This is a genomic window from Peptacetobacter sp. AB800, assembly GCF_047807365.1.
Taxonomy (GTDB): domain Bacteria; phylum Bacillota; class Clostridia; order Peptostreptococcales; family Peptostreptococcaceae; genus Peptacetobacter.
Map to the genome: position 1 here is coordinate 1 of NZ_JBLOUI010000018.1, position 44,394 is coordinate 44,394.

At 30.3% G+C, this 44,394-nt stretch carries 40 protein-coding genes, 2 pseudogenes, 1 CRISPR repeat array and 1 riboswitch; of the genes and pseudogenes, 25 read left to right on the plus strand and 17 right to left on the minus strand.

Features of this window, described 5'->3' with window-relative positions; genetic code table 11:
* The first annotated feature begins 434 nt into the window (after positions 1–434).
* Positions 435–1,643 carry an RNA-guided endonuclease InsQ/TnpB family protein gene (locus ACK2WN_RS06580; protein ID WP_416155149.1) on the plus strand — a complete coding sequence of 403 codons (1,209 nt, stop codon included), beginning with the start codon at positions 435–437 and terminating at the stop codon, positions 1,641–1,643.
* 359 nt (positions 1,644–2,002) lie between these two features.
* Positions 2,003–3,150: direct repeats of the CRISPR family, unit length 30 nt; unit sequence ATTTGATTAGAACCATATTGGAATGTAAAT.
* Positions 3,151–3,281: 131 nt separating this feature from the next.
* On the opposite strand, the gene ACK2WN_RS06585 is transcribed toward ACK2WN_RS06580, so the two are convergent.
* The 7 genes and pseudogenes from ACK2WN_RS06585 to ACK2WN_RS06615 form a co-directional block, all read right to left on the minus strand.
* Positions 3,282–3,581, minus strand: coding sequence for an FtsX-like permease family protein (locus tag ACK2WN_RS06585; RefSeq protein ID WP_416155173.1), 300 nt, complete (start codon positions 3,579–3,581; stop codon positions 3,282–3,284).
* 176 nt (positions 3,582–3,757) lie between these two features.
* Positions 3,758–4,980 (minus strand): annotated as a pseudogene (locus ACK2WN_RS06590) (IS256 family transposase).
* 66 nt (positions 4,981–5,046) lie between these two features.
* Entirely contained in the window at positions 5,047–5,802 is a 756-nt protein-coding gene (locus ACK2WN_RS06595; protein WP_416155150.1) for a hypothetical protein, read from the minus strand.
* Positions 5,792–7,606, minus strand: coding sequence for an ABC transporter permease (locus ACK2WN_RS06600; protein ID WP_416155151.1), 1,815 nt, complete (start codon positions 7,604–7,606; stop codon positions 5,792–5,794). The genes ACK2WN_RS06595 and ACK2WN_RS06600 overlap by 11 nt, the downstream gene beginning before the upstream one ends.
* 2 nt (positions 7,607–7,608) lie before the next feature.
* A complete protein-coding gene (locus tag ACK2WN_RS06605; RefSeq protein WP_416155152.1) occupies positions 7,609–8,286 on the minus strand; it encodes an ABC transporter ATP-binding protein in 678 nt (225 codons plus the stop codon).
* Positions 8,287–8,358: 72 nt separating this feature from the next.
* Entirely contained in the window at positions 8,359–9,414 is a 1,056-nt protein-coding gene (locus ACK2WN_RS06610; protein WP_416155153.1) for a sensor histidine kinase, read from the minus strand.
* A gap of 3 nt (positions 9,415–9,417) precedes the next feature.
* On the minus strand, positions 9,418–10,104 hold the full coding sequence (locus tag ACK2WN_RS06615) for a response regulator transcription factor (protein ID WP_416155154.1): 687 nt from the start codon (positions 10,102–10,104) through the stop codon (positions 9,418–9,420).
* A 232-nt stretch (positions 10,105–10,336) separates the two neighbouring features.
* Here ACK2WN_RS06615 and ACK2WN_RS06620 point away from each other — a divergent pair, with 232 nt between their 5' ends.
* From ACK2WN_RS06620 to ACK2WN_RS06650, 7 genes are all read left to right on the plus strand, one after another.
* The gene (locus tag ACK2WN_RS06620; RefSeq protein ID WP_416155155.1) at positions 10,337–11,071 is read left to right on the plus strand and encodes a hypothetical protein; all 735 of its coding nucleotides are present in this window, start codon (positions 10,337–10,339) and stop codon (positions 11,069–11,071) included.
* Positions 11,072–11,211: 140 nt separating this feature from the next.
* Positions 11,212–11,913, plus strand: a complete 702-nt coding sequence (locus tag ACK2WN_RS06625) for a lantibiotic protection ABC transporter ATP-binding protein (RefSeq protein ID WP_416155156.1) — start codon at positions 11,212–11,214, stop codon at positions 11,911–11,913.
* Between the two features lie 16 nt (positions 11,914–11,929).
* Positions 11,930–12,709, plus strand: a complete 780-nt coding sequence (locus tag ACK2WN_RS06630; RefSeq protein ID WP_416155157.1) for a lantibiotic immunity ABC transporter MutE/EpiE family permease subunit — start codon at positions 11,930–11,932, stop codon at positions 12,707–12,709.
* Positions 12,710–12,729: 20 nt separating this feature from the next.
* Positions 12,730–13,494 carry a lantibiotic immunity ABC transporter MutG family permease subunit gene (locus ACK2WN_RS06635; RefSeq protein ID WP_118549131.1) on the plus strand — a complete coding sequence of 255 codons (765 nt, stop codon included), beginning with the start codon at positions 12,730–12,732 and terminating at the stop codon, positions 13,492–13,494.
* A gap of 1 nt (position 13,495) precedes the next feature.
* Entirely contained in the window at positions 13,496–14,188 is a 693-nt protein-coding gene (locus ACK2WN_RS06640) for a response regulator transcription factor (RefSeq protein WP_416155158.1), read from the plus strand.
* 5 nt (positions 14,189–14,193) lie between these two features.
* Positions 14,194–15,639 (plus strand): ATP-binding protein, encoded by a 1,446-nt coding sequence (locus ACK2WN_RS06645; RefSeq protein ID WP_416155159.1) that lies wholly within the window; start codon positions 14,194–14,196, stop codon positions 15,637–15,639.
* A gap of 94 nt (positions 15,640–15,733) precedes the next feature.
* Positions 15,734–17,134 carry an MATE family efflux transporter gene (locus ACK2WN_RS06650; RefSeq protein WP_300529743.1) on the plus strand — a complete coding sequence of 467 codons (1,401 nt, stop codon included), beginning with the start codon at positions 15,734–15,736 and terminating at the stop codon, positions 17,132–17,134.
* 194 nt (positions 17,135–17,328) lie between these two features.
* On the opposite strand, the gene ACK2WN_RS06655 is transcribed toward ACK2WN_RS06650, so the two are convergent.
* Entirely contained in the window at positions 17,329–19,422 is a 2,094-nt protein-coding gene (locus tag ACK2WN_RS06655; RefSeq protein ID WP_416155160.1) for a PRD domain-containing protein, read from the minus strand.
* A 72-nt stretch (positions 19,423–19,494) separates the two neighbouring features.
* Positions 19,495–20,910, minus strand: coding sequence for a hypothetical protein (locus ACK2WN_RS06660; protein ID WP_416155161.1), 1,416 nt, complete (start codon positions 20,908–20,910; stop codon positions 19,495–19,497).
* 259 nt (positions 20,911–21,169) lie between these two features.
* Here ACK2WN_RS06660 and ACK2WN_RS06665 point away from each other — a divergent pair, with 259 nt between their 5' ends.
* The 8 genes from ACK2WN_RS06665 (at position 21,170) to ACK2WN_RS06700 (ending at position 28,756) form a co-directional block, all read left to right on the plus strand.
* Positions 21,170–21,673 carry a PTS sugar transporter subunit IIA gene (locus tag ACK2WN_RS06665; RefSeq protein WP_300529737.1) on the plus strand — a complete coding sequence of 168 codons (504 nt, stop codon included), beginning with the start codon at positions 21,170–21,172 and terminating at the stop codon, positions 21,671–21,673.
* 3 nt (positions 21,674–21,676) lie between these two features.
* Positions 21,677–22,606 carry a 1-phosphofructokinase gene (gene pfkB / locus ACK2WN_RS06670; RefSeq protein WP_416155162.1) on the plus strand — a complete coding sequence of 310 codons (930 nt, stop codon included), beginning with the start codon at positions 21,677–21,679 and terminating at the stop codon, positions 22,604–22,606.
* A 49-nt stretch (positions 22,607–22,655) separates the two neighbouring features.
* Positions 22,656–23,921 carry a zinc-binding dehydrogenase gene (locus tag ACK2WN_RS06675; protein ID WP_416155163.1) on the plus strand — a complete coding sequence of 422 codons (1,266 nt, stop codon included), beginning with the start codon at positions 22,656–22,658 and terminating at the stop codon, positions 23,919–23,921.
* 209 nt (positions 23,922–24,130) lie between these two features.
* Complete coding sequence (locus ACK2WN_RS06680) at positions 24,131–25,057, plus strand: 1-phosphofructokinase family hexose kinase (protein WP_416155164.1); 927 nt, start codon at positions 24,131–24,133, stop codon at positions 25,055–25,057.
* Positions 25,058–25,118: 61 nt separating this feature from the next.
* A riboswitch (Lysine riboswitch) is annotated at positions 25,119–25,285 on the plus strand.
* A gap of 109 nt (positions 25,286–25,394) precedes the next feature.
* A complete protein-coding gene (locus ACK2WN_RS06685; RefSeq protein ID WP_300529730.1) occupies positions 25,395–27,023 on the plus strand; it encodes a Na+/H+ antiporter NhaC family protein in 1,629 nt (542 codons plus the stop codon).
* A gap of 426 nt (positions 27,024–27,449) precedes the next feature.
* Positions 27,450–27,674: a pirin-like C-terminal cupin domain-containing protein gene (locus ACK2WN_RS06690; protein WP_416155165.1), complete on the plus strand. Its 225-nt coding sequence runs from the start codon at positions 27,450–27,452 to the stop codon at positions 27,672–27,674.
* A 60-nt stretch (positions 27,675–27,734) separates the two neighbouring features.
* Positions 27,735–28,022 carry a GNAT family N-acetyltransferase gene (locus ACK2WN_RS06695; RefSeq protein ID WP_416155166.1) on the plus strand — a complete coding sequence of 96 codons (288 nt, stop codon included), beginning with the start codon at positions 27,735–27,737 and terminating at the stop codon, positions 28,020–28,022.
* A 26-nt stretch (positions 28,023–28,048) separates the two neighbouring features.
* Entirely contained in the window at positions 28,049–28,756 is a 708-nt protein-coding gene (locus tag ACK2WN_RS06700; protein WP_300530853.1) for an HAD family hydrolase, read from the plus strand.
* 47 nt (positions 28,757–28,803) lie between these two features.
* On the opposite strand, the gene ACK2WN_RS06705 is transcribed toward ACK2WN_RS06700, so the two are convergent.
* Positions 28,804–29,448 (minus strand): TrkA C-terminal domain-containing protein, encoded by a 645-nt coding sequence (locus tag ACK2WN_RS06705; protein WP_040410454.1) that lies wholly within the window; start codon positions 29,446–29,448, stop codon positions 28,804–28,806.
* Positions 29,449–29,650: 202 nt separating this feature from the next.
* Positions 29,651–29,995: a RidA family protein gene (locus ACK2WN_RS06710; protein ID WP_006440265.1), complete on the minus strand. Its 345-nt coding sequence runs from the start codon at positions 29,993–29,995 to the stop codon at positions 29,651–29,653.
* 371 nt (positions 29,996–30,366) lie between these two features.
* Here ACK2WN_RS06710 and ACK2WN_RS06715 point away from each other — a divergent pair, with 371 nt between their 5' ends.
* The 3 genes from ACK2WN_RS06715 (at position 30,367) to ACK2WN_RS06725 (ending at position 34,014) form a co-directional block, all read left to right on the plus strand.
* Entirely contained in the window at positions 30,367–31,269 is a 903-nt protein-coding gene (locus ACK2WN_RS06715; RefSeq protein WP_416155167.1) for a DMT family transporter, read from the plus strand.
* Between the two features lie 285 nt (positions 31,270–31,554).
* The gene (locus ACK2WN_RS06720; RefSeq protein WP_416155168.1) at positions 31,555–32,745 is read left to right on the plus strand and encodes a MalY/PatB family protein; all 1,191 of its coding nucleotides are present in this window, start codon (positions 31,555–31,557) and stop codon (positions 32,743–32,745) included.
* 60 nt (positions 32,746–32,805) lie between these two features.
* Positions 32,806–34,014, plus strand: a complete 1,209-nt coding sequence (locus ACK2WN_RS06725; protein WP_416155169.1) for an MFS transporter — start codon at positions 32,806–32,808, stop codon at positions 34,012–34,014.
* 608 nt (positions 34,015–34,622) lie between these two features.
* Here ACK2WN_RS06725 and msrA read toward each other — a convergent pair.
* The gene (msrA, locus tag ACK2WN_RS06730; RefSeq protein WP_416155170.1) at positions 34,623–35,576 is read right to left on the minus strand and encodes a peptide-methionine (S)-S-oxide reductase MsrA; all 954 of its coding nucleotides are present in this window, start codon (positions 35,574–35,576) and stop codon (positions 34,623–34,625) included.
* A gap of 280 nt (positions 35,577–35,856) precedes the next feature.
* Between msrA and ACK2WN_RS06735 the strand changes: the two genes are divergently transcribed.
* Both ACK2WN_RS06735 and ACK2WN_RS06740 read left to right on the plus strand, forming a co-directional pair.
* Positions 35,857–37,056, plus strand: coding sequence for an alanyl-tRNA editing protein (locus tag ACK2WN_RS06735; protein ID WP_329998482.1), 1,200 nt, complete (start codon positions 35,857–35,859; stop codon positions 37,054–37,056).
* 27 nt (positions 37,057–37,083) lie between these two features.
* Positions 37,084–37,398, plus strand: coding sequence for a hypothetical protein (locus ACK2WN_RS06740; RefSeq protein ID WP_300530835.1), 315 nt, complete (start codon positions 37,084–37,086; stop codon positions 37,396–37,398).
* A gap of 171 nt (positions 37,399–37,569) precedes the next feature.
* On the opposite strand, the gene ACK2WN_RS06745 is transcribed toward ACK2WN_RS06740, so the two are convergent.
* Positions 37,570–37,863: a hypothetical protein gene (locus tag ACK2WN_RS06745; RefSeq protein ID WP_416155171.1), complete on the minus strand. Its 294-nt coding sequence runs from the start codon at positions 37,861–37,863 to the stop codon at positions 37,570–37,572.
* A 305-nt stretch (positions 37,864–38,168) separates the two neighbouring features.
* On the opposite strand from ACK2WN_RS06745, the gene ACK2WN_RS06750 reads away from it, so the two are divergent.
* Both ACK2WN_RS06750 and pyrE read left to right on the plus strand, forming a co-directional pair.
* Positions 38,169–38,327, plus strand: a complete 159-nt coding sequence (locus ACK2WN_RS06750; RefSeq protein ID WP_006440273.1) for a hypothetical protein — start codon at positions 38,169–38,171, stop codon at positions 38,325–38,327.
* An 86-nt stretch (positions 38,328–38,413) separates the two neighbouring features.
* Positions 38,414–39,097: an orotate phosphoribosyltransferase gene (pyrE, locus tag ACK2WN_RS06755; protein ID WP_006440274.1), complete on the plus strand. Its 684-nt coding sequence runs from the start codon at positions 38,414–38,416 to the stop codon at positions 39,095–39,097.
* A gap of 219 nt (positions 39,098–39,316) precedes the next feature.
* On the opposite strand, the gene ACK2WN_RS06760 is transcribed toward pyrE, so the two are convergent.
* The 3 genes from ACK2WN_RS06760 to ACK2WN_RS06770 all read right to left on the minus strand — a co-directional run bounded on the left by ACK2WN_RS06760 (position 39,317) and on the right by ACK2WN_RS06770 (position 41,652).
* On the minus strand, positions 39,317–39,556 hold the full coding sequence (locus tag ACK2WN_RS06760; RefSeq protein WP_118549108.1) for a helix-turn-helix domain-containing protein: 240 nt from the start codon (positions 39,554–39,556) through the stop codon (positions 39,317–39,319).
* Entirely contained in the window at positions 39,553–39,981 is a 429-nt protein-coding gene (locus ACK2WN_RS06765; RefSeq protein ID WP_118549107.1) for a sigma factor-like helix-turn-helix DNA-binding protein, read from the minus strand. Before ACK2WN_RS06765 ends, ACK2WN_RS06760 begins: the two co-directional genes overlap by 4 nt.
* A gap of 228 nt (positions 39,982–40,209) precedes the next feature.
* Positions 40,210–41,652 (minus strand): MFS transporter, encoded by a 1,443-nt coding sequence (locus tag ACK2WN_RS06770; RefSeq protein ID WP_118549106.1) that lies wholly within the window; start codon positions 41,650–41,652, stop codon positions 40,210–40,212.
* 131 nt (positions 41,653–41,783) lie between these two features.
* On the opposite strand from ACK2WN_RS06770, the gene ACK2WN_RS06775 reads away from it, so the two are divergent.
* Entirely contained in the window at positions 41,784–42,662 is an 879-nt protein-coding gene (locus ACK2WN_RS06775) for a helix-turn-helix domain-containing protein (protein WP_118549105.1), read from the plus strand.
* 247 nt (positions 42,663–42,909) lie between these two features.
* Here the strand turns inward: ACK2WN_RS06775 and ACK2WN_RS06780 are convergent, their stop codons facing one another.
* Entirely contained in the window at positions 42,910–43,581 is a 672-nt protein-coding gene (locus tag ACK2WN_RS06780) for a helix-turn-helix domain-containing protein (RefSeq protein ID WP_416155172.1), read from the minus strand.
* A gap of 547 nt (positions 43,582–44,128) precedes the next feature.
* Here ACK2WN_RS06780 and ACK2WN_RS06785 point away from each other — a divergent pair.
* Positions 44,129–44,200 (plus strand): annotated as a pseudogene (locus ACK2WN_RS06785) (hypothetical protein); the annotation flags it as partial.
* Positions 44,201–44,394: the final 194 nt, after the last annotated feature.

The following is a 44,394-nucleotide window of genomic DNA, read 5'->3' on the forward strand; positions in this document are numbered from 1 at the left end:
CTAAAAGAGGATTAATAAGTTGCTTAGATTATTATATGAAATTGAACCGCGGAGTGCCGAACGGCACGCTCCGTGGTGTGAGAGGGGCTACAAGTTAGCCCCTACTTAATTCTAATTTAAAATAATACCCCTCTAGCTCTCCAGGCTTCGACGCCTCGTACATTAAACTAATACATTTAAATGTTACGAGGCGTCTGTAGGTTGTCGAATTGAGAGGGGTATTTATTTTAAAATTTACCAAAGAATAATCTCTGCAAAATATTGCATACAGCCATTATTTAATAAATAGAGAATTATTTTATATAGTAGAAAAAATTCTGTTTAAAATATATAATAAATATAATGAAATAAAAATCTGCGAAACATTTAATATTAAAAATTGTGTTTGATATATAAAATTATAATGTGTATATAAATTTGTGGGGAGTAAATTTATGATAACAGTAAGAAAATTAAAATTAACGATAATTAATGATGATGAAACAAAAAGAAATGAACAATATAAATTTATAAGAGATTCACAATATGCTCAGTATCAAGGATTAAATTTGGCTATGAGTGTATTAACAAATGCTTATTTATCTGCTAATAGAGATATAAAGAGTGATTTATTTAAGGAAACTCAAAAGAACTTAAAAAACAGTAGTTCTATATTTAATGATATTCCTTTTGGAAAAGGAATAGATAGTAAATCATCTATAACACAAAAGGTGAAACAAGATTTTAGTATCGCTATAAAAAATGGATTAGCTGGAGGAGAAAGAAATATAACAAATTATAAAAGAACTTTTCCTTTAATGACTAGAGGAAGAGATTTGAAGTTTTCTTATAAAGATGATTGTTCAGATGAGATAATAATAAAATGGGTTAATAAAATAGTGTTTAAGGTGGTAATTGGCAGAAAAGATAAAAACTATTTAGAATTAATGCATACGTTAAATAAGGTGATTAATGGAGAATATAAAGTTGGTCAATCGAGCATATATTTTGATAAGAGCAATAAACTGATATTGAATTTAACTTTATATATACCAGAAAAGAAAGATGATGACGCTATAAATGGTAGGACTTTGGGGGTAGATTTAGGGATAAAATACCCAGCCTATGTATGTTTAAATGATGATACTTTTATACGCCAGCATATTGGAGAAAGCTTAGAGTTATCAAAACAAAGAGAGCAATTTAGAAACAGAAGAAAAAGATTACAACAACAATTAAAAAATGTAAAAGGTGGCAAGGGTAGAGAGAAGAAACTAGCAGCTTTAGACAAAGTAGCAGTATGTGAAAGAAATTTTGTTAAAACATATAATCATACTATAAGTAAAAGGATAATTGATTTTGCTAAGAAAAATAAATGCGAGTTTATAAATTTAGAACAATTAACTAAAGATGGATTTGATAATATAATTCTTAGCAATTGGAGTTATTATGAACTTCAAAATATGATAAAATATAAAGCAGATAGAGAAGGTATAAAAGTTAGATATGTTAATCCAGCATATACATCTCAAAAATGTAGTAAGTGTGGGTATATAGATAAAGAAAATAGACCTACTCAGGAAAAATTTAAATGTATTAAATGTGGTTTTGAGCTTAATGCGGATCATAATGCAGCTATTAATATTTCAAGATTAGAAGAATAATATTTATATAATTTTTAAATAATAATGGTTCTATAGGCGATTTAGCGTCTAAAGGTTGAGGTATAAGACAAAATGGTTAAGGTTTCGACCAACTAACTACTTATCCACTCGATAAACGGTAAAAACTCATACTAATATTCTTTATAGATAACGTGGTATGACATTCCAAGAATTATATAAATTGTCGACCTTAGATAATGTAAAATACCTAGGAGATAGACAAAATGAGATATTGCAATAGTTGGATTTGTTTTTTATCAAGAAGGACTATTTTTTACTTTGGAAAATATATGTTTATTTGTAGGTAGACAAATAGTATATCTGTATATGTTGCAATTGCTAGGTTTAATATATAACGTATTTGATTAGAACCATATTGGAATGTAAATAGACAATGCAATCTACTTTGTAGAAATAGAAAATACATTTGATTAGAACCATATTGGAATGTAAATCCGCTCCAACTTAATACGGTTTTCATATTGTTTTTTATTTGATTAGAACCATATTGGAATGTAAATTAGTCATTGTCTGTAATGCAGTTCATATCATAATCGATTTGATTAGAACCATATTGGAATGTAAATCGAATTATAGATAAAAAAGTAAAAGAATTTTTAAATTTGATTAGAACCATATTGGAATGTAAATTCTTTCGAAAAATCTAACGAAGTTGAAATAGTACAGATTTGATTAGAACCATATTGGAATGTAAATCTTCTATATTCTGTATCTGCAGTATAGTATTTTCCGATTTGATTAGAACCATATTGGAATGTAAATGTTTATTTTGATGGTATAGAACTTGACGAAGATGATATTTGATTAGAACCATATTGGAATGTAAATAACGGAGATGATTATTTAGTTCATAATAAATACCATATTTGATTAGAACCATATTGGAATGTAAATTAATAAATGATGGAAGGTATAAATTCGAAAATGCAAATTTGATTAGAACCATATTGGAATGTAAATTTTTATTAAGGTAATTTAATTGTCTTTGTTCTCTATATTTGATTAGAACCATATTGGAATGTAAATATTTTCAATATATTTAGGTATAGTTAAATGTAATTCATTTGATTAGAACCATATTGGAATGTAAATTGAAGAAATATTTAATGATGCAATTATGGTTGTTATTTGATTAGAACCATATTGGAATGTAAATAAATTTATAGTTATCCACGAAACAGATAATACAGAATTTGATTAGAACCATATTGGAATGTAAATCTTATTTTCCCACCCAACGGGGAAGAATACGTGGTTCATTTGATTAGAACCATATTGGAATGTAAATGGTGTTTATGGAGATAGGGGAATATACTAGCGAAGGATTTGATTAGAACCATATTGGAATGTAAATGAATATGATTGGCAACAGATGCAAGAAATACGTTATATTTGATTAGAACCATATTGGAATGTAAATGTTCTAGAAAACTGTAATAAAGTTATAATGAAAGTTATTTGATAAGAACCATACTGGAATGTAAATTATGTATTGCATATTGTTGACCAAGGTCCTATTGAATCTGACTAGAACTATTTTATGACAATTATGCAAATTAATATTTTTTAGCCAAGAAAACCAACATACGAAAGTTTTCTTGGCTATTCTTTTAAATACTATTCCCTAGACTGCATTTGTTCTATCAATGACTGTTGTCTATATTTTCTAATTGACCAAGTTGCCAAAACAAACTCTAAGATAAATAGAACTAATACGAATAATCCCATATCAAATATAGGGAACTGATAAGGAAGTACTCTACCCGCAAAAGCTGCAGTACTTACTTTTCTACATGCGACTATAGAAATAGGAGTACCAACAATCACCGTAACAATTGTTGCAGCAAACAAGTAGCATAGACCTTCAGTTACATACATTTTGTAAAGTTGCTTTTCAGTTAAACCTATAGAGGGTATATAAAATTTTTTCTGTAAATAAGCCCTCTATGGCTTAAACTACCGTTAGGTAGTATAATAGACTTAAAATAATTTATGAATAAATGGCTAACGCCCTTTAAAACATAATATTATTTATTTTGTTGCAAGTCAAGAAAACCAGCTAAAAAAGCCGGCTTTCTTGACTTTTTTAATTATTACAATCTATCTTCATACATTATTGAAAGTTCTCCATAAATATATCCCCAGTTTCTAATAGGCATACTCCATTTTTTGCTTATTTTTTCAACTGATAGATATAGTGATTTTTCTAAGGAAATCTTGTTTGGAAAAACAGTTCTTTTTTATTTATTTTTCTAAGCTGCGAATTTACACTTTCAATGGCATTTGTAGTATAAATTACCTTTCTAGTTTCTGGTGAAAATTTAAATATCGGTATAATTGAATCCCAGTTACTAAACCAAGATTTCATAGAATTTGGATATTTTTCATTCCATTTTTCTGAAGTACGTTCTAAATTAGCTAGAGCCTGTTCTTCATTAATGGCATGATATATTGTTTTTAAATCATTAGCAAATTCCTTTCTATCTTTGTATGATACATATTTTAATGTATTTCTAACTTGATGAACAATACATCTTTGATATTCAGTATTTGGAAAAGCGGAGCTTATCGCTTCTTTTATTCCTGATAGTCCATCAGCACAAACGATTAAAATATCTCTTACACCTCTATTTTTTAATTCATTTAGCACAGAAAACCAATACTTAGAGCTTTCAGTATCTCCAATATACAATCCTAGAATTTCTTTGTATCCTTCGGAACTTATACCAAGAATTACATAGACAGCTTTTTTCTTAACAGAACCATTTTCTTTAACAGAGAAATGGATAGCATCTATATATACAACAGGATATACACTTTCAAGAGGTCTATATTTCCATTCTTCGATTTTAGGTATTATTTTATCAGTTACATCTGAAATCATTCCTTCAGATAGTTCAAATCCATAAATATCCTCTATTTGAGAAGTTATATCTCTATTACTCATGCCTAAAGCATACATATTTATTATTTTTTGCTCTATTTCAGAAATATCCTTTTGTCTTTTTTTGACAATTTGAGGTTCAAAAGAGGAATCTCTATCTTGAGGAACATCAATTTCGTATTCTCCCATTCCAGATCTAACTCTTTTTGTTTTATATCCATTTCTTGAATTGGTATTTTCACCACGTTCATATTTTTCATATCCAAGATGCTCATTCATTTCAGATTCAAGCATCTCTTGAATAGTATCACCTAAAAGATCTTTAAGTGCATCCTGAATGTCTTGAGCGGTTTTAATTTCATATGTTTTAATTAGCTCCGCTATTATATTTTTCTTTTCTGGATTTAATGGTTCTCTTTTCTTTCTGCCCATAAAAAATCGCCTCCTATGATTAATTTGATATTACCATAGAAGGCGATTAAATTTACAGACTTTTTTTCATATACTCCCTATAGAACGTAAAATACTATTTTCTACCTTCCTAGATATTTGATTAGATAAAGTTGTATTAATTAGATTAATAACACCAAATAAGAAAATTAACCAAGATAAAATTTGTAACCCACCAAATGAAACATCATTAACTATTTTCTCATATTCAACTTGTTCCTTAAACTTATCCAAAGATAAATTATTACTTTCTACAACAATATTATCGAGTGCTTTTTCTACAGATTTTTCTTTTTCAGGGTCTATTACAACACTCCAAGAATAATTATAATTATCTATATTTGGAAATGCTTTATCAAAAATTGATTTTGGAGCAAAGAATTGAGTTGAGTCAGTAGCCAACTTATCATGTCCATTTGTTACTTTAAGATGATCATAAAGACCTGAAACTGTTACTGTAATAGATTTTTTATCTAAAATTAAATTCACTTTAGAACCTACCTTTATTTCTGGAAAGTGATTAGATATAAGCTTAGCTACTAAAATACTATTAGAATCAGTAGGCATTTTCCATTCTATAAGATAGTCTTGTATTTCAGAAAATTTTTCATCAGTGATAATATCACACATTCCAGCGATACCAGAAGAAGTTTTAGAACTTGTAATCCTAGCAAAAACAGCTTGTCGATCTTTAATAACATTTGTAACTCCATCAATAGATAATATTTTTTTCTTTAAATTATCATTCAAAGGATTACCTGATGAGAAAATCTCTTGTCCTTTTCTATTTACTTTATAATTCATTAATTGTATCTCTTATATCCGTATTACATATACGTTTTATAGGATAATAAACTGCTAAAACAGAAGCTCCTACTACAAATAAGAATATAAGCACGAGTGAATTGATAGGTAGCGTCCACTTAGCATAGGCGAAATGAGAAGAAATCAAAAAGTCATAAATAAACTTACTAATAGGCAACCCTATAACACATCCAAGAACACATCCACACAACGAATATGTAAATGCCTCAGATGAAATCATCCTAACTATCTGCTTATTACTAACACCTATAGCACGCATAGAGCCATACTGATTCATTCTTGCACTGACACTCATCGAAATACTGTTCATAATATTTATAACAGAAACCACTATGATAACTGCCAGGAACCCGTAAATAAATAGCTTAAATGCAAGGAAAGTAGCAGATGTATCTTGATCTCTCATATCATTAAAAACATATCTATTATTTAAAAGATTTTCTATTGATAAAATATCTTGTCCAGAAAATTCCCTTGAAGTTTTAATCATAACCAAAGAATAATCTGATATACCTGTAAGAGTTTTAAAAACTTTATCAGATGCGATAAATGTTATTTTTCCATCTGAAGCTCCATCTTGAGAAAATGGGTTAAGTTTTAATCTACCAGCTATCTCAAAATTTTTGCCATTAAGAAGTATTTTATCTCCAATATCTACATTATTTTTATCATCTGATATTACAAGGACATAGTTATCATTTGTAAATAATTTAGATAAATCACTGCCTTTTTCTAGCAAATCGTCTTTTTCAAGACATTCTAAGTCAAAATTTCCGTATGATATTAAATCGGATTTATTATTTACATCTAGATTTTTTCCTAATTTTGTAGGAACATCAAAAACACTTCTACGAGCAAATACTTTCTCAACGCCATTTATTGTCTCTAATTTTGATATTAAATTTCTATCCACCGAATTAGTTCCATTTTCACTTGAAATAGATAAATTATATGAATTTGAGAACTGTGGAACTAAATGTTCTACAAAATCTATCAAAACTGAAAATGATAAGAATAGAATAATGCTCAATGCAAAAGATCCAGACATAAGCCACATATTTTTCTTTCCAGATGTAGCGTGATTAACACCTAAAGCTGTTTCTATTTTAAAAAATCTACTATTAATAGATTTAGGTTTGTTTTCTAAATTGGATGAATTTGTATTAACTGCTGTGATAGGAGAGATTTTAGATGCTTTTTTAGCAGGTGAGTTTGAAGAAATCAACACTGTTACAAGCCCTAAAACAACTCCACTTATTATCCCAATATAGCTAATTTTAAACATTGGTATTGTAGAAAACTCAAAACCTACAAAGTATTTCAATATCCCACATAGTACCCAAGTACACAATATCCCAAATACTAAACCTATTGGAATACCTACCTTACACCAGTTTAAAGCTTCTAATCTTACAAATGTTTTTATCTGCTTTTTACTCATTCCTATGCAGCTCATCATTCCAAAGAACTTTATTCTTCTAACAACTGTACTATTTATACTGCTTGAAATCATAAGTATACTAGCTAAAGAAACTAATATGAATAGGAAAATAGCTACAGAGAATAGATTTTGAACAGTTGAGCTATTTTGCAATAGATAATCAATACTAAAATCGGCATGAGTAGAAGCGAGATTTTCATATTCCATTCTTACACCCATTTCAGCCATACTAAAAATAGCTGTAACTAAGAAAACAGAACAAGTAATACACATTATTGTAAGTCTGTTTTCTCTTTTGTGAATTTTAGAAGATATAGGTATTAAACTAAGATAACTTTTCATAATTAATACCTCCCAAAATCTGTAAGGATACCATCAGATACTTCAATTATTCTATTTGCAGCCTGTGCAATTCCATTACTGTGGGTAATCATAATAATTGTCTGTTTGTATTTTTTAGCAGCATTTTTTAATAAAGTAATAACTTCGCTGCTGTTTTTAGAGTCCAAGTTTCCAGTTGGCTCATCAGCGAGTATTAAATCAGGTCTAGTTATTAAAGCCCTCCCAATAGCAACTCTCTGTTGTTGCCCACCAGATAACTGACTAGGAAGATGATTTCTTCTTTCAGTCAAATTTAATACAGAAAGTATCTCTTCAAGATAGTCCATATCAGGTTTTTTATAGTCCAATAAAATAGGGAAGATTATATTCTGTTCTACAGTTAGCTCTGGAATTAAATTGAAATTTTGGAAAACAAAACCTATATTTCTTCTTCTAAAAACAGTTAGCTTTTCATTATCCATATTAAATATATCGTTTCCATCTATAAAGACTTTTCCAGATGTAGGAGTATCTATTCCACCAAGTATATTTAAAAGAGTACTTTTACCAGATCCAGACTCTCCAACTATTGCTACAAATTCTCCTTTAGAAACAGAGAATGTAGCATCTTTTAAAGCTTCTACTTTTGTATCTCCAGCACCATAAGTTTTAGAGATTGATTTAACTTCTAATAAATCCATATTTATCAACACCTCTCTTTATTTGATACTGAAAGTTTAACATCTAAACATTACTTAGATATTACTTCAATCCTACAATTTTGTAGGAATTGAAAAATTAATAGTGAATTTAGTGTAGTGACCTAAGCTACTATCAACTTCAATAGTTCCATTATGTTCTTCAATTATAGATTTTGCAAGGGGTAGACCAAGTCCAATACCTTGAGTATCCTTAGAAAATCTACTTCTATAAAATCTCTTAAATATGTGATGTAAATCTTCTGGGTGAATTCCACTTCCATTATCCTTTATAATAATTTGTATTATGGTTGGTAATTTTCTCCATTCAACATTGATACTGTTTCCGGATTTTGTATGGTCAAAGGAATTTTTTATAATATTTTCCAATGCCTCAATTATCCAAGATTTATCACATAATATTTCCATATCATCTCCAGTAAATGTTAGGGATTTATTCTCGGATTTAGCTCTATATGAGAAGTCATTTTCTATGGAGTACATTATATCAGAAAGATTTTCAGAGTTTTTTTCAAAGGATAGTGTATCAGCATCAAGTTTAGTTATTTTAAGCAAGTTTTGTACTAGGTTTTCTATTCTGTCTAATTCTTTTTCTGATAGATTTGAAAACTCTTGAATTGTATCAAGTCCATCTGCTTCACCTTGAATTATTCCATTATAAATATTTAAACTAGCAATAGGGGTTTTTAGCTGATGAGATATATCAGAAATTGTATTCTTCAAAAATACTTTGGACTTTTCTTCATTTTTAACATTTGCATTTAATATTGATACTATTGAATTTATCTCGTGAAATAGCCTGTATAGATTTCCCTCGTAATTGCAATCTATTCTAGCATCTTGGTTTCCATTTATATAAGATTGAATCTGTTTGCTTGCATTATTTATAATTTTATTCTGTTTTACAAAATATTTATAAATGAGATATATCATAAGTAAGCCCATAATCAAATAATCAGCCATTATAAATAGATAAGTATTTGATTTAATGCTAAATAATATAAAAAGAGCAGTTACATTAAATACAATTAGAGTGAAAATAAGTTTTTTAAAAAGAGAAAGCACATCTCTGTCTGATAATATATTCATCATATTTTGTTTCTTATCCATAATTTAATCACCTACATTCCATTTATATCCCATTCTTCTTATGGTTACGATATTTGTAGGATTTGAAGGATCATCCTCAATCTTTTTTCTAAGCCTTCTTATATAAACTGTAAGAGTGCTGTTGTCTATAAAGTCGTTGTTTGAATCCCAAAGTTTTCCTAGTATTTGCTCTTGAGATAGGATAATATTTGGATTTTCCATAAATAAGCAAAGTAATTTATATTCTCCAGAAGTCAAATTTAAAGTTTCTCCGTTTTTTGTAACATCTCCATTTAATAAATTTACAGAAATTCCATTTGAATTAAGTACGGTATTTTTCTGATTGAAGTCATTACTTCTACGGATAATAGCATTTACTTTTGATAGGAAAACTGCTAATTTAAAGGGTTTTGTAATGTAATCGTCGGCACCCATATCAAGTCCCATTATTATATCTGTTTCTTCATCAGCAGCTGTTAAAAAAATTATCGGTATTTTTGAATTAAGTCGTATTTTTTCACATAACTGATATCCAGAACCATCTGGAAGAGAAACATCAAGAATTGCCAAGTCATATTTATTGTTTTGCCATAATTTTTCAGCTTCATCTATAGTTCTAGCGTTGTCAACTTCATATCCTTGTTTTTTAAGCGCAAAGGATAATCCACTAATAAGGCTTAAATCATCTTCAACAAAGAAAATTTTACTCATAAAAATTCCTCCTAAATATTTATTAATGATTTTATTATATACTTGAAAAAATTATTAAACAATAAAGCAGACTAAAAAGAAGGATTTTCTATAAACATATAGAAAATTAACAACAAGGTGGTGATATTCATGAAAAAATATCACTTTATTCTTATGGATGTAAGTGGATAAAGAAGATTCTGGATAACTAGAATAGCAATATAACTATAAAGATACAATGTGAGGAAAATTTATGAATAAAAATAATGAATTTAAAGAAAATGATTTAACAGATGAAGCTAAAAAAGGAAAAAGACTATTTATAATAGCGATACTTTGCTTTTTAATAGCATTTGGATTTATACTTTGGGCTGCAATAGTTCAAGACAATAATGTAAAAAATAGCGATATAATTGGGATTGTTGGATTTTTAGGATTTGGTGTAGCTTCTGTAATTGTAATGATAAAAGCATTTCCTCTAATTCTATTGTATGAAAGCGATAGAGTATGGAATGAATACGAGCAAAAGGAATTATATAAAATAAGCTTTGTAAATAGAAATACATTAGAAGAAAAATTAATAAATAAAAAATTTAAGCCGTATAACGGATACTATAAAAGAAAGAAGTTTAGCTTTTTAAAGGACTCTATTACATATTACTTTAGATTTGTAGATACAAAAACAGTAAGTGGATGTGCAAAACGAGAGGTAAATGCATTTAAAAAAATTCATAAAAAAGAAAGAACAAGCTGTCTTTGTTTATTTGCATGTTTAGATGGATTAACTGACAGAGATTTACAAAATGTCAAGGATATTGGTAAAAAGTATATCGTACATGAAAATGTTCTAGATCCTCATCTGCGGGAAAATTATATAGTTGTCGCAGTAGATAAAACTACGGGAGAAGGGTATTTCATGGATATAGGAAAGAAACATAGAATATCTATATATCATCATGGATGCAAAATGATTAAAAAAATTTTATAAAACTTTAAAATATGGAAATACTGTTGCATTAATAATTAATATTTTGCAGCAGTATTTTTTTATTTTGTTATAATTTGGTTATTTTTTATTGATACTATCTAATCAAATAAAAGATATAAAATTTTGAAAGGATGGTATATATGAAAGAATTAATATTAGAAACAAAAAATTTATCAAAAGAATATAAAAATCAAAAGGCGGTAGACAAAGTTTCGTTAAACATAGAAAGAAATACAATATATGGTTTATTAGGACCAAATGGAGCAGGAAAGTCTACAATTTTAAAAATGATTGTTGGTTTATTAAAGCCTACAGATGGAGAAATAATTTTTAATGGAAATATATTGGAAAGAAAAGATTTAAAATATATAGGTTCATTAATAGAGTCGCCAGCACTTTATGGGAATTTAACGGCAGAAGAAAATCTTACAGTATATACAAAACTACTCGGTATACCTAAAACTAGAATAAAAGAAGTTTTAGATATTGTAGATTTGAAAAATACAGGTAAAAAAAGAGCTTCTCAGTTTTCGATGGGAATGAAGCAGCGATTAGGGATAGCAATAGCTCTTTTAAATAATCCAAAATTATTAATCTTAGATGAACCAACAAATGGTCTGGATCCATTTGGAATACAGGAACTTAGAAATCTTATATCTTCTTTTCCTAAAAAGGGGATAACAGTTATATTATCAAGTCACATACTTTCTGAAGTATCTCAAGTTGTGGATAAAATAGCAATAATAAACGAGGGAAAGTTACTTTTTGAAGGAATGCCAGATAAGGATGAAAATTTAGAAGAGTTCTTTACAAATACAATAGTAAAAAATAAAAATATGTAAATAAAGGAGATTTATTATGAATAGAATAGAAGCAGAAATATTAAAGTATAAAAAAACTATGATATCAAAATTAATATTGATTATACCTATATTTTTCGCAGTTTTTTCCATGGTAGTGCAAATAATAATTTCTGAAAATCCAGGAATTAAATTAGATATGGCATCAAAAGAGAGTTGGAAGATGTTTTTGACATTATCATTTAACTTTTGGTCTTTTATATTTATTCCTATGATATCAGCTCTTTTGGCAGGATTAGTTGCAAATCAAGAAAAGAAAGTAGGAAATTACAGAGCACTTTGTTGCCATGAGATTAGACCTTTAAAAATTTGGTTCTATAAGATAATAGGGATGGTAGTATATATGCTAATTGCAACAATAGTATTTATAGCAGTAGAAGTAGTAGCAGGTTCAATGAGTGCTGTAGGAAATATCTCGTTTATAAAAATATTAGTAGCTGCAATAGCTTGTTTTTTAGTATCAATATCAATTTTACCAATACAATTATTCTTTGCTACAAATTTTGGAATGATTATAAATTTAGCTGTGGGATTTGTCGGAATGTTAAGTGGTGTATTAATGGCTCCTGAAAAGTATTGGATACTTAATCCTTACTCATGGGCAACTAGACTTATGTGTCCATTGATAGGAGTTCATCCAAATGGGATAGCATTAAATCAAGGAGATCCACTATTGAATGGTGATGTAATTGGAATAGGGATTATCCTTTCTATGATAAGTTTTTCTATATTATTATTTATAACTGGAAAATTATTTGAGAAAAAGGAATTTAGATAAGGTACAAAAGGAGAGAAAAAATGATTAGTTTTTTAGAGGTTGAATGGTTAAAAACAAAAAGAAGTTTGATAAGGTGGATTGTATTTTTATCTCCAATAATTATCTCTGGATGTGCAGTATCATATCTAATATACAGAAAAGATATTTCAAACTACACTATCTATCAAAGTTTCTTTTCTATATGGTCTGCATGTATAATTCCGATTGGAGTTGGGATTATCACTGGATACCTAATATACGAAGAAAATTTATCTAATAGTTTTAATATAATACTTAGTAATGGGATAAATAGAAAAAAATTTTACTTGGCGAAATTTTTATTTTCAATTATTGCACAGGCTGTGTGTACATTTTTAGCTGTAATTATACTATGCTTGGGAATGAATGTATTAAATTCTAATAATCTAGATATAGCTTTATTTTTAAAAGCAAGTCTATTCAGCATTATAGGAACTCTGCCAATTATGGCAATACATTTAATAATAAGCTTTATATTTGGGATGGGAGCATCTATTGGAGCTGGAATATGTGGCTTTTTAGTAGCAACTTTAATTGGAACAACAGCTATAGGAGATAATATTTGGATGTTTGTACCCTGGTCTTATCCTGTAAAAATGAGTATGATTCCTTATATATTACAAATGAATAATACGGAACTATTAGCACAAATACAGAGTCAAATAAATTTATTATTTTTATTGAGTATAATTTTAAGTGCAATATTCTTAATAGTCGGTGTTATTTGGTATAATAATTGTGAAATAAGAGATAATCGAGGTGACTAAATTGAGTACAATTTTAATTATAGATGATGAAAAAGATTTAGTTAAATTATTGGGAAAAAAGATAAAAGACAATGGTCATGAAGTACTTGTAGCATTTGATGGAGAAGAAGGTATAGAAAAATCAAAGTTAAATCCAGATTTAATTCTTTTAGATATAATGATGCCAAAGATAGACGGATTTGAGGTATGCCAAAAGATAAGAGATAATGTTGTTTGCCCAATTATATTTTTGAGTGCAAGACAAAGCGAAACAGACAAGATAAGGGGATTTAATCTAGGTGGAGATGATTATATTACAAAACCATTTGGACTTAGAGAACTATTAGCAAAAATAGAGGCAAATTTAAGAAGAGAAAAAAGATCTCAATATTTGAATGAAGAAAATAAAAGAAGAAAGCTATACTTTGGGAATTTATCTTTAGATATAAAAGATAGAGTGGTTGAAGTTTGTGGTAAAGATATTCCTCTTACAAAGACAGAGTATGAAATTGTAGAGCTATTGGCATTAAATGCAGGACAAGTATTCACAAAAGAGCAGATTTATGAAAAAGTTTGGGGATATGATAAGGACGGAGATAATACAACAGTTGTTGAGATGATAAAAAAGATAAGAAGAAAATTCTCTACCATAAATGATACAGAACAGTATATATCTACAGTGTGGGGAATAGGATATAAATGGAATAAAAGGTGAAAAATATGATAAATAGCGCATTAGATAATTCAATAAAAAAGAGAAAATCATTAGCAGCTACGTTTAGACGCTCATTTGTACTTATAGTAGTGTTTAGCTTAATTTCAACAATAATTACATATCTGTTATCTATGTTATTGTTTAATTTTGCTCTTAATTCAGAGAAAATAAATCCAGCTAATTATTATGAAAATAAGATTCCAGCCATTGAAAAATATGTAGAGTCTAATGGAATAGATGTTTTAAAAAGGGATAGCGAAACGGAATTAAAGAATATTGTAAAAGGATATGATTTTTTCTATCAAGTTGTAGATATAAATAATGAAGAAAAGTATACAAATTTTGATAAGAAAGTGTTTAATGATAAGAGTGAATTTCAGAAATCAATTAATAAGACAATTCTAAAAAATAATTATTATGTAAATAGTATTCCTATATTTAATAAAGAAGGAAAATTAGAGGGTGCTGTTTTGATAATGTATAAAATCAGCTTGATTGCAGCTAATAGCAATAAAATTCTCCTAAGATTTATTAGTATATTTATAATATTAGTTCCATTTTTATACATTATTTTATTCACTATTATCCTATCTAAAAGAATTGCTAAGAAAATTTCAAGGCCAATAAATATTTTGGTCGATGGGACAAATAAGATAAAAGAAAAGAATCTAGATTTTGATCTTGATTACGACGAAGATGATGAGCTTGGAGATTTGTGTAAGGCATTTTCGGATATGAAGGATGAGTTAAAGGATTCTTTATCAAAGCAATGGCAACTTGAACAGGATAGAGTAGAAATGGTATCTTCATTGGCTCATGATTTAAAATCTCCACTGTCTATTATAAAAATTTATTCTGAAGCGATATTAGATGATAACAATATAAACGATGATACAAAAGAGTATATTGAGGTTATAGAAAAAAATATAGATAAGAGTATATCTCTAGTCCAGCAAATGCAGTACACTTCGGAAATAGATAATTCCAAATTAGAGATAAAAGAATTAGAAATTAATATAAGAGAATTTTTGGAAGAGAAAATAGAGGAATATAAATTGAAAGCAAATCAAAAGAAGGCGAGTGTTGGTTTGTGTGTAAGTACGGATGTACCAGAAGTAATTAATGTAGATGTAGAAAAGCTTGAGAGAATATTGGATAATGTAGTATCAAATAGTATTCAATATATAGATTTTGGTGGAAAAGTAGAAGTAAGTGCTCGTTTTGAAAATGATAAAATAATTTATTGTGTAATTGATGATGGAGTAGGATTTGATAAGGAAGATATCGATAAAGCTTTTGATAAATTTTATCGTGGTGACAAAGCTAGACAAGGTGTACACTCTGGACTAGGGTTGTATATTTCAAAGCAGTTATGTGAGATTTTAGGCGGAGAAATAAAAATATTTAATGTAGAAAAAGGTAGTAAAATAGAATTTTCTCATAAAATATAAGATTTTATAAGAAAATGTGTTGTAAAAAAATTTGTTATATCTCTAAAAATTAACTATAATAGTAACTGGAGAAATTTCAATTAGGAGGGATATAATGGATTTAAAAAATACAGAAGGATTAGAAACTAAGGAAGCCACCACAGTAGCACAATCCAAAGAAAATAAAAATCTAATGACGGAGGGAAATATTCTTAAAACGATACTAGTATTTTCAATTCCGTTGATACTTGGAAATCTGCTTCAGCAGATGTACAACACAGTCGATTCTATAATCGTTGGTAACTATGTAGGAAAGAATGCACTAGCAGCTGTAGGATCGAGTTCTCCTTTAATATTCTTATTAATTGCATTTGGACAAGGTATATCAGTAGGTTCAGGGGTAATAGTTTCTCAAGCCATAGGTGCAAATAATAAAAAAGATATTCAGTTATCAGTTCATACATCTTTAGCGATATCAGTTATTTTAGGTGTTATATTATCTGTTTTAGGATTTATTTTCACACCACAGTTATTAAAAATGATGAATACTCCAGCAGAAGTTATGGTAGAATCAGTAAAATATTTAAGATTGTATTCAATAGGACTTGTATTTAATATTATTTACAATATGGAAGCTGGTATTTTAAATTCAGTAGGTAATTCAAAACGTTCATTATTATACTTAGGAATTGCTTCATCAATAAATATCGTATTGGATTTAATTTTTATAAGAGGTTTAGGCTGGGGAGTAGAAGGAGCTGCAATAGCTACAAATATCAGCCAGGCAATAGCTTTTATAGTAACACTAATATATTTAATGAGGGTAAATGCAAACTATAAGGTAACTCTTTCAAAAATAAAAATGCACAAAAGTGTTGCAAAAAGACTGATAAAGGTAGGACTTCCAACAGGGATACAAAATATGATGATATCACTTTCAAACGTGTTAATTCAGTCTAGTATAAATGTGTTTGGACCTATTGCAATGGCAGGATTTAGTGCATATTTAAAAATAGATGGGTTCAATATATTGCCTGTTTTAAGTTTCAGTATGGCAAGCACTACATTTACAGGTCAAAACTACGGTGCTGGAAAAATGGATCGTGTTAAAAAAGGAATGTGGCTTACATTAGTAATGTCGATAATTTATACTATATTAACAGGCATATTGTTGTTAGAGTTTGATAATCAAGTTATACGGTTATTCTCACAAGAAAGGGATGTAATAGAAGCAGGAGTAAGAGCTATGAAATATTTCTGCCCATTCTATATGTTCTTAGGAATACTACATTCACTAGCAGGAACAGTAAGAGGTTTAGGAAAAACTGTTCCACCGATGATAATTATATTTATATCATTATGTCTGTTTAGGGTTATTTGTATATTATATGTAATACCAATGACTAGTATAGATTATGTATATGTACTTTATCCAATATCTTGGTTAATAGGTGCTATATTAATGGTAGCTTACTTTATAAAATCAAAACCATTCAAGAAAAAAACTACAATATAAATTTGCTACTAAAAAAGAGTGAATAAATCAAAATTTATACGTTAATAACTCTCGGGGATTGAAGTCATAGACAAACTCCTCTCCAGGCAATCAAGTTGCATTGTCGAGTTCGTTTTGTCTATGACCTTCAATCTACCAAGTTAGCTATTATCTCTATAAATTTTGATTTTATCCACTTTTTTAGTTAGTAAATTTTAATTTATTATTGATTTTAAGTATTTTTTAAGTATCTTACTCAAATAATCTTTTCCTACAGAAACATCCTCACTGTTAAGCACTTCAAGGAAAGCCGGATCTTCTATTAGCATCTCACTTATAAATCCTAGCAGCTTCCTATTCATATTAAGGTGTTTATCATCAGGTAGAAGCATTGTAATTATACAACTAATCCCTTTAAAATACTCATTTTCAAAAGAATTTCCGTCAGAAATACAAACCGACATTCTAATATGTTTAGTACCAGATGTCTTTGTATGGAATAGAGCAAATCCCATTTCAGGGAAGACCTGAGTAGCAATTTTTTCTCTAGCAACTATGTCTGACAGTATTATTTCTGAGTTGTCATCAGAATCAATTAATTTATCTCTTAAAACATCTAAATATTTTTCAAAATCTATATCTCTAGAAATAGATATTATATTGAAGTTTTCTAAAATCATTTTCATATGAGCAGTTAGGTTGTGAATTAAATCTAATTGATTGTAAAAGTCTAACCTATCTTCTGATTTATCTGGAGTTATTTCATATCTTCTTATATTTGCGTCTATATTTTTTATATCTGAATCAGTTATTAGAGGATTTATGAAAATAATATCGGCTCCATCAGGGACTTCCATATTTATATTTGAAACAAAGAAGTCCGTTTTTCTTATTGCATTTGAATCTATATCACCTTTTCCGTAAGTTTCTATAGAAATCCTATTTCCAAATACTTTTTCTAATTTTGTTTTTATAAATCTGGAGATACCTATACCACTTGCACAGACTACACCTACGTAAACAGTTCTTTTAGATAAGTTGTTCTGTTCAAGTCTAACCACTGCAGCTCCAAAGTGAACAGCCAAGAATCCTGTTTCAGACTCAGGTACTTTTAAATTTAATTTATCCTCCAGCATTGCGGTTACGTTTTTACATTTTTCAAATATATCAGGGTAGTCGCTTTTAATTTGGTCTAGTAGAGGGTTTCTTATTGCAAGTCCATTTGTAAGTCTTACTAGTGTTGGTTGCATATGTGCGATAAGTCCATCTATAAATGCGTCGTCCTGTTCAAGAATGTATGAAATATCTGGATCATATGATTCAATCATTTCATAAACAAGAGAAACAAGAGTATTATTTCTTCTAGAACCTTTAGAACTAGAAGTATTTTGCATTTTAGATGCCCTAATATGAAGGCATATATACGTAACTTCTATCTCAGGTATTTCTATGTTAAACTCTTTTTCAAGAGAAGAAGCTATTATCACAGCAAGAGAGTAATCTCTGTCGTGCTCGATATCTTCATCTAATCTGCTATCTGGATCAATTATCTCATTGTGCATTATTCTGTTGATTGCAATGGTTATGTGAATTACAAGTCCTGCATAAGAGCTATCTGTAAGGTTTGAAATCTGTTCGTTATTTAGATTGATTAAACAAGAGATAACTCTCTTCATAATATCTGTGTCGAGCAAGCTATATATATTTTTGCTGCTCTTGTTTTCTATTAATTTGATTAAATTGCTCTCTCTCATAGTGTTTTTATCGTTTTGAGTTAGTTTGTAAGATGATGTATATTCATCTATAAATGCCGTTAATGCTTTTCTATACGCTTTTTCTTTACCTTCAAGGTAAATTCCAAATCCTTGTTTTCTAACCAACGATAACTTAAACTTATCAAACCACTTTGCAACTTCATCAAGGTCATTGCTGACAGTTGCCTCACTTACACCTAACATATTTGCATAGTAGAATAGTTTTTGTGGCTCGCTTTCTTTTAATAATTCTAGTATTAGTTTTTTAATACGCTCATCTTTATTAGAAACATCTAAAGTATCATCTGCCATAAGTAGGGCAGTTAATTTTTCTTTGTCAGATTTATCACCCTCAATCCAAACACCAGTACCGGCTTTAGATTGGAATGATAAATTGTATTTCTTTAACGATGATTCTATATATTCAAGCTCCCTTTGAACAGTTCTCTTGCTGACACCAACGGAATCTGCAAGATATTTAACTGAAACAGGAGAGTCTTGCATTAGTAGATTTAAGGTAATTTGTCCAAGTCTTGGAGAAAAATCAGAAATCATAAGCAATCAATCCTTTCTTTTAAATATTGTAAATTATTTAGTTATTATAATTAAATATAGGTCAATTTTTAATTAGTCATTGTTTTTAATTTTTTCTATTATAGCTTTATACATATTTGAATCCATGAAATTTTCTACTTCTATAATTGTAGCGTATTCGTTGTAATCCCTAGCTTTTGTAGAAATTATCTTTTGGCATATCAATAAATCTGCATCTTCTGGAATTTCATCCACAGGCGATGATGAAACAGATATACCACCTAATCCGTTTTCAATCAGTATCTTTTTAAACATAGATGCAGCCATTACACTAGATCCAATTCCAGCATCGCATACAAATACTATATCTTCAACATATCCAAAATCTGGAAGGTTAAATTTATCCTCAAAAGATGTGTTTATTTCTTCTGATATATGATTTTCAGAGCTTATTTCTACAGTTTTATTTGATTTTATTTCTTTTGATTTATGAATATCTAGTTTTAAAATTACACAAGCTGATATGTAGCTTACCAACGTAGAAGTAGCTATTCCAATTAAGATTGCAAACCAATCAGAAGGCGAACACATCAAGAAAATAGTAATTATTGATCCTGGAGAAATAGCGCCTCTTGCACCTACATGAAGTAGGTAAAATACCAAGTTTCCAGACATTGCCCCTAAAATCAAGGCTATTAGTAGCTTTAAGTTTGACAATATTATAGGGAAGTAGATTTCATGTATTCCACCTATTGCCTGTACTGTCATACAAGATGCAAAGTATTTTCTTCTATCCTTATTTAAAATATAAAATGCTAAAAGAACACCAAGACCAGGTCCAGGGTTTGTTTCTAATAAGAAAAATACAGATTTTCCAAACTTAGCAGCATTTTCAACACCTGCAGGTATTAGGAAACCATGATTTATACTATTATTTAATGAAAAAACTTTAAGAGTTTCTATAATCGAAGTCGTTATAGGAAGTGTTTTTACATCAGTTAAATATTCAATTAAATTTGCAAAAAACAAATCTATATATAAAAAAATAGGTGCGAACACAAAATATGTAAGCGAAACTGTTATAACACCAACAGCACCGAAAAATATATTTTTGCTTATCATTTCAAAGCCAGTAAACTTATCAAATTTTATCTTTTCTTTTAAGTATCTACATAAAAGTCCGCACAATGTACCCATAAATATAGATGCTATAAAAGACGTGTATGCAGAGAAAATAGAAATTGATAGTCCGCACACAGCTCCAGTAAATGCACCTGAATCACCACCGATTTTTTTACCTGCATAATAGGCTAAAATAGTAGGAAGTAGATAACTATAACAAGACTGGCTTACTAGTGCCATTTTTTCATTTGGAAAGAGTCCAGAGTTTGAAAAGGCTAGCGAAATAAATCCAAGCATTATAAACAATGGAAGATTTGCAGCGATTATACTACTATAAAATTTAACTCCCTTAGAGAGAAGTCTTTTTAAATTATTACTCTCGTTCAATAAATTCACATCCTTTAGCTTTAATTTATAAATCTATTAAGTTTAATCAATTATCTTTCTTCTATAATTATACCAATAAAAGTATATCATTAAATTTGGCACTTATCCATAGTGCCAAATAAGGACTTTGTTTAAATTGAAAATGTTATCCTCGTGGAATTATAATATAGACATAGAGATAAGGGAAACAAAAAAATAAAATAAAAAATAAAGAAAACGGAAACTTAGACTAAATATAAAATTAATGGAGGAAATAAAAATGTTATTTGGATTTGGAAAGAAGAAAAAAGCTCAGCAGGAAGTTAAAGATATAAAAAAAGAAGTTGTTGAAAAGAAACCCTTATTAATGAAGGAAAACATAGTGCTAAATTGTGAAAGAATGGAAAAAAACGACACTATAAGAAAAGTTGGTCAGATACTTGTAGATTCTGGATATGTTAAAGAAGACTACATAGAAGGAATGTTAGAAAGAGAGCTTACTTTCTCAACTAATATGGGGAACTGCATAGCACTTCCTCATGGAACAAACAATGTTAAGAAAGAGGTTTTAGCATCTGGGATAGCAGTTCTTACATTCCCTGAAGGAACAGACTGGGGTGGAGAAGATGTTAAGTTAGTAATTGGTATAGCTGGTGTTGGAGATGAACACTTAGAGATACTAGCAAATATAGCTACTAAATTAGTAAGCATGGAAGAAGTTGACAAACTAGTTAACGGAAACAGTGTGGATTTAATATACGATACATTTATGAAGGAGGACTAATCGATGATAGTTACAGTTACAATGAATCCAGCGATAGATAAAACTGTCGACATTGGAAAATTTGAACACGGTGGACTTAATAGAATAAAAAATGTTGAAATCGATGCTGGTGGAAAAGGAATAAATGTTTCAAAAACAATAAAAGAACTTGGTGGAGAAACAATAGCTACAGGATTTATAGGTGGCACTGCAGGTCAGTTAATAGAAAATGTACTTAATGAAATGGGTATAAAAAACGACTTTGTAAAAATAGAAAGCCCAACTAGAACAAATACAAAACTAGTTGAAGAAGGTGGAATAGTTACAGAGTTAAACGAACCTGGACCAGTTATAACAGAAGAAGCTATGAAAGAACTTTTAGCTAAGTTAGAAGGATATGCATCTGAAGAAACTTTATTTGTACTTGCAGGAAGTGTTCCAGCTAGTGTAGATAAAGGTATATATGGAAAAATAGCAGATGCAGTTCACGCAAAAGGAGCAAAAGTGTTTATAGACGCTGATGGAGAATTGTTTGTAAAATCTCTGGATTCTAAACCAGATTATATAAAACCTAATAATGTAGAACTTGCAGAATTCTTCGGTGTAGAAGGAGATATAACAGTTGAGGATACTGTAGGTATGGCTGAAAAATTAATGGCTAGAGGAATAGAGCATATAGCTGTATCTATGGGAAAAGACGGTGCAGTATTTGTATCTAATGAAGAAAAATTCAAATGCAAGGGATTAAAGGTTAAAGCACATTCTACAGTAGGTGCTGGAGATGCAATGGTTGCAGCTATTTCTTATGGAGTAGAGAAGGGACTTTCTTATAGAGAAGCAGCAAAACTAGGTGTTGCAACATCTGCAGGAGCTGTTACTACTATAGGAACAAAACCACCTACAAGAGAAGTTGTAGATGAACTTTTAGCACAGGTTGAATGTGAAGAAATATAAGCTATCAATAATAAAAAATTATAGATAAAAACTTAGGAGGAATTTGAAAATGAAAACAAGAGCAGTACGTATGTATGGGAAAGAAGATTTAAGATTAGAAGAGTTTGAATTACCAAAAATAAAAGACGATGAAATATTAGTTAAAGTAATGAGTGACAGTATATGTATGTCTACATATAAATTAGTTGAACAGGGTAAAAAACATAAAAGAGCTCCACAGAATATAGATACAAATCCAGTAATAGTAGGACACGAATTTGCAGGGGTTATAGTTGAAGTTGGTGAAAAATGGAAAGATCAGTTTAAACCAGGACAGAAATTTGCTCAGCAGCCAGCATTAAACTACAAAGGAAGACTAGATTCTCCAGGATATTCTTATGAATTCTGCGGTGGTGCTTGTACTTACTGCATAATGCCTCACGAAGTTATGGAATTAGGATGCCTTCTTAACTACGATGGAGATTCATTCTTTGAAGCATCATTAGGAGAACCAATGAGCTGTATAATAGGTGGATACCACGCAAACTACCACACAAATAAGAAAAACTACAACCACGCTATGGGTACAAAAGTAGACGGTAATATATTAATAATGGGTGGATGTGGTCCAATGGGACTTGGAGCAGTTAGCTACGGACTACAGTTCGAAAATAAACCGAAGAGAATAGTAGTTACTGATATAAGTGACGATAGAATAGCAAGAGCAAAATCTGTTATACCTGAGGAAAAAGGTGCAGAAAAAGGAATAGAATTAAAATATGTAAACACAGCTAAAATGGAAGATCCAATAAAAGAATTAATGGATTTAACTGATGGACATGGATTTGATGATGTATTTGTATATGTTCCAATAAAAGAAGTTGCAGAAATGGGAGATAAATTATTAGCATTTGACGGATGTATGAACTTCTTCGCTGGACCAACAAATAATCAGTTCAGCGCTGAAATAAACTTATACAACTGCCACTACACAAGTACTCATATATTAGGTACAACAGGTGGAAATAACGACGACCTTATAGAAGCTAATGACTTAGCAGCTAAAGGTTTAATAGAACCAGCAGTTATGGTTACTCATGTAGGAGGAATAGATAGTATAGCAGATGCTACACTTAACCTACCAAACATACCAGGTGGTAAAAAACTTACTTATACTCAGATAGACATGCCTCTTACTGCAATAGATGATTTTGAAGAATTAGGAAAAACTAGTCCACTATTTGCTAAACTTGATGCAAGTTGTAAAGCTCATAGAGGATTATGGAATGCAGAAGCAGAAAAAATATTATTCGACCACTTTGGTGTTGAATACTAAAATTTTGTAAGCCTCTATTCAAATTTTTATATAGACTGTGAGTTTTGTTGTTTTGTTCATAGTCGAAATTCTATCTAAATGATGCCGCTTCGAAAAAAGTTTTTGAGGCGGCATTTCTTATTGATGAAAATAATATGAATTATGTTATACTTTATATTGAGTGGAATTATAATAATTTTTATTTTTTTTATTTTATAAGGAGAGGAAAAATGATAATAACGGTATCTTTTAATCCTGCTATTGACCAGACAATAGATGTCAAAAATTATGAGTATGCAGGGATGAACAGAATTGAGCATTTTGAAGTAGATGCGGGTGGAAAAGGAATTAACGTCGCTAAAAACTTAAAGATTTTAGGTGAGGAGCCTACAGCACTTGGATTTATTGGAGGTAGAACAGGTCAGACTTTTAAAGAGATGATCAGCAATTTACAGATAAGAAACGATTTTACTTATATCTATGGAGAAACTAGAATTAATACCAAAATTGTAGAAGAAGACGGAACTATAACTGAGTTTAATGCAGCAGGTCCTGAAATTTTACAAGACCGTATAAATGAGCTTATGATAAAAATAGACGGATATGCTACAGAAAACACATTATTTGTTATATCTGGAAAAGTTCCTCCAGGAGTGGATGCTAATGTGTTTAAGAATATAATCAAATTAGCTCATAATAGGGGTTCTAAGGTGGCAGTAGACTCAGCAGGTGCATTATTTGCTAAGGCTGTTGAAGAAAAGCCTGAGATTATAAAAGTTAAGCTTAAAGACATAGAAAGAGTTCATGAAAAGGAAAATATGAACGACGAAGAAATAGTAGAAGTAGCAAAAAAATACATAAACGACGGAATAAAATACGCTGCTATATCTATGGGTGAAAGAGGTGCAATTTTTGCAAATGATAAGGAAGTGTTCAAGTGTAGCTTTGCAAAAGTTAAGACTCATTCCACAGTAGGTGCTAGTGATGCACTTTTAGCAGGATTTGTATACGGAATAGAAAATAGAATGGAATTTGAAAAAACTGCTAAATTAGCCACTGCTATGTCTGTAGGTGCTGTTATGACAATAGGTACAAAACCATCATCAAGAGAGATGATAGAAAAATTATATGGAGAGATAAAAGTGACGAAATTTTAAATTTACTATTGACAGTGAAGTTTTTAGATGATAAAGTTTAATCATCAACTTAATATTATCATTAAATGATAGAGGCGCGGTACTTATCAGTACATAATAACTTAAGCAGGGCAGCTGTTATTATCGAAAGGAAATACCGCCGAAGTTCAGATTTTGCACCGAAATCTGTTCTGGGGTATCGTAGAATATGCGATACACTGTCACATCGAGTGGAGCGCTATCTTGGTTAAATAAAAGGACTTCCCTTTTTAAATTGTAAATACAGCCATAAATGCTATATTCTTTGTGATATATCATTTGTGGTTTTTTTATTGTTTTAAAATGGGAGGATTTATAAATGAGAAATTCGAAAAAATTATTTAGAATCATGACGATGTGTCTTATGATTGTCATGATGATGTCAGTAACAGTATTTGCGGAAGGAGAAGCGACTGAGTATGTACCAAAATTATACTCTACAGCTTGGGCACTTGTTCCGCCAGTAGTTGCAATAACACTAGCACTTATAACAAAAGAAGTTTATAGTTCATTATTCGTAGGTATAGCAGTTGGTGGTATATTCTACGGAGGTGGAAATTTTGAAAGAACAATAACACATGTATTAAACGACGGACTTATAGGAGTTCTTTCAGATCCATACAATGTTGGTATATTAATATTCCTAGTTATATTAGGGGCTATGGTAAGTTTAATGAACAGAGCAGGTGGTTCTGCTGCATTTGGTAGATGGGCAGGACAGCATATAAAAACAAGAGTTGGTGCTCAGATAACTACTATAATATTAGGATGTTTAATATTCATAGATGACTACTTCAACTGTTTAACAGTGGGTAGTGTTATGAGACCTATAACAGATAAACACAATGTATCTAGAGCTAAATTAGCTTACTTAATAGATTCAACTGCCGCTCCAATATGTATAATCGCACCAATATCATCTTGGGCAGCTGCAGTAACTGGATTTGTTCCTGGTGAAGATGGTCTTTCAGTATTCGTTCAGGCGATACCATTTAACTTCTACGCATTATTTACAATAATAATGATGTTAGGTTTAGTTCTTTTAAAAGTGGACTATGGCCCAATGAAATTACACGAAGATAATGCTAAAAAAGGAGACATATTCACAACAGGAGCAAGACCATATGCTTACAATGAAGATGATGGTAAAAAAGAAAATACTAAAGGTCATGTTTTAGATCTTCTTATACCAATATTCTCTCTTATAATATTCTGTGTAATTGGTATGATATACACAGGAGGGTTCTTCTCAGGAGAAAGTATAGTAACAGCATTCTCAAATGCAGATGCTTCAGTTGGTTTAGCACTAGGAAGTTTCTTCGCACTAGTTGTTACAATACTACTTTATGTACTTAGAAAAGCTCTTACATTTAAAGAATGTATGGATTGTATACCAGAAGGATTTAAATCAATGGTTCCAGCAATAATGATATTAACATTTGCTTGGGCTTTAAAAGCTATGACAGATAGTTTAGGAGCAGCTCCATTTGTTGAAGGAATAATGAAAGGTAATGCAGAAGCTCTAATGAACTTCTTACCAGCAGTTATATTCTTAGTTGGATGTTTCTTAGCATTTGCTACAGGTACATCTTGGGGAACATTTGGTATACTTATACCAATAGTTGTTGGTGTATTTGCTAATGACCATCAGATGATGATAATAGCTATATCAGCTTGTATGGCTGGGGCTGTATGTGGAGACCATTGTTCACCAATATCAGATACTACAATAATGGCATCTGCTGGATCTCAGAGTGACCATGTTAACCACGTTTCAACTCAGTTACCATATGCTATGACAGTAGCTGCAATATCTTGTATAACTTATGTAATAGCAGGATTTACAAAATCAGCAGTTATATCATTAATATTTGGAGTTATAGCAGTTTTAGGAACATTAGCATTTATAAGAAGTAGAGAAAAAGCTAATGGAACTTATATAGAATAAAACCACGATTAGATATATGATTGAATTCAGATAAGATTAAAGTTGATGAGAGTTTGATTGTTAATAAGCTTGTTAGAATTTTTTAATTGATTTATTGATTAAGAAATTAAAATATAAATGATTCACTAACCAAAAGGAACCGATAGAACTGGGAACTCTATCGGTTCTTTTTATGTATATTTATAGTATGAGGGTTGTCATTCTTCTTTAAATATATCATTCCCCTCTCCAGGCTTCAGCTACGGCAATTTTGCCTCCGCCTGCAGATTGTCGAGGGGATACGATATATTTAAAGAAGAAATAGACAACCCTTATATTATAAAAATATACATAAATAAGAACCTTCAATCGTTTTTAATATAGCTACGGCGAATACCTCCGCTTGGAGATTGGAGAGGTGGATAAATATAAATATTTTCGTTTGAAATGAGTAATTGTATTTTTATTGGGAATATATATATTAAAAAGGGGGATAGTGTTTATATAAAGAATGGAGATGAAAAAGCGCAGGTTCTTTATATAAGTTCAAAGGCATTAAATGAACCTATATCTTGGGCTGGACCTATAGTTATGAATTCTAAAGAAGAAATTAAAGAAGCTTTAGATGAGCTAAATAAGGGTATATTTATAAAAGAAAAGTTAGAATATTAATTAAAAAATAGAATAAAGATAAAGAAAGAATAGAATAAAAATAAAAAAGGAGAGATCGTTATGATAAGAATAGAATATCAAGCAGATAAAAAGAGAGCAGTTGCTTTAGATACAGATAGAGAAGATAAGAGAGTTGGAAAGATAAAATATGTTGAGCAGGACGGAAATTGGGTAGTGAATAGTACTTTTGTCCGTCCAGATTATACAGGTCAGGGAATAGCAGGTCTTTTATTAGCAGAAATAGTTAAGCAAGCTAGAGAAAAAGGTGTTAAAATAGTACCTGAGTGCTCTTATGTTGAAAGTGCTTTTGAGAGAAAGGAAGAGTACGCTGACGTTTGGGCAAAATAAGTATTTTGAGAGGTAAAGTATTATAAATGAAGTTAAATGAATTTAATAAGCAGAGAACTGAGAAATTAAAGGGGAATTTAAAGGCCGTGGTGTTTGATATGGACGGTCTTATGTTTAATACAGAGTGGCTTATAAAGTATTGTTGGGATGTTACAGGAAAAGAAATGGGATATGATAACTTTGGAGATAATATATACAATACTTTAGGTATGAACTACAACAGAAGAAGAGAGTATTTTTTAGATAAATACGGAGAAGACTTTGATTTTGAAGGTTTTACGGATAGATATAGAGAGGTATCAGCTGATTATTTAGCAAAAAATGGAACTCCGGTTAAGAAGGGGTTAATTAATATTTTAAAGTTTTTAAAAGAAAATAAAATAAAAATGGCTGTTGCTACATCTTCTAGTAGAAAGTATGCTATGTCAAAAATATGCGATGTGGGTATTGAAGGATACTTTGATACGATAATTTGTGGTGATATGGTGACTAAATCAAAGCCAGATCCACAGATTTATAAGATGGCATGTGATGGTTTAAGCGTTGATTATGCAAGTTGTATAGCATTTGAAGATTCTCCAAATGGGATAAGATCAGCATATGCAGCGGGAATGAATCCTATAATGATTCCAGATTTGTTGGCTGATGCACCAGAAGAAGTGGAAGAGATGCTACTTGCAAAGCTAGAGGATTTGGATGAAGCAGTAGAATTTTTAAAAAAAGAAATTTTATAAAAGATAAAAAATAAGCCTCCTAAGACATTGGTCAAAGGAGGTATTTTTTATTTTTGTTCTTCTTTGTCGTCATTTCCATATAGGAACATAGGTACAGAGTTGAATATATGTTTATCTCCAACTACTAGTAAAGTATCTCCCTCCATAAATTCTATATATGGCCCAGGAGAAATTATAAGCTCGTCGTTTCTCTTGATTGCTACTATTGTACCACCAGTATTTTGCCAGAACTTAGTTTTTCCAGCATCCTGACCGATATACTTACATTCTTTAGTAAGCACAAACTGAGCAGGAACAAGAGGGTTTATTATCTCGAGTCTGTTTGAATAATCTAAGATTTTATTGATTGTATCTAGAATATTGTCTTCGATTTTAGATTTTGCATCTAGAAGATCGTACAAGTCTGACTTATAAGATGAGATATTTGTAAGGTCCTGATATTTTTTAATAAAAGAAGATGCTTTAGCAGATGAAAGTACTATAACACCCTTTCCTTTAATACTTTTGACAACTCCTATGTCTTCAAGTATTTTCACAGAACGTCTAACTGTTTCTGGAGATACATTGTATTTTCCAGCTAGAACAGAACGACCATATAAAATTGAATTTTCTTCTACTTCACCTGTATATATCTTATTTGCTATATCTAGAGCGATTTTTTGATATATCGGCATTGTGTAATTACTATCCATTAAATCACCCACTTTTAAATAATTATAATACTTCTATTTTATAATATTTTAACAAATTTGTCTAGATATTGGCAACAAATAAAAATGTAACTATGTAAATATTTTAAAATAAAAAAGGCGAAATAATAGAAAATGTAAAAAATTCGTATTAAATCGCCTTCAAAAAATTAATATTTAAATGTTCAATAGTTTAGAGTATATACTATTTTTCAGCAGCAACTACACTCATTTCAACAAGTAGATGTTCTCTAGCAAGTCTAGCTTCAACACAAGCTCTAGCTGGTTCGTGTCCTTCTTCTACCCATGCATCCCAAACAGAGTTCATCTGTTCGAAGTCTTTCATATCTCTTAAGTATATTGTTACAGAAAGGATATGTTTTTTATCTGATCCGTAGTTTTCTAATAATTCTTCAACTTTAGCAAGAACACCTTTAGTCTGTTCTATTATATCTCCTTCTCCGCAAGTCTGTCCGCATAGATATATAGTATCTTTGTGTTTTACAACTCTGCTCATTCTTCCAGTGCCTTCAAATCTTTTTATTGACATAATTTCGCCCTCCTTAAAATAATATGCTATAAAATTATAATATATATGTAAAAAATAATCTAGTCCAAGAATAAAAAATAATAAACTAATAAACAAAAAATAATTGAGAAAAATAAATTAAAATTGTATTTAATTGAGAATTTTTATCGTGGAAAACGATGTTTGACAATATTTAGCGCATAAATCTTAAAAGTTTAAAAAATTGTGTAACTTGACATTAAAGAGGGTAAAATATAAACTAATAAAGGAGTTTGATTTTAATATATAGATTTTACGGTTTGCATATGTAAATAAAAAATCCTATATTGAATCAATTAAATTCGAGATTATTTAAAAGGGATTAAAATATAATTTTAAAATGGAGGAAAAGTATGGAATCAAGTAACAGATTAAAAGGTGTATTCTTTATAATACTATCTGCAGCTGGGTTTGCGGGAATGTCTGCTTTTGTAAAATTAGCAGGTGATTTACCGAGCTTTCAGAAGGTATTTTTCAGAAATTTAGTGTCTACAGTAATGGCACTTTATCTAATAATAAAACATAAGGGAAGTTTTACAGGAAAGAAGGAAAATAGAAAGCTTTTACTTATGAGATCACTATTCGGAACTTTAGGAGTGATATTCAACTTCTATGCGATAGACAAGCTTATACTATCAGATGCTAATATGTTAAACAAGATAAGCCCATTCTTAGTGGTTATCTTAAGTGCTATCTTCTTAAAAGAAAAAATAAATATAAAGCAAATTTCAATGATAATGATTGCATTTGTAGGTGCGTTATTTATAATAAAGCCTACATTTAGCGTGCAAATAGTACCTTATTTAGCTGGTATACTTGGAGCTATATCTGCGGCATCTGCGTATACTTGCCTTAGAGCTATAGGAAACAAAGAAGATTATTATACAATAGTATTCTTCTTCTCAGTATTTTCTATAGTTTCTATACTGCCAATAGTGGTTATGGTTTATGAACCGATGACATTAATGCAACTTGTATATATGCTTATGGCTGGTGTATGTGCTAGTATAGGACAGTTTGGGATAACACTGGCATATAGATTTGCTCCAGCGAAAGAGATTTCTATATTCGACTATACAAATATAATATTCTCAGCAATTTTAAGTATAGTTATATTTGGTGCGTATCCAGATAGATGGAGTATTTTAGGATACTGTATAGTATTTGCTGCTGCGCTTTATATGTTTATGTATAATAGAAAGCTTGATAGAGAAGAAAGAGCAAAACTTGAGAATAAATCTATGAAGTGCAGTTAGATTCAATAATAGCTAATGTAGAATTAGCAGAAGAAATTTGCTACAAATAAAATATAAGAATTAATTTTTATAAAAGGGAGATATTCTTAAATAAAAGAAGATCTCCTTTTTTAAAGCATATTTTTAATAAAATTTATAATGCTATTGATAAAATCTATAAAACAAATAGAAATTGTTTATCAATAAAATTTTTTAAAAACCTTAACAAAATTATCACAAATGAATTATAATAATAAGAGAAAAGTCAAAAAATTTATAAAATAAAAATATGGGGAGATGGAAAAAATGGGAAAATATAATTTTGACGAATATGTAGAAAGAAGAAATACAAACTGTACAAAATGGGACAATCTTGATAAGACATTCCCAAGAGCTAAAAAAGACTCTATACCTATGTGGATAGCAGATATGGACTTTGCAGTAGCAGATCCAATAGTAGAATCAGTACATAGAGTGGCTGATAGAAAAGTATTTGGTTACAGCACAAGAGAAACTGATGAATTTTATAACGCTGTTTTAGGTTGGTACAAGAGAAGATTCGACTGGGAATTAGACAGAGAATCTATAATGTTCTGTGGAGGAGTAGTTCCTGCAGTAGCACTTTTAATAAGATTATTAACAGAAGAAGGAAATGGTGTAATTATACAAAGACCAGTTTACTACCCATTCACAAATAAGATAAAAGAGAACAATAGAAAAGTTGTAAATAACCCTCTTATATACAAAGACGGTAAATACACTATGAACTTTGAAGATTTAGAAGAAAAAGCAGCAGATCCTAATAATAAATTAATGATACTTTGCTCACCTCACAACCCAGTAGGTAGAGTATGGACTGAAGAAGAGCTTAAAAAAGTTGTTGAAATATGTAAAAAACACGATGTATTTATAATAGCTGACGAAATACACAATGACTTAGTAAGAAAAGGACATAAACACATAAACTTACAGAAATTATGCCCAGAATATAGAGAACACATAGTTACTTGCTTAGCACCTAGTAAGACATTCAACCTTGCTGGTATGCAGATGTCAAACATAATAATAAATACTCCAGAGCTTAGAGAAGCTTGGTTAAAAGAAGTTCCAAAGAGTGGAGCACAGCACAATCCTAATCCATTCTCAATAGAAGCTATTATAGCTGCATACAATGAAAGTGAAGATTGGCTAGATGAATTAATAGAATACTTAGATGCAAATGCTAAATATGTAGAAGAATTCGTTAAAGAAAACCTTCCAAAAGTTAAAGTAACTCCATTAGAAGGAACATACTTAATGTGGTTAGATTTCAATGAATATGGAATAAGCGCAGACGAATTAGAAACAATAATGCTTGAAGAAGCTGGATTAATATTCGACGAAGGTACAATGTTTGGTGAAGAAGGAAGCGGATTTGAAAGAATAAACATAGCTTGCCCAAGATGTATATTAGAAGAATGTATGAAGAGAATACACGAATCTTTTAAAGATAGATAATTAAGCTTTGGGAAGATATAAATAGGGGATATGCCTTTAATTTTTAAAAAGGCGGAAAATATGGAAACTATAAGAGTAATAAAAAAACTAAATAGAAATATGAAAATGTTCTTGATTGTAAATCTGATTGAATGTTTTGTTATGGGAGTTTTCAATACATTCGTCGGAATATATCTGAAAGAGATCGGATATGGAGAACATTTTGTAGGATATGTATTATCCATAAATACGTTGGTTATTGCGTTTGGCTCTGTTTTTAGTGCATATCTATTGGAAAAAATAGGTAGAAGATATAGCTTTATGCTAGGATTTTTATTTACTGCAGCTGGTAGTATAGGAATTATCTTTGTTCATAGCAAGATACTGATACTTCTTATGTCTGTTGCTGTAGGGTTTGGTCTTAGTGTAAGGGCGACTGCGGAGGGAATGTTTATAACCGAAAATACTCCTGAGGAAAATAGGGTTGCTGTTTTCAGCCTTAGTTATGTAATCTACAACTTAGGATATGTTTTGGCTACGTTTTTAGGTGGAGTAATTTCATCTTATATGGCACATGTTGTCGATTCAAAAACAGCAGTTCAGATAATTTTCGTAATATCTACATTTATGTCTTTAATAGCGATAATTCCTATAGCGCTTATGAAAGATCCTAAAAACCATGTTCCTAGAGATATGAAGGGATGCTTTAAAGCTTATAAGAATATAATGAAGAAAAATGTAATAGCATTTATGATTTATTACGGAATTATTGGAGTTGGAGCAGGTCTTGTTGTTCCATTCTTCAGTATATACCTAAAATATAGTATGAATATAAGTGATGCAGTTGTAGGTAGTATTTTATCTATATCTCAGTTTGGATGCATCGTTGGTGGTATGGTTATACCATTTTTAGTATCGAGAATGGGAAGAGCCAGAACAGTTATATTCTGCCAGCTTATATCAATACCGTTTCTACTATCAATAATGTTCCCTCAAGGGCTTATAATGCTTACAATAGCTTTCTTTATGAGAAATGGTCTTATGAATATGGCTACACCTGTTATGCAGAATCTTGAGATGGATCTTATTGAAGAAGATGAAAGAACAAACTTGAGTAGCTTAGCTGCAGTTGTTCAAAATCTTAGTAGAGCAATTGGTATTACTGCTGGTGGATTTATAATGGAGCATATCTCATACAATGCGCCGTATTTTGTAACTGTTGTACTGTATGTGATAGGAGTACTAATATTTAGAAGTATTTATAAAAGTGATTTAATAGGAAAGAAATAAAAATTTGGGGACTGTTGCATAAATTGCAACAGTCTTTTTATTATAATAATCTTTTATGAATTTACTACCTATATAATAGTGGATAAATCAAAATTTACCAAAAACTTTGTCACTATGCGAAGCATATGAGATATAGACAAACTCCTCTCCAGGCTTCAGCGTGCGTGTAAGTAATATGTATTGTTGTGAATAAAATACACGCTTGCAGATTGTCGAGAGAGCTTTGTCTATATAACTCATATGCTACATACCATCAATAGATTTGGTAAATTTTGATTTTATCCACTTTTTTAGTTAGTAAATTTATAAAAGATTATTACTAACAAAAGAAACTTATTGCAATATTATACTAACAGTTTCCAAATTTTTTTCAAAATCTTACAGTTTGTAAACTTATTGAAATATTAGAATAAAGTAATTACACTTTATTTTTGAATAGATTTATAATTTTGATTTATACTATCTTAACAGATAATAAATTTATAAAAGCTTAAACAAGAAAGGGACTGCTACAAGATACGTAACAGTCCCTTTCTTTAGGGATATAATTAATTGGTTTTATAGTTAAGTATGTGAGAATACCTACTAACAAGTTTAATGTTTGAATTTTATTCAAATATTTTTAAATATTCTCCGTATCCTTCTTTTTCAATATCTTCTTTAGGTATGAATTTAAGTGATGCAGAGTTTATGCAGTATCTAAGTCCGCCAAGTTCTTCTGGACCGTCATCAAATACGTGTCCTAAGTGAGAGTTTGATACTCTACTTCTTACCTCAGTTCTAAGCATTCCCATAGAGAAGTCAGTTCTTTCTGATAGAGAATTGTTTTCTACAGGTTTAGAGAATGCTGGCCAACCACAACCGCTTTCAAATTTGTCTTTAGAAGAGAATAATACTTCTCCACCAACGACATCTACATATATTCCTTCTTCAAAGTTGTTGAAGTAGTCATTTTCAAATGGGCACTCAGTCATATCATTCTGAGTAACTTCAAACTGAATATCAGTAAGTTTTTCTTTTAACTCATCTCTATCAGGTCTACTTCCATCCCAAAATGCTTTAACAAAATTGTATCTTCCAGAATTTTTGTAGTACATATTATAGTGCCGAGGTTGTTTTTTGTAGTAATTCTGATGCTCTGGTTCTGCATTGTAAAATGTAGTAGCATCAATTATTTCAACTGATATAGGTCTATCAAATCTTTTGCTCTCATCTAATTCTTTTTTAGACTGTTCAGCTATTTTTCTCTGTTCTTCATCGTGAACGAATATAGCTGGTCTATACTGAAGACCTCTGTCAACAAATTGCCCATTAGAGTCAGTTGGATCTATCTGTTTCCAGAATACATCTAATATATCGGCATAATCTATTAGAGAATCATCATAAGTTATTTCAATAGCTTCATAATGTCCTGTAGTTCCGCTGCATACTTCTTTATATGTAGGGTTTTCTGTTTCACCACCAGTGTATCCAGAAATAACCTCAAGTATTCCATCATATTTAGAGAATGGTTTTACCATACACCAAAAACATCCTCCTGCAAATGTAGCTTTTTTTATCATATATTTACACATCCTTTGTAATCTTAATTAATATTAGATAAATTAAATTGTAATTTATCTTGAAAACTTAAAAAATCTTATATAAGATATATTCCCAATGAAAATGTTTTTAAACAGGAAAAATAGAAATTGTTTAAATTTTATCTTCTTTAAATATAGATGTTTTTATTTTTAATAAATGATATAATATTATTATTGAAATTACAGAAAACTATGAAAAAAGAATAAACTTTTTTAAAATAGTATTAAAAAAGAAATTGCTAAAGAAAGAGATGGAAATATGGAAAAATTATACTACACAGATAGATATAAAAAAGAATTCAATGCAAATGTTGTAGAAATTTTAGAAAGAGAAGGCAAGTACTTAGTAGAATTAGATCAAACTGCATTTTTCCCAGGTGGAGGCGGACAGTTTTGCGATAGAGGTACATTAAACGGAATAGAAGTTGTAGATATGCTTGAAGAAAATGGAAAAGTATATCATATAATAGAAGAAAATTTATCTGATAAACAGGTAAAAGGTGTTATAGACTGGGATAGAAGAGAAGATGGAATGCACCAGCATTTTGGGCAGCATGTACTTTCTGGATGCTTTTTTACAAAATACAATAGAAACACTTGTGGATTCCATTTAGGTGAGGATATAAGCACAGTTGATATAGAAGGCGAGTTTACAGATGAGATGCTTTTAGAAGTTGAAAAAATGGCAAACGATGTAATTCGCCAAAACATACACGTAGATATATTTGTTCCTTCAAAAGACGAATTAGAGGATACTTGGACTAGAAGAAAGCTTCCAGATACAGCAGAGGAGATTAGAATTGTTAGAATAGGGGACTTAGATACTAATGCTTGCTGTGGATGCCATCCAGAGTACACAGGAGAGCTAAGACTTTTAAAAATAAAAAGAACAGAAAAATGCAGAAATGCTACAAGAGTAGAGTTCTTAGCTGGAAAAAGAGCAGTTGACTATGTATTAAAAAGAGATGCCGTTATGACAAGTCTTTGTAAACATCTTAGTTGCAATGAAGAAAATATAGAAAAATGCGTTAAAAATATTGAAGAAAAATGCGATGAAATTATACATCAGAAAAATATGCTAGAAGATGAGTTATTAGATTATAGAATTAAAGAATTAGTTGAAAAAGCTGAAATAATAGGTGATATAAAACTTATAAAAGCTGTATTTAAAGATAAAGACAGTAGGTATTTAAACAAAATGATAAAGAAAATTACAGAAAATGAAAAAATGGCTGTTATGTTTTTAAATGAAGTCGGAAATAGGATAAATGTTGTATTTGCGTACACTGAGGATATAGATGGACCTAGTATGTCAGATATATTAAGAAGTAATATCTCTATTATAGAAGGAAAAGGTGGAGGAAGTAGATACTCAGCACAGGGTGGCGGAGTAAACAACGGCAAATCAGATGAATTTATCGAAGAATCTTTTAAGATGTTTTTAGCTCATTTTGAGTAGTTTTAATTGGGAAGGTGGAATTTTAAAATGGAAAATTTAACAACTATTATGTATGTATTTTTAGGGTTGGATGTATTATCAATAGGAATTATGTTTTTATTGAAAAATCTTGGATCAAATAAGCTTGTTTTTAATGCAATAGGGCTATATATGTTTGTTCTATGTGTGCTTTTATTCTCAGTAGTGCCTAGTTCAAATATAGTGTTTAAGCTAGTTTCAGCGGTATTATTTGTTCCAGGGGTAATAGCGTTTGTTATGAAGGATAAGGACTTTGGAAAAGCAAGAATACTTATGACTATAACTATGATATTATCTACAGTAGGACTATTTATGGTTAAATAATTAAATAAAAAGAGTGGTTTACTTACATCATACAAATTTAAACCACTCTTTTTTTATTTTAATTTATTTTAATCATAAATAGTCCTATTTGTATTTATATCTATAGTTATAGGAATAAGTATATCTTTAAATACAGGAAAAATTTTGTAGCTTTGTTTGGTTATTGTAAAGTTAGATTAGTTTTGAGAATACGACAAATACTATCAGTACAAGTAGTATAGCGTAGAATATTTTTATGTAGCCGCTTCTTCCTTTGGGAGCAGTGTTTTTGATTTTTTGTTTTCTAGCTTTTGTCTTTTGGTCTTTTTTAGCTTGTTTGAATTCTATTATTTTTCCGTCGTTCGTAGTTTTCTTCTTGCCTTCGTATATGTTTACAGTCATAGATTCATTTAGTTTTTTCTCTCTTTTTTCTCTATCTATAGAATTGAAGTCGATTGTTTTCGAATTTTTATTATCTTTATCCATCGGAAAACCTCCAAATATTTTTTAGTATTATAAAATACTTTATAACTTATTCAAAAATATATCAAGTGTATTTATAGGAAATTGTTGAAAAGTTAAGCAGAAAAAATTTATACAAATTTAATAAAATTCTTATCAAAAAATCGAACAAAAATCTTGAAATCGAACGTATGTATGGTATAATAGAATTAACAAAAGGAACAGATGTTCTATAAAAGAACAGAACAATTTTACTAAAAAATGTTTGCAAATATATTAAATTGGGAATATTAACATACATAAAATTTTTTTGAGGAGAGGATTTTATCATGGAAAGAGAAAGAACATTAAGAGAAATAACTTTTTCAAATTTAGAACATGGAGAAGTAACTTTATACGAGTTAAATGAGATATATGAACAATTAGGATTTTATTTTGAGGTTAAAAGAGGGCAGTTTAAAGGAATGAAAAAGGAAAGGGTCCATTAATAGCCAAAGTTAGAGAATTGAAATAATCGCAAATCTGTGGTAAAATTAAAAAGATTTAAAAAGCTACAGATACGGAGGTTGTAAATATGGAAGCATATAAAGAACAATTTATAGACTTTATGGTTGAAAGCAAAGTATTAAAATTTGGAGAATTTACATTAAAGAGTGGAAGAAAATCACCATTCTTCATGAATGCTGGTGCTTATGTAACAGGTTCACAGTTAAAAAGACTTGGAGAATACTATGCTAAAGCTATACATGATAAATATGGAGATGATTTCGATGTGCTGTTCGGACCAGCTTACAAAGGTATACCACTAGGTGTAGTAACAGCAATTGCATATAGTGAATTATACGGAAAAGAAGTACGTTATTGCTCAGATAGAAAAGAAGTTAAAGATCATGGTGCTGACAAAGGTGGATTCCTTGGAAGTGAACTTCAGGATGGCGATAGAGTAATAATGATAGAAGACGTAACTACATCTGGAAAATCTATGGAAGAAACAGTTCCAAAAGTAAGAGGTGCAGCAAACGTTGAAATAGTAGGACTTATGGTATCTCTAGACCGTATGGAAATAGGAAAAGGCGGAGTAAAATGCGCTTTAGACGAAGTAAAAGAATTATATGGATTCGACACAAATGCTATAGTAACAATGGCAGAAGTTGTAGAATACTTATACAACAAACCATGCAACGGTGAAATAGTAATAAACGACGAAATAAAAGCTGCTATAGACGAATACTACAAACAGTATGGAGCAAAAAAATAATAATAAATTAAAGTAAAAAAAGATATATTAATATAAATTTTATATCTAATTTTCAATCATCCGCATAAACACTATACATTCAAGCATTTTGAGGTATAGAAAAACACTCATTTTACCACGAATTTACCACGATTGAATGAGCCTTGATATGACAATAAAATTACTATGGGAGATAGCACAAATAACTGTGTATCTCCCGATTTTCTTTTATACAGCTGATTACTTCACTCGTATTTCAAATTTCAAGATTGCTTTCATCATGTCTGTATAAATTTCTCCCTTTAGTTCTTCATCAACCTGCATAATGATTTTACCACTTTCAGAGTGGTAAAAAGGACGCAAGCATAACTTAGAAATATAAGCGTCATAAAACTTCAAAATTTCTCTGATTGCCACTTCATCTCCGCTTGACGCTCTGCAAATCAATTCAAGAGAGGGATAGCCATAATCTTTGCTCATTCTTTTAACTTCCTTTCGCTTAAAAGCGTTTTTAACTTCTTTAGTCCTCTACTTCTTCTGCTAAAAATAGCAGAACGTGACACATAGTACAGTTCTGAAATTTTTCTGTCGTTCATGCCTTGAAAATAACGCAATAAAATCGCACTACGCTGTTTTTCTGACAGTCTATGTAAAGCTGTACCGAGTGTTTCATCAGATACATAAATAGTAAAGTGCAAGACTTTAAATGATATACAATCATAAAAACAGGTATCGTTCGTTCCACGTTCAACTTGTTTCGTTTCTGCCATTTCACAAAACAATACTTCACGTTTAGAACATCTTGCAAGCTGTCTGTGTCGACTTTTTAATTTGTTCTTAATGACAATCAACATTAAAGAATTAAACTGTAATCTGACGATATGCTCGAAAGAAGATGTCCTCATAATCTCACCCCCCTTTCTGCTAATGCTGAAATATATAAACGGAATACCGCCTATACCATTTAGAAATACAAAAAAATGGTAAGAAAAAAGCCCACACAAAACATATATTTGTGCGAGCCTTAAATACTGTAATATTACTCTTTATCTTATAACGCTATTCCTTTTTATCAGATTTCAAATTTTCTTTTATCTCTCATTTTTTAGTCCTCTCATTTTTCATATCCTTAATCAAATATTATTTTCGTTTTTATCTTTATACATTTTTTTAATCAACCTAAACCCTGTTAAACAAGCTCCTAATAAGCATATCACTACTAAAATTATATAAACGTGTTGCATACCATAAATAAAGAACTCATCATGCCCAGCTACATAGTCTGATACTCTGTAACCTGCAATATTGCTCATAAAAAAGTACAGTAGAGTAGTAGATAAAGTTATTCCAACAGTCTGTCCTAAATTTCTCACTAAGGAATTTACGCTTCCGACAATACCGAGTTTACTTTTAGGACACGTTGACATGATAAGAGCATTGTTAGCAGGCTGAAAGATTGCCTGTCCAACTGCCATAATTGCAACAAATATAGCGAATAAAATAGTAGGAGAGGTTTCTGTCAGCCTTGACATTAAAAAGAACCCTAAACTCAATACTAACAGTCCAGTAAAAATAACCTTTTCAGACGTTACTCTATCAGAAATACTTCCAAATATTGGGGAACAAATTGCCAAAACCAAAGGGGATAGCATCATAAACAAGCCCGCATGGAATGGGCTTAACTTCAAAGTATTTTGCAAATAGAATGGTATTAAAATACTAGATGAAGCTATGCAGATAAAAGATGTTAATGCACACCCTAGATTGATTGAAAATTTTAAGTTTCTGAATATATCCAAATCCAAAAGTGGTTGATGTTGTTTCTTTTCCACATGAATAAAAAGTATTGCCAAGATGATAGATATGCCGATACAAACCATAATATACGGATTTAATTGTTCTGTCTGTTGCGATAAAATCAATGAGCCAAAGAACAAAAGTGTAACAGCAAACTGTAAAATAGCCCCTAGTACATCCAAATGTTCATGTTTTTTCTCCCCTCTTGGTAGGAACTTTAATCCCAATATAAATACGCTGATACCAAATGGAACATTGATATAGAAAATATAATTCCATTCAAATACAGACAAAATCATTCCTCCTATTGACGGTCCGACCATATTTCCTATTGCAACAGCAGTTACTAAAATACCTAAGGCTTTTCCTCTACTTTCTTTCGGAAATAGTTCAGTAATGATACCGTGGTTATTCGCCATATATGCCGAAGCTCCTATCCCTTGTAAGAATCGACATATAATCAGGACAACAAAAGAATTACTTAAACCGCATAACAAAGATGACACGGTAAAAAGGACAGTTCCAAGTTGAAATATTTTTGATTTTCCACAAATATCTCCCAAGCGCCCCCAAAATAATATCGTTGAACAAATAATAATAGAATAACTGGCGATTACCCATTCAACAGCCGATATAGTTACATTCAGTTTTTCTGAAAGGACAGGCAGTGCTACATTAACAATACTTGAGTCTAACGTAGCCATAAAAGTCATTGCAATTACAGCGATTAGAACAATTTTTCTTTTTGTCGTTTCACTATGAATTGATTTATTATTCATAACAATTCTCCTTATTAGTATTATTTTGTGATTTACAATGCAAGCCACATATAATATAATAGGTATATATGCATATAATTTCAACAACTACATTGCTATATATTAGCACAATTTTGATATACGAGGTCGTTATGAATAATAAAGATAATTATTTTAACAGGGTAGGACAAGAGAGCTTTGTTGATATTTTTAAAAAAGCAGATATTAAAAATGGACAAAACTTCCCTAGACATTGGCATGAACATTTACAAATTTATTACTTTATCAGTGGAACAGCTAAATTAGAGTGTGGTAAAAGTAATTTTAAAGTACAAGCTAATGATTTAGTCATTGTAAATCCTAATGAGTTACATTATTTAGAAAGTACATCAAATAATTTGGTTTTTTATACCATAAGGTTTGAACCCTCTTTCCTTTTTAGTAATCATGTAGATTTATTGCAAACAAAATATTTAACTCCTATTACTTTAAATAGGATTGAATTTAACAATTTAATTCGAGATGATACAGAGCTAATAGAGTTAGTAAAAAAAGTCCTAATGGAATACTTCAATAAAAAAACAGGTTACGAATTGGCAATAAAAGCATGTATTTATTATTTGGTAGTTATACTATTAAGAAACCATGTTCAGTGCATTCTTACACAATCAGAGTTAGTTGAAAAAGAAGCTACCCTTATAAGATTTCAACCTGTATTTGAAATGATTGAGCATAAGTATAATGAAAAAATAACATTATCCGAACTTGCAAATATAGTGGGATTAAGTGTTCATCATTTTTGCCGTAGTTTCAAACAATTAACAGGAAAAACTACAACTGATTATATAAACAATATACGCTTAGATAAATCAATCTACTATTTGAAACAAACAGATTATAATATCACAGAAATTGCTTTAATGTGTGGATTTGAAAACAGCAATTATTTTAGTCGAATATTTAAAAAGTATCATTCCATTTCGCCTAGTCAATATAGAAATTCGTATAGAAATTTAGCCGTAACTACATAAGTGGCTACGGCTAAATTATTTTGTTTATACAATCCTCCAGTTGCTATCTTTATGAAGCGTCAGTTCATACTGCGATACTTGTGTTGCTTTTGTCTGATTTACCACAAATCAACTTTTATCCTTTTTTGCCTCTTGATTACCCACCACAGAAAAGAAAAAGCCCTGTCAAGAGCCTTGCCACCATTGGTGGTGCTTTGCACTCTTGATCGGGCTTTTTGTTTGCTGTATCTTTCATGCAAGAGGAAAATCAAAGTCCTCTGTTCCATTTCTCTTTTAGATAATCTTCATAGTCCACCTCATTGAAATCTGATTGTGGCGAAGTGTCGGGAATGTTGTTCCTGTTGTCTATATCCGCAAGCTGACGGAATATCCAATCATCATAAGGGTCATGGTATTTATACTCTTTGGGCTGTTCTCTGTATCGGTCTAACCCTCGCATTTCCTTATGTACTTTCATCATGCGTTCTATTTTTTGACGTTGTATCAACTGTTTGATTTCCATAAGTTCTTCAATTTCTACAACCTCATTAGAAAGATAATTGCTGATGTATCTAATCAATATGGTTTCCATGTAAAATCTGTATTCGTTTTCATTATCGAAAAATTCATTTTCAGACAGATAATCTAAAGAAACATTAAAATCTTGTTCCCGTTTGATAATATCCATGATATATGGCTCGGTATGGTCGATATACTTCCATTCTCCCGATAACAATTCATTGGGCGTTACACCCAGCACGTCCATTATCTTCTCTAACGTATCAAAGGTAGGATAATTCACACCTCGTTCAATCTTGGAAAGGCTCTGCATATTGATACCGATTTTGTCCGCAAGTTCTTGTTGTTTCATTCCTCTGTGTTTTCTTATGGTTTGTATGTTCTCTCCTAAGAAACTGATTTTCTTTTCATAATGCTCCATAACTTAGTATAACCGCTCCTCTCGTTGCTTTTATTGGTATTTATAAGCATATCATACTTAATATATATCTAAAAGTCAACAAAAACTTCTTGACAAGTAATTCTAATGGCGTTATTATCGTATCAGATAGAGTGATTAAGCACGCTAGGGTCAATCACACGCTTGAGTAAGCATATAGAATAGATATTTTCACTTTGATAGCATGAATAAGCATGGACTATCAGACCGAAAATAAGGTTTCTGACTGGGGCTGTTCCGTTTAGCCACGAGCCTTACAAGGCTCGTGAGCGTTAAGAACGGGGCAGACACAGGAAGAAAAGGAACGCCTTTAGGCGTTCGTAAAGGGCGTATATGTAACACCGCCCTGCGTATACATGTCATAGTACCTAGAAACTGTGATAAATAAAGGAAAAAACACGATTTTTACCCCGCAAAAAAACGGGGCATACGAAAGGAGAAATGCACTATAACTACACACAAAAATTTATCCGTTAAGATTGATTACATCAGCATTGTATTTGAAACGGCAACCGCTGAAGATGTAATCATGCACATTTTAGATTTACCGACTGACATTTTCAATGTTTATCCAGCAACGACAAAATTCAAGACTTATCAAGTGAACTGCTACCCGTAGAGTGGACTGTCAAAATAAATAAAAGTTAAATTTATCATCCAGCAAGGTATTTTCCTTGCTGGATATTTTTATTCTTAAGGAAATTATAATAATTTAAAACTGTGGAAAACTTGTGTACAATAGTAATATGAATGTATTGAAAAAGCGAAAAGATGAAAAAATAATTAATAAAATAT

Coding starts and splice junctions, on each gene's coding strand:
- pfkB (WP_416155162.1), top strand. CDS start 21,677: ATGATAGTTACAGTTACAATGAATCCAGCGATAGATAAAACTGTCGAC.
- ACK2WN_RS06780 (WP_416155172.1), bottom strand. CDS start 43,581: ATGGAGCATTATGAAAAGAAAATCAGTTTCTTAGGAGAGAACATACAA.
- ACK2WN_RS06695 (WP_416155166.1), top strand. CDS start 27,735: ATGATAAGAATAGAATATCAAGCAGATAAAAAGAGAGCAGTTGCTTTA.
- ACK2WN_RS06750 (WP_006440273.1), top strand. CDS start 38,169: ATGGAAAGAGAAAGAACATTAAGAGAAATAACTTTTTCAAATTTAGAA.
- ACK2WN_RS06610 (WP_416155153.1), bottom strand. CDS start 9,414: ATGGATAAGAAACAAAATATGATGAATATATTATCAGACAGAGATGTG.
- ACK2WN_RS06595 (WP_416155150.1), bottom strand. CDS start 5,802: ATGAATTATAAAGTAAATAGAAAAGGACAAGAGATTTTCTCATCAGGT.
- ACK2WN_RS06705 (WP_040410454.1), bottom strand. CDS start 29,448: ATGGATAGTAATTACACAATGCCGATATATCAAAAAATCGCTCTAGAT.
- ACK2WN_RS06745 (WP_416155171.1), bottom strand. CDS start 37,863: ATGGATAAAGATAATAAAAATTCGAAAACAATCGACTTCAATTCTATA.
- ACK2WN_RS06765 (WP_118549107.1), bottom strand. CDS start 39,981: ATGAGGACATCTTCTTTCGAGCATATCGTCAGATTACAGTTTAATTCT.
- pyrE (WP_006440274.1), top strand. CDS start 38,414: ATGGAAGCATATAAAGAACAATTTATAGACTTTATGGTTGAAAGCAAA.
- ACK2WN_RS06760 (WP_118549108.1), bottom strand. CDS start 39,556: ATGAGCAAAGATTATGGCTATCCCTCTCTTGAATTGATTTGCAGAGCG.
- ACK2WN_RS06600 (WP_416155151.1), bottom strand. CDS start 7,606: ATGAAAAGTTATCTTAGTTTAATACCTATATCTTCTAAAATTCACAAA.
- ACK2WN_RS06605 (WP_416155152.1), bottom strand. CDS start 8,286: ATGGATTTATTAGAAGTTAAATCAATCTCTAAAACTTATGGTGCTGGA.
- ACK2WN_RS06580 (WP_416155149.1), top strand. CDS start 435: ATGATAACAGTAAGAAAATTAAAATTAACGATAATTAATGATGATGAA.
- ACK2WN_RS06770 (WP_118549106.1), bottom strand. CDS start 41,652: ATGAATAATAAATCAATTCATAGTGAAACGACAAAAAGAAAAATTGTT.
- ACK2WN_RS06715 (WP_416155167.1), top strand. CDS start 30,367: ATGGAATCAAGTAACAGATTAAAAGGTGTATTCTTTATAATACTATCT.
- ACK2WN_RS06775 (WP_118549105.1), top strand. CDS start 41,784: ATGAATAATAAAGATAATTATTTTAACAGGGTAGGACAAGAGAGCTTT.
- ACK2WN_RS06675 (WP_416155163.1), top strand. CDS start 22,656: ATGAAAACAAGAGCAGTACGTATGTATGGGAAAGAAGATTTAAGATTA.
- ACK2WN_RS06720 (WP_416155168.1), top strand. CDS start 31,555: ATGGGAAAATATAATTTTGACGAATATGTAGAAAGAAGAAATACAAAC.
- ACK2WN_RS06665 (WP_300529737.1), top strand. CDS start 21,170: ATGTTATTTGGATTTGGAAAGAAGAAAAAAGCTCAGCAGGAAGTTAAA.
- ACK2WN_RS06615 (WP_416155154.1), bottom strand. CDS start 10,104: ATGAGTAAAATTTTCTTTGTTGAAGATGATTTAAGCCTTATTAGTGGA.
- ACK2WN_RS06710 (WP_006440265.1), bottom strand. CDS start 29,995: ATGTCAATAAAAAGATTTGAAGGCACTGGAAGAATGAGCAGAGTTGTA.
- msrA (WP_416155170.1), bottom strand. CDS start 35,576: ATGATAAAAAAAGCTACATTTGCAGGAGGATGTTTTTGGTGTATGGTA.
- ACK2WN_RS06650 (WP_300529743.1), top strand. CDS start 15,734: ATGGATTTAAAAAATACAGAAGGATTAGAAACTAAGGAAGCCACCACA.
- ACK2WN_RS06685 (WP_300529730.1), top strand. CDS start 25,395: ATGAGAAATTCGAAAAAATTATTTAGAATCATGACGATGTGTCTTATG.
- ACK2WN_RS06630 (WP_416155157.1), top strand. CDS start 11,930: ATGAATAGAATAGAAGCAGAAATATTAAAGTATAAAAAAACTATGATA.
- ACK2WN_RS06645 (WP_416155159.1), top strand. CDS start 14,194: ATGATAAATAGCGCATTAGATAATTCAATAAAAAAGAGAAAATCATTA.
- ACK2WN_RS06700 (WP_300530853.1), top strand. CDS start 28,049: ATGAAGTTAAATGAATTTAATAAGCAGAGAACTGAGAAATTAAAGGGG.
- ACK2WN_RS06725 (WP_416155169.1), top strand. CDS start 32,806: ATGGAAACTATAAGAGTAATAAAAAAACTAAATAGAAATATGAAAATG.
- ACK2WN_RS06690 (WP_416155165.1), top strand. CDS start 27,450: ATGAGTAATTGTATTTTTATTGGGAATATATATATTAAAAAGGGGGAT.
- ACK2WN_RS06635 (WP_118549131.1), top strand. CDS start 12,730: ATGATTAGTTTTTTAGAGGTTGAATGGTTAAAAACAAAAAGAAGTTTG.
- ACK2WN_RS06735 (WP_329998482.1), top strand. CDS start 35,857: ATGGAAAAATTATACTACACAGATAGATATAAAAAAGAATTCAATGCA.
- ACK2WN_RS06620 (WP_416155155.1), top strand. CDS start 10,337: ATGAATAAAAATAATGAATTTAAAGAAAATGATTTAACAGATGAAGCT.
- ACK2WN_RS06680 (WP_416155164.1), top strand. CDS start 24,131: ATGATAATAACGGTATCTTTTAATCCTGCTATTGACCAGACAATAGAT.
- ACK2WN_RS06740 (WP_300530835.1), top strand. CDS start 37,084: ATGGAAAATTTAACAACTATTATGTATGTATTTTTAGGGTTGGATGTA.
- ACK2WN_RS06655 (WP_416155160.1), bottom strand. CDS start 19,422: ATGATTTCTGATTTTTCTCCAAGACTTGGACAAATTACCTTAAATCTA.
- ACK2WN_RS06625 (WP_416155156.1), top strand. CDS start 11,212: ATGAAAGAATTAATATTAGAAACAAAAAATTTATCAAAAGAATATAAA.